General features: G+C 44.7%; 46 protein-coding genes and 2 tRNA genes (1 of these 48 only partly in view). 6 read left to right on the top strand and 42 right to left on the bottom strand.

Annotation, left to right across the window (positions count from 1 at the left end; genetic code table 11):
* Positions 1-373: 373 nt before the first annotated feature.
* The 12 genes from nadA to OPS25_RS04890 form a co-directional block, all read right to left on the bottom strand.
* On the bottom strand, positions 374-1,435 hold the full coding sequence (gene nadA / locus OPS25_RS04945) for a quinolinate synthase NadA (protein ID WP_265616533.1): 1,062 nt from the start codon (positions 1,433-1,435) through the stop codon (positions 374-376).
* Positions 1,436-2,019: 584 nt separating this feature from the next.
* Positions 2,020-2,095, bottom strand: a tRNA-Lys gene (locus tag OPS25_RS04940).
* A 28-nt stretch (positions 2,096-2,123) separates the two neighbouring features.
* Positions 2,124-2,199 (bottom strand) — tRNA-Lys (locus OPS25_RS04935).
* Between the two features lie 242 nt (positions 2,200-2,441).
* Positions 2,442-3,284, bottom strand: a complete 843-nt coding sequence (gene ybgF / locus OPS25_RS04930; RefSeq protein WP_265616532.1) for a tol-pal system protein YbgF — start codon at positions 3,282-3,284, stop codon at positions 2,442-2,444.
* A complete protein-coding gene (gene pal / locus OPS25_RS04925; protein ID WP_265616531.1) occupies positions 3,284-3,850 on the bottom strand; it encodes a peptidoglycan-associated lipoprotein Pal in 567 nt (188 codons plus the stop codon). The genes ybgF and pal overlap by 1 nt, the downstream gene beginning before the upstream one ends.
* A 41-nt stretch (positions 3,851-3,891) precedes the next feature.
* A complete protein-coding gene (gene tolB, locus OPS25_RS04920) occupies positions 3,892-5,247 on the bottom strand; it encodes a Tol-Pal system beta propeller repeat protein TolB (RefSeq protein WP_265616530.1) in 1,356 nt (451 codons plus the stop codon).
* A gap of 4 nt (positions 5,248-5,251) precedes the next feature.
* Complete coding sequence (tolA, locus tag OPS25_RS04915; protein WP_265616529.1) at positions 5,252-6,040, bottom strand: cell envelope integrity protein TolA; 789 nt, start codon at positions 6,038-6,040, stop codon at positions 5,252-5,254.
* Complete coding sequence (tolR, locus tag OPS25_RS04910) at positions 6,037-6,462, bottom strand: protein TolR (RefSeq protein WP_265616528.1); 426 nt, start codon at positions 6,460-6,462, stop codon at positions 6,037-6,039. Before tolR ends, tolA begins: the two co-directional genes overlap by 4 nt.
* A 23-nt stretch (positions 6,463-6,485) precedes the next feature.
* Positions 6,486-7,181, bottom strand: coding sequence for a protein TolQ (gene tolQ / locus OPS25_RS04905; protein ID WP_265616527.1), 696 nt, complete (start codon positions 7,179-7,181; stop codon positions 6,486-6,488).
* Complete coding sequence (gene ybgC, locus OPS25_RS04900; RefSeq protein WP_265616526.1) at positions 7,171-7,569, bottom strand: tol-pal system-associated acyl-CoA thioesterase; 399 nt, start codon at positions 7,567-7,569, stop codon at positions 7,171-7,173. Before ybgC ends, tolQ begins: the two co-directional genes overlap by 11 nt.
* A 403-nt stretch (positions 7,570-7,972) precedes the next feature.
* The gene (locus OPS25_RS04895; protein ID WP_265616525.1) at positions 7,973-8,899 is read right to left on the bottom strand and encodes an NAD-dependent epimerase/dehydratase family protein; all 927 of its coding nucleotides are present in this window, start codon (positions 8,897-8,899) and stop codon (positions 7,973-7,975) included.
* Positions 8,900-9,057: 158 nt separating this feature from the next.
* Positions 9,058-9,558, bottom strand: a complete 501-nt coding sequence (locus OPS25_RS04890) for a lactoylglutathione lyase family protein (RefSeq protein ID WP_265616524.1) — start codon at positions 9,556-9,558, stop codon at positions 9,058-9,060.
* Between the two features lie 93 nt (positions 9,559-9,651).
* On the opposite strand from OPS25_RS04890, the gene OPS25_RS04885 reads away from it, so the two are divergent.
* Positions 9,652-10,524, top strand: coding sequence for a LysR family transcriptional regulator (locus OPS25_RS04885; protein ID WP_265616523.1), 873 nt, complete (start codon positions 9,652-9,654; stop codon positions 10,522-10,524).
* Between the two features lie 283 nt (positions 10,525-10,807).
* On the opposite strand, the gene OPS25_RS04880 is transcribed toward OPS25_RS04885, so the two are convergent.
* Positions 10,808-11,431, bottom strand: coding sequence for a LysE family translocator (locus tag OPS25_RS04880; RefSeq protein ID WP_265616522.1), 624 nt, complete (start codon positions 11,429-11,431; stop codon positions 10,808-10,810).
* 190 nt (positions 11,432-11,621) lie between these two features.
* Here OPS25_RS04880 and glsB point away from each other — a divergent pair, with 190 nt between their 5' ends.
* The gene (gene glsB, locus OPS25_RS04875) at positions 11,622-12,530 is read left to right on the top strand and encodes a glutaminase B (protein ID WP_265616521.1); all 909 of its coding nucleotides are present in this window, start codon (positions 11,622-11,624) and stop codon (positions 12,528-12,530) included.
* A 620-nt stretch (positions 12,531-13,150) separates the two neighbouring features.
* Here glsB and ruvB read toward each other — a convergent pair.
* From ruvB to OPS25_RS04810, 13 genes are all read right to left on the bottom strand, one after another.
* Positions 13,151-14,155, bottom strand: a complete 1,005-nt coding sequence (gene ruvB, locus OPS25_RS04870) for a Holliday junction branch migration DNA helicase RuvB (protein WP_265616520.1) — start codon at positions 14,153-14,155, stop codon at positions 13,151-13,153.
* A 10-nt stretch (positions 14,156-14,165) separates the two neighbouring features.
* Positions 14,166-14,786 carry a Holliday junction branch migration protein RuvA gene (ruvA, locus tag OPS25_RS04865; protein ID WP_265616519.1) on the bottom strand — a complete coding sequence of 207 codons (621 nt, stop codon included), beginning with the start codon at positions 14,784-14,786 and terminating at the stop codon, positions 14,166-14,168.
* 16 nt (positions 14,787-14,802) lie between these two features.
* On the bottom strand, positions 14,803-15,321 hold the full coding sequence (gene ruvC / locus OPS25_RS04860; protein WP_265616518.1) for a crossover junction endodeoxyribonuclease RuvC: 519 nt from the start codon (positions 15,319-15,321) through the stop codon (positions 14,803-14,805).
* The gene (nudB, locus tag OPS25_RS04855; RefSeq protein WP_265616517.1) at positions 15,315-15,761 is read right to left on the bottom strand and encodes a dihydroneopterin triphosphate diphosphatase; all 447 of its coding nucleotides are present in this window, start codon (positions 15,759-15,761) and stop codon (positions 15,315-15,317) included. Before nudB ends, ruvC begins: the two co-directional genes overlap by 7 nt.
* Positions 15,761-17,524 carry an aspartate--tRNA ligase gene (gene aspS, locus OPS25_RS04850; RefSeq protein ID WP_265616516.1) on the bottom strand — a complete coding sequence of 588 codons (1,764 nt, stop codon included), beginning with the start codon at positions 17,522-17,524 and terminating at the stop codon, positions 15,761-15,763. Before aspS ends, nudB begins: the two co-directional genes overlap by 1 nt.
* Positions 17,525-17,741: 217 nt before the next feature.
* On the bottom strand, positions 17,742-19,082 hold the full coding sequence (locus OPS25_RS04845; RefSeq protein WP_265616515.1) for a sigma 54-interacting transcriptional regulator: 1,341 nt from the start codon (positions 19,080-19,082) through the stop codon (positions 17,742-17,744).
* Positions 19,079-19,678, bottom strand: a complete 600-nt coding sequence (locus OPS25_RS04840; protein ID WP_265616514.1) for a hypothetical protein — start codon at positions 19,676-19,678, stop codon at positions 19,079-19,081. Before OPS25_RS04840 ends, OPS25_RS04845 begins: the two co-directional genes overlap by 4 nt.
* Positions 19,678-21,075 carry a sensor histidine kinase gene (locus OPS25_RS04835; protein WP_265616513.1) on the bottom strand — a complete coding sequence of 466 codons (1,398 nt, stop codon included), beginning with the start codon at positions 21,073-21,075 and terminating at the stop codon, positions 19,678-19,680. The genes OPS25_RS04840 and OPS25_RS04835 overlap by 1 nt, the downstream gene beginning before the upstream one ends.
* 228 nt (positions 21,076-21,303) lie before the next feature.
* Entirely contained in the window at positions 21,304-21,567 is a 264-nt protein-coding gene (locus OPS25_RS04830) for an EF-hand domain-containing protein (RefSeq protein WP_265616512.1), read from the bottom strand.
* Between the two features lie 172 nt (positions 21,568-21,739).
* Positions 21,740-23,815: an EAL domain-containing protein gene (locus OPS25_RS04825; RefSeq protein ID WP_265616511.1), complete on the bottom strand. Its 2,076-nt coding sequence runs from the start codon at positions 23,813-23,815 to the stop codon at positions 21,740-21,742.
* A gap of 54 nt (positions 23,816-23,869) precedes the next feature.
* Positions 23,870-24,307 (bottom strand): tellurite resistance TerB family protein, encoded by a 438-nt coding sequence (locus OPS25_RS04820; RefSeq protein ID WP_265616510.1) that lies wholly within the window; start codon positions 24,305-24,307, stop codon positions 23,870-23,872.
* A 90-nt stretch (positions 24,308-24,397) separates the two neighbouring features.
* Positions 24,398-26,041, bottom strand: a complete 1,644-nt coding sequence (locus tag OPS25_RS04815; RefSeq protein WP_265616509.1) for a fused response regulator/phosphatase — start codon at positions 26,039-26,041, stop codon at positions 24,398-24,400.
* Between the two features lie 30 nt (positions 26,042-26,071).
* Positions 26,072-26,377, bottom strand: a complete 306-nt coding sequence (locus OPS25_RS04810) for an STAS domain-containing protein (RefSeq protein WP_265616508.1) — start codon at positions 26,375-26,377, stop codon at positions 26,072-26,074.
* A 97-nt stretch (positions 26,378-26,474) separates the two neighbouring features.
* On the opposite strand from OPS25_RS04810, the gene yciH reads away from it, so the two are divergent.
* The 3 genes from yciH to pheA all read left to right on the top strand — a co-directional run bounded on the left by yciH (position 26,475) and on the right by pheA (position 29,056).
* On the top strand, positions 26,475-26,798 hold the full coding sequence (yciH, locus tag OPS25_RS04805) for a stress response translation initiation inhibitor YciH (protein ID WP_265616507.1): 324 nt from the start codon (positions 26,475-26,477) through the stop codon (positions 26,796-26,798).
* Positions 26,799-26,873: 75 nt separating this feature from the next.
* A complete protein-coding gene (locus tag OPS25_RS04800; protein ID WP_265616506.1) occupies positions 26,874-27,674 on the top strand; it encodes a response regulator in 801 nt (266 codons plus the stop codon).
* A gap of 200 nt (positions 27,675-27,874) precedes the next feature.
* A complete protein-coding gene (gene pheA, locus OPS25_RS04795) occupies positions 27,875-29,056 on the top strand; it encodes a prephenate dehydratase (RefSeq protein ID WP_265616505.1) in 1,182 nt (393 codons plus the stop codon).
* Between the two features lie 14 nt (positions 29,057-29,070).
* On the opposite strand, the gene OPS25_RS04790 is transcribed toward pheA, so the two are convergent.
* From OPS25_RS04790 to rpsP, 12 genes are all read right to left on the bottom strand, one after another.
* On the bottom strand, positions 29,071-30,786 hold the full coding sequence (locus tag OPS25_RS04790; protein WP_265616504.1) for a tetratricopeptide repeat-containing diguanylate cyclase: 1,716 nt from the start codon (positions 30,784-30,786) through the stop codon (positions 29,071-29,073).
* Between the two features lie 29 nt (positions 30,787-30,815).
* Positions 30,816-31,013 (bottom strand): hypothetical protein, encoded by a 198-nt coding sequence (locus tag OPS25_RS04785; protein ID WP_265616503.1) that lies wholly within the window; start codon positions 31,011-31,013, stop codon positions 30,816-30,818.
* A 358-nt stretch (positions 31,014-31,371) separates the two neighbouring features.
* Positions 31,372-32,169, bottom strand: a complete 798-nt coding sequence (locus OPS25_RS04780; protein WP_265616502.1) for an SAM-dependent methyltransferase — start codon at positions 32,167-32,169, stop codon at positions 31,372-31,374.
* Between the two features lie 625 nt (positions 32,170-32,794).
* Positions 32,795-34,081 carry a pepsin-like aspartic protease gene (locus OPS25_RS04775; protein ID WP_265616501.1) on the bottom strand — a complete coding sequence of 429 codons (1,287 nt, stop codon included), beginning with the start codon at positions 34,079-34,081 and terminating at the stop codon, positions 32,795-32,797.
* A 15-nt stretch (positions 34,082-34,096) separates the two neighbouring features.
* Positions 34,097-34,582 (bottom strand): GNAT family N-acetyltransferase, encoded by a 486-nt coding sequence (locus tag OPS25_RS04770; RefSeq protein ID WP_265616666.1) that lies wholly within the window; start codon positions 34,580-34,582, stop codon positions 34,097-34,099.
* Between the two features lie 198 nt (positions 34,583-34,780).
* Positions 34,781-35,923 (bottom strand): bifunctional chorismate mutase/prephenate dehydrogenase, encoded by a 1,143-nt coding sequence (gene tyrA / locus OPS25_RS04765; protein WP_265616500.1) that lies wholly within the window; start codon positions 35,921-35,923, stop codon positions 34,781-34,783.
* 10 nt (positions 35,924-35,933) lie between these two features.
* Positions 35,934-37,025 (bottom strand): 3-deoxy-7-phosphoheptulonate synthase, encoded by a 1,092-nt coding sequence (locus OPS25_RS04760; protein WP_265616499.1) that lies wholly within the window; start codon positions 37,023-37,025, stop codon positions 35,934-35,936.
* Positions 37,026-37,194: 169 nt separating this feature from the next.
* On the bottom strand, positions 37,195-37,701 hold the full coding sequence (locus OPS25_RS04755; RefSeq protein ID WP_265616498.1) for a maltose acetyltransferase domain-containing protein: 507 nt from the start codon (positions 37,699-37,701) through the stop codon (positions 37,195-37,197).
* Between the two features lie 313 nt (positions 37,702-38,014).
* On the bottom strand, positions 38,015-38,374 hold the full coding sequence (gene rplS / locus OPS25_RS04750) for a 50S ribosomal protein L19 (RefSeq protein WP_265608733.1): 360 nt from the start codon (positions 38,372-38,374) through the stop codon (positions 38,015-38,017).
* An 18-nt stretch (positions 38,375-38,392) separates the two neighbouring features.
* Complete coding sequence (gene trmD, locus OPS25_RS04745; RefSeq protein ID WP_265616497.1) at positions 38,393-39,154, bottom strand: tRNA (guanosine(37)-N1)-methyltransferase TrmD; 762 nt, start codon at positions 39,152-39,154, stop codon at positions 38,393-38,395.
* Positions 39,155-39,676 carry a ribosome maturation factor RimM gene (gene rimM, locus OPS25_RS04740; RefSeq protein WP_265616496.1) on the bottom strand — a complete coding sequence of 174 codons (522 nt, stop codon included), beginning with the start codon at positions 39,674-39,676 and terminating at the stop codon, positions 39,155-39,157.
* A gap of 22 nt (positions 39,677-39,698) precedes the next feature.
* Complete coding sequence (rpsP, locus tag OPS25_RS04735) at positions 39,699-39,950, bottom strand: 30S ribosomal protein S16 (RefSeq protein ID WP_169210026.1); 252 nt, start codon at positions 39,948-39,950, stop codon at positions 39,699-39,701.
* Positions 39,951-40,196: 246 nt separating this feature from the next.
* On the opposite strand from rpsP, the gene OPS25_RS04730 reads away from it, so the two are divergent.
* On the top strand, positions 40,197-41,948 hold the full coding sequence (locus OPS25_RS04730) for an ABC transporter transmembrane domain-containing protein (protein ID WP_265616495.1): 1,752 nt from the start codon (positions 40,197-40,199) through the stop codon (positions 41,946-41,948).
* 521 nt (positions 41,949-42,469) lie between these two features.
* On the opposite strand, the gene OPS25_RS04725 is transcribed toward OPS25_RS04730, so the two are convergent.
* The 4 genes from OPS25_RS04725 to OPS25_RS04710 form a co-directional block, all read right to left on the bottom strand.
* Positions 42,470-42,889: a tellurite resistance TerB family protein gene (locus OPS25_RS04725; protein WP_265616494.1), complete on the bottom strand. Its 420-nt coding sequence runs from the start codon at positions 42,887-42,889 to the stop codon at positions 42,470-42,472.
* Between the two features lie 216 nt (positions 42,890-43,105).
* Complete coding sequence (locus OPS25_RS04720) at positions 43,106-43,960, bottom strand: DUF7281 domain-containing protein (protein ID WP_265616493.1); 855 nt, start codon at positions 43,958-43,960, stop codon at positions 43,106-43,108.
* Positions 43,961-45,181: a phosphoenolpyruvate carboxylase gene (locus OPS25_RS04715; protein WP_265616492.1), complete on the bottom strand. Its 1,221-nt coding sequence runs from the start codon at positions 45,179-45,181 to the stop codon at positions 43,961-43,963. It abuts the gene before it with no gap.
* Positions 45,181-45,275, bottom strand: partial view of a condensin complex protein MksE gene (locus OPS25_RS04710; protein ID WP_265616491.1) — the 3' portion only. Its footprint extends 541 nt past the window's final position; only the last 95 of its 636 coding nucleotides appear in the window; the start codon falls outside the window, past its right edge — the gene reads right to left on this strand; it ends in the stop codon at positions 45,181-45,183. The genes OPS25_RS04715 and OPS25_RS04710 overlap by 1 nt, the downstream gene beginning before the upstream one ends.

Below are 45,275 nucleotides of genomic sequence, written 5' to 3'. Positions count from 1 at the left end.
CCAAGCAAGACGTCCTGTCTTGCCGTTGCGCTTCTAAAACAGTGATGTTAAATCACTGTTTTTTGTCTTCGACAACCGAATGCTCACCCACTCAGCCATCTCTCCAAATTTTTCTTCGAAGCAGGTAGTCAGTAACACGTCCATGATGATCGTCACCCAGGCAAGACGTCCTGTCTTGCCGTTGCGCTTCTAAAACAGTGATGTTAAATCACTGTTTTTTGTCTTCGACAACCGAATGCTCACCCACTCAGCCATCTCTCCAAATTCTTTCTCCGAATGCTTTTGATAAGCATCTTGAAGCGGGCTGTATAGTAGGGAATGTCGCCCAGTGAATCAAGTCAAAGCTGCTAAAATTTGGTTATTTGAATGAATATTATGCGTTTACAGCTTTTTTCGCTTTCACTTGTGCAGAAAAATCCAGCATTCGATTTAATGGAATAAGTGCTTTTTGTCTTAGCTGCTCATCTACATGAATCTCATGTGCGGTTTGGTTTTCAGTAAGTGCATTTCGAATTGCTTCCAGTCCATTCATTGCCATCCACGGGCAGTGAGCGCAGCTTTTACACGTTGCACCATTACCCGCAGTAGGTGCTTCAATAAAAGTCTTATCAGGCGCTTGCTGCTGCATTTTATAAAAAATGCCTTTATCTGTAGCCACAATGAAGGTATCGTTTGGCATATTCTTAGCCGCTGCAATCAGTTGACTGGTTGAGCCTACTGCATCTGCCATTTCAACTACGCTTGCCGGAGACTCTGGGTGAACCAGAATTGCAGCGTCAGGGTAAACCGCTTTCATATCTTTAAGTTTTTGTGCAGAGAATTCATCGTGAACAATACACTCACCCTGCCACATCAACATCTCAGCGCCAGTTTTCTTGGCAATATAGGAACCTAAGTGTCTGTCTGGGCCCCAAATAATAGGTTTACCCTGCTCCTCAAGGTGCTCTACAATTTCAAGCGCGATGCTCGAGGTAACGACCCAGTCGGCGCGTGCTTTAACTGCTGCCGATGTATTCGCGTACACCACGACAGTATGATCCGGGTGAGCATCACAAAACTCACTAAACTTATCAATCGGACAACCCAAATCGAGCGAACACGTCGCTTCTAAAGTTGGCATGAGCACATTTTTTTCGGGGCTTAAAATTTTGGCAGTTTCACCCATAAATTTTACGCCTGCGACGATGAGGGTTTGTTGCTTGGCATCCCGACCAAATCGCGCCATTTCCAACGAATCAGCCACACAGCCGCCAGTTTCTTCAGCCAATGCCTGAATTTCGGGATCAGTATAATAGTGCGCTACCATTACCGCGTTTTGTTGCTTCAACAACGCTTTAATTTCTTCACGAAGCGCTTTCTTACGCGCCTCGGATAACTGTACTGGCTTGCTTGGAAATGGGTAGTCGATTTCATCGACTCTAAATACAACTGTCATAACGTTAATTCAGATAAAGGTCTGCAAAGAATATCGGCGAAAATTATACACGATTGTGGCTGAGATTTCATTTTCTTCCTGTCGTCTTTACGCGATATTCTGAAAACCTATTTAAATCTTATTGAGTGGCTACAGAAGGCCCTTGTTGAGCATGACCCGCAGCTCCAATTAAGAGCAATCCCCATGCAGTTTTAAATCATCGCCACGAGAATCCTTCGCCTAATACAGGTGGTGCATTAAAGCTAACATGCATATCAAATATGCCATTAAGTCGTGCAGGCAGATGTGACCACTATCTGCATTCGTTTATTTGGTTCAAATTAGGTGTGGTTAGCCGTATTTCTTCATCCTTGGATAGCTACTAGATGATTGCGCCAGCGTATTTGAGGTGTGACTAATTAGATTAGGCAAATATGGAGATGAATGGAGATCACATTACCGACCAAATCTGGACTGATTCTTGAGAGGTTTTTAAATTTGAAAAAGATATTGGTTGCCTTGTCAAATATCGTGGCTGGTTTGAATCCGAATCAACATATAAAAGTGCTGTTTGGTAGAGAAAGAAATGAATTTTGACTCGGTGATGGTGGGTCGTGCTGGATTCGAACCAGCGACCAATTGATTAAAAGTCAACTGCTCTACCAACTGAGCTAACGACCCATCAACGAGATGTAAAAAGCGAAGAAAGTGGTGGGTCGTGCTGGATTCGAACCAGCGACCAATTGATTAAAAGTCAACTGCTCTACCAACTGAGCTAACGACCCTTCGCTTTTCTGTTGTTGCCAGTGCTTGGCAACGGCGGCATATAATACTCATTTCAGCCGCAGGTGCAACCCAAAACTGCGATTTATTTTCACTTTTATTAAAAAGTCGATCCAAACGCCTAAAATAAAAACAAATCGCTTACAGAATGGGCAAAATTTACGCCAACAAAGAAGCATAAAAATGCACTAAATGAAAAACCTCTCAAGAGAGAGGCTTTTCAACATCTTCGCAGAGTGAAGAATTATAGACCACTAATTCTGGATTCAGCCAACTTTCTGGCTGAAGAATTAGGGTACATTTCTATCACCTGCTGATAAAACTGCTTAGCTCGCTGATTGTTATTCTGACGTTCAGCAATCACACCCAACTTCAACAATGCGTCCGCTCGTTTGCTTGAATTTGAAAAGCGGCTAGAGACAATTTCAAATTGCTCTTGCGCTTGTGCCCACTCTTGTTTGTTAAACAATAACTGACCTAACCAATAGTGTGCGTTTGGCGCGTACTGGCTATTTGGAAAGCGCTGAATGAATGCTTGAAACGCAGGGATCGCTTTATCATATTCTCTAGATTGTAAAATTAAATTTACTGCATTGTCATATGCTGTACTTTCATCTTCTTGACTGGCAGAGGGACGTGAAACGGGCTGTGTAACGCCATAATCAGTGCTATCGTCGGCTGAGACGGCTGTGTTACCTTGCTTGAGCGCTTCAACGCGCTTGTCGATTTCAAGATAGAGCTCGCGCTGACGTTCCAGTACTTTCTCCAGTTGATTAGTATGCACCTCAACAGCACCGCGCAGTTCGTCAATTTCACCCTGCATCGTATCTAACTGTTGTTGCAAGCGATGTTGCATCTGAGTGCGACTATCAACCATTCTTTCCAGTATCGCTACCCGTTGCTCAACTGTTCCTGTAGGCACACTTGGTCCCTGACTAGCATTTGCGCGTCGGCTGGTGTCATCGTTATTTACATCGTAAACAGGCGCTTGCGCATTCACCATTACAGAAACGAGCAAGGCGCTACACAAGGTAGCGCCCCGAGCAATAGAACCGGAAGAATATCGGTCTGTTATTGCTTTAGTCATTATTTATAAACTACCACTCCGCGACGGTTCTGAGCTTGAGCATATTCAGTTGAGCCCATTACCGCTGGTTTTTCTTCACCGTAAGATACAGTAGAGATTTGATTGCTGCTAACGCCAGCATTTAGCAAATATGTTTCAACCGCTTGCGCACGACGTTCGCCCAAGGCGATGTTGTACTCAGGTGTACCGCGTTGATCAGTGTGTCCTTCAATAACAACATTTTGATCAGCATTCTGAATCAAAAATTCTGCATGCTTATCTAATAAGCTTTGGAATTCTGACTTAATAGTAGAGCGGTCAAAATCAAAGTAAACCGTCTGCTCGCGCTTCAACTCGTCCATTTGCTGTTGAACCATTTCTTTTTGACGTTCCATACGCTGAGCCGCTTCAGCTTGTACGCGTTGTTCTTCTTCTGCACGCGCTCTTTGCTCTGCTTCAGCTTGTTCTTGCGCCATACGGTTTCTTTCTGCTGCGAGCTCCTCTTCGCTAGGACCTGAAGAACAGGCCATCATAGTCACCACAGGTAACGCGATAATGAAGCTTTTCATTATTTTGTTCATTTGCATCCTCTTATTCCTTACTTATATTCATCAATGATTTTAGCTTATTAAAACAAAAATGGTGACCAACTTGGTGATTTCACTTGCCCATTAGCTGCTGGTAACCTGGCCTTAAAACGCCCATCAAGGGAAACCAGGGATAAAACCTGTGTTCCTTCGTGAAGGGTGCTGTAAATAATCATGCTTCCATTCGGAGCAATACTAGGTGATTCGTCCAAATAGGTACGAGTCAACACCTGCAATGCGCCATTATTCATCCCCTGCTTGGCTATATGATAGTTACCGCGGGTGCGATTAACTAACACTAGCTGTTTTCCATCTGGTGTAATCGTACCACCTAAATTCTGTTCACCTTCAAAAGTCTGGCGTCTGATCTTGCCTGATGCTAAATTTACGCTATATATCTGAGGTTTACCACCCCGTTCCGAACTAAATATCAAGCTTTTTCCGTCAGGTGCCCATGAAGGTTCGGTATCAATTGCCCGATTTCGGGTTATTCTGCGCAATTCTTTACTGGCTAAATCCATTACATAAATTTCAGGATTGCCATCTTTAGACAACACCATAGCAAGTTGCTTGCCATCTGGCGAGAATACAGGACTTCCATTTATGCCGGGAAAATCGGTTACCGGCGTACGTTTCATGGTGTAAATATCTTGGATAAATATTTGCGGCCGTTTGTTCTCGAAACTTACGTAAGCGAGTTTTTCCCCGTCTGGCGACCAGGACGGTGACATTAAAGGCTCAGGAGAAGAAAGTAAACGGGTTTCATTCTCGCCGTCGTAATCAGCGATTACCAATTGATAGGGTAACTTATTGGTTTCACGATCACGCACAATCACATACGCGATTCGGGTGAGAAACGCACCGCGGGTGCCGGTAAGCTTTTCATATACTACATCACTGATACGATGCGCGTATTGACGAAAGTCTTTGCTGTTAATAATAGCTTGTCGGGAATCAATAATATGATCCTTGCTCGCGACCAATTCACCATTATTTAATACCCGTGATTTACCACCCGTGATTTGTCCTCGCAATACATCGATCAGCTCATAGGACACCTGATAGCGATCTACAGACTGTTCTTCAATGCTCCCAACTAAAACGGTATCGACACCCGCTGCCGCCCAGGCAGCATAGTCGATTTCGCCATCGGTAGTGGGTTTTTGAGGCATTTTGTCTGGGGAAATTGGGTTGAATTTACCACTGCGCATCAGGTCAGCCATGACCACGTCTGAGATAGCGCCTGATTGCTGCCCATTTCCTTTCCATTTAAATGGGACTACTCCGATAGGGCGAGCACTGTCTACGCCTTCGGTAATAACGATTTCAAGGGTTGCCTGAGCCAGCATGCTAACTGAACACAGGGCAACGGTGAGCCAAACTCGAAATTTACGCATCGTTCTATAGTTCCACTGTTAAATTAATATCTTTAAGTTTCTCATAAACATCAGGTGCATCTGACATCGGCATTTTATCAGGTCGTAAAACCGCACTTTGTGCAGCTCGACATAATGCAGGATCGCCTTTTAAGATGGTTACCTGCGTCACCAGACCGGTTGTAGCAAGTTTGATATTTAGCCGACAGGATTTTCCTTCAAAGCTCTCATCTTCAATTAAATAACGCTTTATCGTTTGCTGAATAAGCGCCTGGTAGCGCTCCGTTTCAGACAGCACCTGTTTCGCTCTGCGTTGACGTTGTGCTGCCTGTTCCGCTTTCAGCTGCTCTTGCATGATCCTTTCCATCTCAGCTTTTTCTTGTGCTTCCTTTCTTTTACGCTCTGCTTCTGCTTTTGCTTTTTTCTCCTGCTCTTCTCTTTCTTTGGCTTTTTGTGCAGCTACTTCCCGTAATTCCTGCTGACGTTTACGTTCAGCTTCCTGTTTACGTTTTTGCTCTGCTTCCTGTTTAATCTTAAGTTGCCGTTGCCGTTCTCTTTCCGCCGCCTGGCGTTTTTTCTCTTCCTCTGCGCGAGCTTGCGCCTGAGCCTGTTCCTTGGCGCGTTTTTGATCCGCAATGGCCTGTGCATCAATAAAAACGGCTTGAATTGCTGGCGCAGATTCCGCTGGCGCCATTAGCGGCTCGGGAGAAAATGTGATGCTGATTAGCAACAGTATGGCTATCCCAAGGTGCAGAGCCAGAGATTTTAGCAACGATTGTTGTTCAGGCGACAGCGACGACTGTTTTTTCTTCACTCAGGCTCCACCGGATCGGTCATGAGTCCAACAGAAGGGACACCCGCCCCTTGCAATAACACCATTAACTGAATGATTTCATTATAGGCAACCTGCCCATCTCCTTTCACCACTACTGGGGTTTTTGGATCTTTTTGGAGTTGAGCCTGAACCAGCGCAGCTAATTCATCTCCTTCCAGCACGCGCTCCTGATCTTCCCCCACGTTCAAGTAATAACGGCCTTTAACGTCTACAGATGCAATAAGAGGTGGATTGTCTTCTTGTTCTATCGGTTCCGCACTGGCTTTAGGCAAATCGACTTTTACGCCTTGGGTGACCAGTGGCGCGGTGACCATAAAGATAATCAATAGCACCAACATCACATCGATGTAAGGCACTACGTTGATTTCGGAAACAGGACGACGACGTTTACGTGTATACATTGTGAATTCTCCCAATCACCTGATTATTGCTGATTTGGTGACTGGACATGGGATGCAATCGCCTGACGATGTAATATTGCTGAAAATTCTTCCATAAAGTTACCGTAACTGTTCTCAAGTTTTTCTACCTGATTACTAAAACGGTTGTAAGCGATAACCGCTGGAATAGCAGCAAACAAACCAATTGCAGTGGCGATAAGCGCTTCGGCAATCCCCGGAGCAACCATCGCTAAGGTGGCCTGTTGCACTTCACCTAGCGCAATAAAGGCGTTCATGATGCCCCATACTGTACCGAACAAGCCGATATAAGGGCTGATTGAACCTGCTGTAGCAAGGAAGGGAAGATGGCTTTCAAGGCTTTCAACCTCACGGGACATACTTACCCGCATAGCTCGATCAGTACCATCAACGATGCCATTGATACTGGTATTACTTTTACGCAAGCGCATAAACTCTTTAAAACCGGCGCAAAACAAGCTGGCCATACCGGAGACATTGGACCGCGCCGACAATTCTTGATAAAGCTGATTCAAATCTGCACCGGACCAGAACTTGTCTTCAAATTGACGCATTTCTTTGCGCGCTTTGGTTAACGCCTTGCTTCTTTGGAATATAAAAGTCCATGATGCAATAGAGACACCAATAAGAAGTAGCATAACTAACTGTACAATGAAGCTTGCTTGAAGAAACAAGCCAATGAAGGTTAAATCAGATGACACGCGTTAAATCCCCTTTCAATGAGCGTGGCAGTCGTCTGGCCGTCATGTTGGCCAGATCCACACAGGCTATTAATATTTCCGCGGAGACTAAAAGATCATCCGTGGAATTTTTTATTTGTTGTTTGAATGTAACACTTGCGCCTTTTAATTCTACAACCTGTGTTTCAATACTCAATAGCTGATTGAATCTTGCAGGCGCATAGTTATGCATTTCAACCCGTTTGACGACAAACGCCACAGATTGTTCAATTAAAGTATCTTGCTCATAGCCCAGATCGCGTAATAATTCTGTTCTGGCGCGTTCCATGAACTTGAGATAATTGGCGTAATAAACGATGCCGCCCGCATCTGTGTCTTCGTAATAAACCCGTACGTTAAAATTATGCATAATTATGCTTTGCAGTACATTTGTTAATGTTACGATAATATTACGGCGGGTTGGAAACAAGCCCCTACAGAAAAAATATTTTCCAATAAACCCTTTATAATCCGTAGCATTAAACCAATTTATCACCTGTCATTAACAGCGCGTTAACGCATTAGATTTTTTAATTTGAAAAAATAATTTTCCTCAATTGTCCGTATTGAAAATTTCTCTATAATGCATCGCATCAGTCGCACAGCACATGACGTGTTACATGAAGTAACTAGTTATTGTGAAAGAGTTTTTCTCCTGTTAGACATGAGTTCCCTGGATTTATTTCCTTCAACACTTGTTGTTTTGCCCGCTCACTTTGAGCGGGCTTTTTTTATTCCCGATTTCACTATATTTTAAATTATTTAGGTCTGCGCTAAACCAATAATGTCTTTTCGAATCCATCTGAGTATGGGGTCACACAGAAATCAGGAAATCGCCGTTTAAATTTAGTTGAGTCGAACATATTGTCACAATTGTAGCGTGGCAATAATTCAGCGGTATCCCTTAGTTGCTGGTTGAACAGGCCTAAGAAAGTCAACTGCCATTTTTTTAGTATTCTATATTCACACTTTTTCCCTAGTATTTCTTCACACTTTGTGATGATTTGCCGATAAGTCATTCGATTATCATCGCAAGGCAAATGCCAGGTTTGATTATATGCGTCTGGTGTATTGCCCAGCAGCGCCATCGCTCTGCTGGCATCGGGGGTATAAATTAACGTCCGTACAGTATCGTCACGCAGAAATACTATCGCGGTTCTACTCTTCTTTAACTTTTCGAAAATAGTGAGATTCGTAATACTCTGGGTTTTGTCAGGGCCGTAAAATTCTGGCGCACGGCAAATCATCGCCTTAATTTCGCGGCGTGTTATCGCATCAATTAATTCACTGGCTATTGACGCTCTGACCGCCCCTTTTCTGCCGCTTGGCGTAAACTCAGAAGTTTCACGTTGTGTCGTATCTGTTTGGGCATACATGTAGGTATTGTCAAAAAACACTAATTTTGCACGATGTGCTTTACACGCTTCTATTACATTACGCATTATAACGGGCCACTGCTGTTCCCACAGTTTGGTATCCATGGGCAGGCCCGCAGTTAAATAAACGATGTGGGACCCTTTTACTGCTCGGAAGGTTTGCTGCAGATCTAATAAATCCGCCCTTAACAGCATATCACTACTATTGACGTTTTGTGGGTTTCGACTGACCAGGCGTATTTTATCAGTATGATAGCGTTTCAGTGCCAGAGCTAATTCAGTGCCTATTTGGCCACCAGCGCCTAAAATAGTTTGCAGACCCACAACACGCCTACCTGAATTTTTAAGGATAATTATGTTTAATGTCGTGGTTATCAATGGATTATTCAAGTGTGGATCCACACTGCAGTAAGATCGAGCCTCTGCAGAAGCAAGAGGCTCGATAAAACGGATTGGGCATTGCGAGAAAATTCAACGAGAAGCTAATACGCGCCATCGCTGTAGGTCAGTTCGTAACTATGGCTGTAAATTTCAACAATATTGCCAAATGGATCTTCCATATAGATCATGCGGTAGGGTTTTTCACCGGGATAGTAGTAACGAGGTTTTTCCATCCGTTTTTTGCCACCTGCTGCTACAATTTTATCAGCCAGTTCTTCCAGGTTTGGATCCTGCACACAGAAGTGAAATATGCCCGTCTTCCAATATTCAAAATTATTGTCTGGATTTTCCTGATTAGGAAACTGGAATATTTCCACACCTATTCGGTCCCCCGTAGATAAATGGGCAATTTTAAAGCTGCCCCACCCTTTACCAAATACATCGGTACACATCTGTCCGATGGCGCTGTCGCCCTCTTTTATTTCGGTGGGCTGCATGATTAGGTACCAGCCCATTACGTTAGTGTAAAAATCCACAGCCTTTTGGAGATCAGGCACGGATATACCTATATGAGAGAATGTTCTAGGGAATGTAGTGCTCATAAATTGTCCTCTTTTAGTTGACAGTGATGAGTGTAGACACCAAGATTCATTAAGTGAAATTATCAATAATTATATTTTCGAGTACATTTCGTAATGATCAATACGGTATGGTTAAAGACATTTTGCACCCTAGTTGAAACAAAACACTTCACGCTCACCGCAGATAAGCTGTTTATGACCCAATCTGGGGTTAGTCAACATATTAAAAAACTCGAAAAACAGATAGGTGCCCCATTAGTGGCGCGAGAGGATAAGCAGTTCAGCCTCACAGAGGCGGGTAAAAAGCTCTATTTGGAAGGAAAAGAAATTGTTGAATTATTATCGACGGTGCAGCAACGTGTTACCGCGGATCCAGCATTTGAAGGGACTGTAAGAATAATGTCACCCGGCAGCGTCGGATTAAAGCTTTACCCTCACCTGCTTGCGTTTCAGCGTCGGCATCCTAAGTTAAATATTGACTATCGATTCGCTCCCAATGAGGATACTGTCGAAGCCCTCACCGAAAGTAATGCGGATATTGGCCTTGTCACAACCGAGCCAGCTAACAACCTGCTGGTTTCTGAGGCTATTGGCGAGGAGGCCTTGGTGGTAATAACCCCTGAAAAAACAATGAATGTTGACTGGGAAATATTATCTCGCCTCGGTTTCATCAACCATCCTGACGGAGAGTATCACGCAAAGCTGCTACTTAGCGCCAATTTCCCCGAATATGCAGAAAACCCCCAATTAAGGCATGCGGGCTTTTGTAATCAGATAGCTTTGATCCCTGAGCCTGTCAGTTTAGGTTTAGGGTTTACCGTGTTACCCCAATATGCCGTGGAATCGTTTGCTAAACCGCAGCTTATCCGGGTACACCGTCTCCCTGTACCAGTCAGCGAAACGCTGTACCTATGTTCGCGACGGCAACGATTTGTTCCCCATCGCGTGAAAGTTATGATGGATGAAATAAAGCGTAAACTGGCATAATTAATTATTACTTATTACTTATTTCTTGTTATCCGCGGCGGTTAATGGGAGATAGAGGCGGATATCTATTCTGCGTTACAATGGCTCGAAAAGCTCTAGCATCCTTCACTTTGTCACCCATGCGCCTTGACTGGATACCCGCCTCTAGCTCTGTTGTTAAAGCGTCGGGGCATTGGGGCGTTGGGGCGTTGGGGCGTTGGGGCGTTGGGGCGTTGGGGCGTTGGGGCAACGATTGTATTCATCGGTGAATAAAAATTCTGCGTTTTCAGCACTAGCGAATGGGTCAATTTGAATGAAAGGCAACTTTTACTCCAAACGCGACCAACACTCCCCCTACTATTTTCTCAATGGTATTTTTACTACGTTTAAATGCCGACAGTAGCCGAGGTTGCGTTAGGAATATAGCTACGCCACTAAACCAGATTAAGTGCGCCAGCGAAATAATTGCACCGAAAAGCACTTGAATTAGAACTGGTGTTCCAGGCTCAACCACTTGAGTAAATATACTTAAAAAGAAGACCGTAGTTTTAGGATTTAGCGCGTTGGTGATGAACCCTATTCGCAACGCAGCCCAACCGCTCATACTGCCTTGCGAAGGTTCTATGTCTAAACTGGTGTTCGCTCTAAAGGTTTTGTATCCCATGTAAATCAGGTAAGCCGCGCCGCAATATTTGATAATGGAGAACAGTAAAACTGAGCTGGAAATAATAACAGCTAAGCCAGCAATCGAATATGCAACATGCAACCATATTGCAACACTCACACCTACAGCGGAGAACAACCCCGACTTTCTGTTATAAAAAATACTATTACGCGTGATCATCACAAAATCCGCCCCGGGGCTTATGGCCATAAATATGGCGATGACCCCTACGGTCATTAGTTGGGGGAAAAACTCTATTATCATGGACATCTTCCAGCAAATCGGCTTAGCACAATGAGAGAAAACACATCATAAAAGGTTAAAAGTACAAACTAAAGTAATCGATGAAAACTAACTAACGTATTGAAAGAAAACTGCTAAAGCCGCACACTAAAAAATTGTTCGATTACCGGACAATACATATAACAATTCACTTATTTTATTTGGAGTTTTAATGCAGGATTTGCTGAACGACATTCTCGAAGAGGTTAAGCCGCTTGTTGGGCAAGGGAATGTCGCTAGCTATATTCCCGAACTGGCTAAAGTAAACCCAAACCAATTTGGTATTGCGATTTGCGATACACAGGGTAATGTCACCAAGGCGGGTGATGCCACTACAGGCTTTTCCATCCAAAGTATTTCAAAAGTGTTTAACCTTGTATTGGCCTATATATACTACGGCAATTCACTTTGGGAACGTGTGGGGTGTGAACCTTCCGGGTTGCCCTTTAATTCACTGGTGCAATTGGAATATGAAAATGGCATCCCCCGAAACCCTTTTATTAATGCAGGAGCACTCGTTGTCAGTGACATGGTGCATTCACGTCTAATCTCCCCCCATGTGGCGTTACGGGATTTGATTAGAAAGCTTTCGGGCAATCCTTATGTTTTATCTGATGTAGATGTGGCCGAATCAGAGTTTGAATATCGTGCCCGGAATGCTGCCATGTCATACTTAATGAAAGCATTTGGTAATTTTCATAATGATGTCGAAGAAGTATTGCATACCTACTTTATGAATTGCGCCCTGAGAATGAGTTGTGTTGATTTGGCTCGGGCCACTCAATTTTTAGCGAATCGGGGGTTCTGTACTATTACTAAAAGCGACGTTTTGACCGGCGATCAGACTCGCCAAATGAACGCCTTATTAGCCACCAGCGGCTTATATGATGAAGCAGGCAGCTTTGCATTTAAAGTGGGACTGCCGGGTAAAAGTGGCGTTGGCGGTGGCATCATTGCGGTGGTACCAGGACGGTTTTCGATATGTGTGTGGTCACCAGCGTTAAATAAAATGGGTAATTCACTGGCGGGCGTAGCGGCCCTTGAATCACTAACCCGCCATATCAAATGGTCAGTCTATTAGTATGTTCGCCAATTATCCTTTCTGCACCAACATTACAATAAATATTAATACTATACTTGCCAGCAAGGTCGAAACGGGATACCACTCTACGTGAAGATCTTCTGGAATAGAGGCTAAGTAAAATACTAGGGTAAAAGGCATGCCTATCTTTAGATAACAAGCTAAATATTGTTTAAACCACCCCATTGGACAAGTTAGTTTCACGTTGGCTTCACTTTACATTTCTCGAGTAAATCATTCTTACGCTTTCCGCTATTAGACGAATGATTTCCGTAAGCCATAATTCCCCCTATGACGGCGCCCGATAACGCTGCCGCAGGTCCCCCTATGGCACATGCCATGGCAACTAGGCCTGCACCTCGAGCCACTGTTGGAATTAAGTCCTCATTCTTAGCCACCCACCGGAAACGAGCATAATTTCTGTATTGCTTAGTTTATCCATAAACTGTCCTTTTTAACATGTTCCTGCCTCATTGCAGTATCGCAATTATGGAATTAAAAGACGTTATAATGAACTGCACTATAGACGGGATTGTGACAACCCAGAATCGATTCAGGAATAGCTAGTTAGGATGCTGCTAGTATTGAAGAGATCATTCAGATGACTACTAATTAGTAACCTACTTCGCGGGCTGAAAACCAAAGTGTAAATAAGCGCGCTGCGACACGATACGTCCTCTGGGAGTTCGCTGCAAAAAACCCTGCTGGATCAAAAACGGCTCGATGACATCTTCAATGGTTTCTTTTTCTTCACCAATGGCTGCAGCCAGGTTATCCAGGCCAACTGGACCGCCATCGAATTTGTCGATGATTGCCGTAAGCAGCTTACGATCCATGTAGTCAAAGCCTTCTTTATCGACATCCAGCATGTCTAATGCGCTGGCAGCTACCTCTGCGGTCACCGCACCGTCCGCCTTGATCTCTGCATAATCACGAACTCTGCGCAGTAAGCGATTAGCTATGCGAGGAGTGCCCCGGGAGCGGCGTGCTATCTCACTGGCGCCTGAACTGTCCATCTGCATATTAAGATAACTCGCACTGCGTTCCACTATCGTGGTCAGATCCGTCACGTTATAGAATTCAAGACGCTGAACAATACCAAAACGGTCACGCAGCGGTGAGGTTAACGACCCCGCTCTGGTGGTCGCCCCGATTAAGGTAAAGGGAGGCAGATCCAACTTAATGGAACGGGCCGCAGGACCTTCTCCGATCATGATATCCAATTGATAATCTTCCATCGCTGGATACAGAATTTCTTCTACCACCGGACTCAATCGGTGTATCTCATCAATAAATAACACATCATTGCGTTCAAGGTTGGTCAGCAATGCCGCCAAATCCCCTGCTTTTTCTAATACAGGGCCGGAGGTGGTTTTAATATTTACCCCCATCTCATTGGCCACAATATTTGCCAATGTGGTCTTACCTAGACCCGGAGGGCCGAAAATAAGCAAATGATCGAGCGCGTCACTTCTGTTCCGTGCCGCTTCGATAAAAATCTCCATTTGCTCGCATACGTGCTGTTGTCCTGTATAATCAGCAAGCAGTTTCGGCCGAATGGCCCTGTCTATAATTTCTTCTTCAGTTGACGCCTGTGGTGCGATTAATCTATCTGCTTCAATCATTTCATTACGCCTACATCGCGGCTTTTAATGCTTCGCGAATCACTGCTTCGCTTGCCATGCCGTCGTTATACACCCCTGAAACCATTTTGCTTGCCTGAGCGGGCTTATAACCGAGCGCAATCAACGCGCTTTGCGCTTCTTCGCGGACATCGTTGAGGGATATGATGGCACCCTTATCGGCCATTCTGGCCTCTAAATCCGGCAGGGCTACATTCTGATTTTTACCAAAATCCGCTAAGCGATCTTTTAACTCTACCACCAGCCGTTCCGCTGTTTTCTTGCCTATACCCGGCAGGCGAGTCAGGCCAGACACATCGCCATGTTGCACGCACTGTAAGAATTGACTGGCAGACATGCCTGATAAAATGGCTAAGCCCAGTTTGGGCCCGACCCCATTCGCTTTTATTAATTCACGAAATAGTCCGCGCTCTACTTTATCAGCAAAACCAAATAATAACTGTGCGTCTTCACGCACTACAAAGTGGGTGAACACTGTTACGGGTTGGTCAACCTCTGGTAATTGATAAAAGCTGGTCATCGGCATTTGAATTTCGTAGCCGATCCCGCCTACATCTATTAATACGTTGGGGGGCTGCTTTTCAAGTAGCGTTCCGTGAATTCTTCCAATCATATTTACTGCTTCTTAGTTATCGTAATCGTCTGCGTACGGTTTTACTGGCTTGCCCTGCCAATTTAATCAGGCTTTGGGCTGTATGGGCGTGGCAAAGAGCCACGGCCAATGCGTCCGCTGCATCAGCCTGCGGGGTACCCGGCAGATTGAGTAAATGGCGAACCATGTGTTGAACCTGGTTTTTTTCAGCACTTCCTTTCCCCACTACGGCTTGCTTTATTTGGCGGGCAGAATATTCCGCTACGCTAAGTTCCCCCTGCGTGGCAGCGACTATAGCCGCTCCTCGCGCCTGACCCAATTTAAGGGCGGAGTCGGGGTTGTGTGCCATAAACACCTGTTCAATCGCAAATTCATCGGGCTGGTATTGACGAATAATTTCAACCACTCCGGCAAATATTTGCGCTAATCTTGGTGCAAGTTCATCACCTTTTACGCGAATACAGCCACTGGCAACATACTCAATTTTACCAGCCTGACGCTTTATTAATCCATAGCCTGTGACGCGTGAACCTGGATCTATACCCAGTATTACCATTTATTTTCCTCTGGCACAAACCTTTCTACCGCTTCCCGGTTAGATGGAGACCACAACGTTGCTATGGCTTCGGCTTTTGACACCCATTTATAGGCAAGATGCTCGCTTAAAACAATAGGCAACTGGCTGTTAATTCGTGCACTGAATACATGTTCTGTGTTCAACCGCGTTCCGGCGGGATAGCGGTAGCGCCATTGCGACCTGATTTCGTATTGGTTGGTTAGTTTGTGATCAACAATATGATTTGCGCTTTGCTGCAGGCGAATACCAGTTTCTTCCCATACCTCCCGATATGCGGTTTCAATGGGATCCTCGTTAAGTTCGAGGGTGCCCGTTACCGACTGCCAAAACGCTGGATCGTCTTCTCGCTGTAGAATTAAAACCCGGCAGTGCTGATCGTACAGCACTACCAAAGCAGATTCAGGGCGCTTAAATGGCATTACCCGTTTTCACGAGGAACGGTCTTAATAGCCAAATCTGCCAGTTGTTGCGGATTGGCGGGACTGGGTGCGTCGGTAAGTGGACAAGCTGCGGTGGTGGTTTTTGGAAACGCCATAACATCGCGAATCGAGGTGGCGCCGGTCATCAACATCACCAGACGATCCAGGCCAAACGCCAAGCCAGCATGTGGCGGTGCGCCATATTGTAGCGCTTCCAGTAAGAAACCAAATTTGCTTTGCGCTTCTTCCTGATTAATGCCCAAAATGGAAAACACGGCCGATTGCAATTCCTGGTCGTGGATACGAACTGAACCTCCACCTAATTCCACCCCGTTTAACACCATATCATAAGCATCTGACAAGGCATTAGCAGGATCTGCTTTTAGCTCTTCTGCACTAAGATTGCGGGGCGACGTGAATGGATGGTGCAACGCATGGAACTGACCGTCTATTTCTTCAAACATGGGGAAATCGACCACCCATAGTGGTTTCCAGTCCCCTTCGAGTAAATTAAAATCTTCACCGAGTTTCAGGCGAAGAGCGCCCATCGATTCGGTTACGACAGTATACGAATCTGCCCCGAACAATAGAATATCACCCGTTTGTGCGTGGGTACGTTGGATAATAGCAGTGGCGATTTCCGCATTTAAAAATTTGAGGATTGGCGATTGCAGCCCTTCGAGTCCTTGCTCGACATCGTTTACTTTGATCCAGGCCAAGCCCTTCGCGCCGTATATGCCGACAAACTTGGTATATTCATCAATTTGCTTACGCGATAAAGTGGCTCCTTGGGGCACCTTGATCGCTGCAACCCGCCCTTTAACATCGTTTGCCGGTCCACTGAACACTTTAAAGTCAACGTCTTTAAGCAAATCCGCCACGTCCACCAGTTCCAGTGGATTACGCAAATCAGGTTTATCACTGCCGTACCGTTTCATTGCATCCGCATATGTCATGCGCGGGAAGTCACCTAAATCCACACCCAACATTTTCTGAAATAGATCCCGGATCATGCTTTCGGTAATGTTCATCACACCTTCAGCATCGAGAAAGGTGGTTTCCAAATCGATTTGGGTAAACTCAGGTTGACGGTCAGCACGTAAATCTTCGTCACGGAAGCATTTAACGATTTGATAATAACGGTCCATGCCCGACATCATCAGTAACTGTTTGAACAATTGGGGAGACTGCGGCAATGCAAAGAACTCGCCCTTGTGCGTTCGACTTGGAACCAGATAATCCCGTGCGCCTTCAGGGGTGGCTTTAGTAAGAATTGGCGTTTCAATATCCAAAAAGCCATTCTCTTCGAGGAAACGGCGCACTGCACCGGTCACTTTTGCTCTAAACTGCAAGCGGTTGCTCATCACAGGGCGACGAAGGTCAAGATAACGATATTTCAGGCGTTGCTCTTCTGAGTTTTCCTGATTCCAATCCAAAGGAAGGGCGGCTGACTTGCTAAAGATCTCAAGACCGGTGCCCAAGATTTCGATTTCGCCGGTTGTCATTTGCGTATTAACCTGACTAGCAGGACGCGCGCGTACCTTACCCGTTAATCTTACGCAAAATTCACTTCTTAATTTATTTGCTTCAGCTAAAACTTCAGGTAGATCAGGATCAAACACGACCTGCACAATGCCTTCACGATCACGTAAATCAACAAAGATGACACCGCCTAAATCACGGCGTTTATTTACCCAACCACAAAGTGTCACTTCTTGTCCGACATAGGACGCATTAATTTTCCCACAGTAATCTGTGCGCATGGTCATTGACCCCTGATTTTCTCTGTTTTTCTGACTATTCACCGTTATAGCAGTGAATAAGGAATTCGTGTGTAATATGCCTGACACAATCAGGCATTTTTAAGGCCGCATAGTATAAACAAAAGGCTGGCTAAAGCCCAATGGGAATTATCATAAGCAGATAAAATGGAAGCAAAGAAGCAAAGCCTTCAAAAATGAAGGCGTTTGAGATAATGGTTTAGCGGAAATCTCCAGCATCCAGTTCATGTTTTTTCATTAACTTGTGCATGTCGGTGCGGTTCCTCCCGGCTAACTCTGCTGCACGCGTGACGTTACCATCCGTCATTTTAAGCAATTTATACAAATACTTTTGCTCAAAGGCATCGCGGGCTTCCGTTAAAGTGGGCCAGCTTTGCTTTGTTGCTGATAATGCCTGCTCGACTAAATGTAAAGGCACACCAGGTGTCTGCGTGAGTGCCACACACTGTTCTACCACATTAACCAATTGCCGCACGTTGCCCGGCCAGTCAGATTTCACCATCAACTGCATGGCATCATCAGAGAATTGATTCACATTCACGCCGTGACGCTGCGCACTTTGCTGCAATAAGGCACGAGCCAGCAGCGGAATATCTTCGCTGCGCTCTTTGAGTGAGGGTAATTTCAGGTTCACCACGTTTAAGCGGTAATATAAGTCTTCCCTGAAAGTGCCCTCTTCCATCTCTTTATGCAAATCTTTGTGGGTGGCAGAAATTACGCGCACATCAATATCTACATGTTTACTACTGCCAACAGGTCGTATCGAACGTTCTTGCAACGCACGCAACAGCTTAACCTGCAACGTCATTGGCATGTCACCTATTTCATCCAGAAAAAGTGTGCCGCCGTCGGCTTCGCGAAATAGCCCCGCATTGGCTTGCACTGCTCCAGTAAATGCTCCTTTCGCGTGACCGAATAATTCTGACTCAAGCAGATTTTCTGGTAATGCACCACAGTTGATAGCGACAAAGGGTTTGTCGCGACGGTTGCTGGCACGATGAATTGCATTCGCCAATAATTCTTTGCCCGTGCCGCTCGCACCGCTGATCAGTACACTTACTTCTCGTTGCGCGATACGATACGCTTGATCCAACACATTTAACATTTCAGGAGAGCGCGTGATAATGTCCTGACACCAGTCCTTCGGCTGTGCGGCCAACGACTGGCTCAATGCTTTTTGCAACAGTTTTCGTAATTCGTCGTGATCAACTGGCTTGGGTAGAAAACCGAATACGCCTCGTTGAGTCGCTGCCACGGCATCCGCGATAGTGCCGTGTGCGGTCATCAATATCACAGGAATGTCTTTGCGAATGCCCATGACTTCTTCAAACAGGCTTAAGCCATCCAGCCCTGGCATACGTAAATCACTTAACACTACGTCGAAATCATCGCTGCGCAGTTTTTTAAGCGCACTATGACCATCTTCCACGGCAGTTACGCTATACCCTTCCCCTTCAAGCCGGATGGTAAGCAAGCGCAAAAGACTTTTATCATCATCAACCAACAGTAATTGCGGGTTTGCTTTGGTGGTATCGCTCACTGCTGACTACTCCTGTTTTTATCCATTAATGAAGCTTCTATCTGTAACAGTTCTTCTACTTTTTTTCGCTGAGCTTCTAACTCTTTTTGCAGGTTTTCGATGCTCTGACTTTGTTGCGTGTTCACCCTGCTTAATAACGTAATAGCGGACTCATATTCTAATATCTGTTCGTTTGGCGTCTGCACTATCGACTTCACCAAACGGGCAAAGTCAGGAGACAACCTGGCTTGAATTTCTTTTAACCAGTGCGATGCTCGAAGCCTATCCTGATAGGGCGTGCTGATCGGTAAGGTAAATATTATCTTAGTCAGTTTGTCCTCGAAAGAATTGCCCAACGCATTGATGGCGTCCTTGCGCCGCGGCCAGGACATTTCATCGGCTTTGATCCATAGCGAAGTCCAGTAAGCTAAATCGCAGCGATGTTCGAATTCAGCCACCTCTTTTTCAACCAGGCACAATTCAGAGGTATCAATGGGTTCTGTCTGTTTAACTTCCACCACTTCTGGAGGAAGGGGTTGCTCTGTTTCCACAGGTGGCGGAGGAACTAATTTGCATCCTGCCAACAACACTACGCAAATACAGCCTATTATTCTCATTACACCATTTCCTTTTGCGGGATGGTCACCCTGAAGCAAACATCAGCATAATCAACATCTACAACTGCTACGTCACCGTGCATAAGGCGTGCGCAATCAGATACTATGGACAATCCCAGTCCAGTGCCAATCACATTATCGTTACGAGGATCTTCTCCTCTGGTGAAAGGCTCAAATAACTTTTCGACAGACTCCGCTGGAATACGTTTCCCCCTATTCGCCACGTCAAGAATGGCTTTATCGCGCTTCATATATATGCTCACGTTAATGGGACGGCCGACCGCGCCATGGGCTACCGCATTTGATATCAGATTATCCAATATTCGTCGATAAAGTTCTTCATCTATCAAGATAGTTTCGACTTGCAGGTCCACGGTAACTTCCCTGTCCTGCAGGGCCAGCGCATAATCCTCAAGACACTCCTTAAGTAAGCGACTGACATCAACCTGAGCAAACGTCGGCTGTGCCTGTTGTAATAACAAATTATAGTCGAGTAATTTTTCGACTAATTGATTTAATCGCTGAGTGCTGGAAGTAAGTAGACCAAGTACTTCTACCTGCTGCGGGTTAAGTCTTCCTACAACATTATCTGACAGTAAACTACACCCTTCTTTAATACTAGCCAGTGGCGTTTTTAATTCATGAGCAGCATGGCGCAGAAGCGCCGTTCGAATATGTTCTAACTGCTGTAAACGCTCTGCCAGCCAATGAAGATCGCGTTCAACGCCAATAAGTTCTCTGGGAGCATGGGTGGATAACGGCGGCAGTTCTCCTTCTTGCTGCGCCAAAATTCGGATAATTTGTTTAAGCTTTTTTACCGGGTTAACGATAAGCTGACTGCCAAGCAAGATAAGCAATAACGAAACACTTACCAGCATGGCGGTAGACCAGGCCTGTTTAGCTTGCATCGTATTCAGATCTTCTTTTTGAATCGCGAGGCGTTGTTGAATAGCCAAATCAACATCGCCTCGCATGCTGGCAACGCTACTATTCAGCGACGCCAGATAGGTGTTCATCAAGAATTGATCATCTATTCTTCGAAAGGCCTTCAGCTGAGAAATATGGTTATCCAGTCGAATACACGTTTGGCTGTCTTCCAGCGCTTTACACAGCGATTTTTTAGCATCAATGAACTGCAACAGCGCATTATCAGTAAGATCGGCTACTGCGTTACTTTCTAACACGACGAATTGTCTGATACTCCGCTCTAAATCTATTGCAGCGGCATCAAGTTGTTGCATTAACCCCACTACGGTCACAACGTAACGGGTTTCAATACTTGTCATCCGTCCCACTTTTGCCAAATCGTGTTGGCTTTGCCATAACAATGCAATTAGCGGGACTAACGCCAGTACAAAACTGCCTAATGTAAGTTGTCTTAAAGAACCTAGTCTCACTAAATTCTCACACTACTTTTTATTTTTTTATTTATTTGCACTGCTTCGCACTGCTCCATCAGAATTATGCCGCCATCAGGCGAAAAAAAGTAAGCCAGCACTCATACAATCGTGACACCCTTAACTGGGGTCGGTGTATACACTTATTACCGGATTACATAACGATAGAAAGCGTAAAACGGTTTTGTTTTCATACTAATAGTAACGATAAATTTTGTATTTGCTGCATTAATTTTTATCCGGAAGGGTTGAAAGTTTGCCGCTAGCCTTGAGTTCTTCGGGGCTTAGTTTTCCATCTTCATTCGTGTCGATCATCCCAAAGTGTCTTAGCAGGTCGGTATTACTTACCGCTTCTCTTAACGAAATAAACCCATCCTGATCCATGTCTAATTTTGTCAGTAAGTCAGCTTGAGCTTTCGCGTTCGCTATTAACGTGGTTTGCACAGCAACTACGGTAAATGTCAGAAGTAAAATTTTCTCTAAACGTTTCATATACCACTCCCTTATCTCACCCCCATGGGTGAACAACATTAAGACTGGAAATAAACAAGCTAGAATCGGGCCAGAACCGCATACCGTATTAAATCATACTGTTGAACGAAAGTGTTGCAAGGTTCATCCCTGTTATGTTTCTTTTTAGTAACACTTTATGCAGGTTCAACGCCTATACGGCTTTAGTGGACTGTCGATGAAAACGTGGCGGTAAGAAAGGTAAATTATCCAGGGGAACAGGCTCGCTGAATAAGAAACCCTGGACGTGGTCACAACCGTGTTCGATCAGATAGTCCCATTGATTATGATTTTCTATTCCTTCGGCACAAATCGTCAAGGACAGACGCTTAGCCAAATCAATAATTGTACCGGTCACTAATCGACTTCTTTCAGACGTTTCAAGTTCCCTGATAAATTGCCGGTCGATTTTAAGCGTATCAATACTAATTTGGGTGAGGTAACTCAGTGAAGAATAGCCAGTACCAAAATCATCCAATGAAATAGCGCATCCCATATTACCCACTCTACGGAAAAACTTATTCGATAACGCAAAATTTTCCAGATAAGCCGACTCTGTTACCTCAAATTCAATATATTCCGGATTCACCATGTGACGATTAAAGATATCGTGAATCATATCGAACAATCCGCTATGACGTAGATCGTGTCCTGATAAATTAACCGAGACTCGAAACCGCCGTTTCATGATTGCCCTTATCGTTGGCATTTCTTTTGCGACTTGCTCAATCATCCATTGGGTTATCGAAGTAATTTTTCCGCCTCTTTCAGCGATAGGGATAAATTCGCCAGGCATGATCATGCCAAATTCGGGGTGCTGCCAACGGATAAGAGCTTCAAACGCGATGATCAACCCGTGTTTGTCAACTTTGGGTTGGTAGTAAACAATAAACTCGTTCTCACTGATAGCCTGGTCGATACTGTTAGCGATAGACAGTTTCCGCTTATGTGAATCCACCATATCGATAGTGAAAATGGTATAGGTACCACGGCCCTTCGCTTTAGAGCGGTACATGGCCAGGTCAGCATTGCTCATTAATTGACTGAGTTCGTAATTCGCATCTTTCGCACGTGCTATTCCAATACTCACCCCTACGGTAAGCGATAAACCGCGTAGATGAAATGATTCAGAAAAAGCTGAAATAACTCGATTGGCCATGTTCGTCACACTTGCATCACTGGTGTCACGATCTGGGAGAATGATAAACTCGTCCCCCCCCAGACGTGCCACCAAATCACCTTCGCGTAACATCGTGGTTACCCTGTCGGCCACTTCAATGAGTATCAGGTCTCCAGTTTCGTGACCTAAGGAATCGTTGATCCCCTTGAATCCGTCTAAGTCAAAAAACATCAGAACCAGGTCGTCGTCCGCTCTTTTTGCTCTGGCTAGCTCCAGACGAAGATTGTCCATCACAAACTGGCGATTTGGCAGGCCTGTTAAACTGTCGAAATTTGCCAGTCGCGTCATGGTTTGTTGTTGTTCCATCAACGTCTGGTTTTGCTCGTGGTTTATGGTTAGTTCAACCTCGATGGTATCCATCAAACTATTGATGTTATTCCCGAGCTGACCAAATTCATTGTTATGCGTGTCTTCGTAACGCAGGGAATAGTTTTTACTTTCGCTGACTTCCTGAGTAAACCTTGATAACGCATAAAGCGGCTTGAGTAGTCGATTAACAAATAAAAAACTCACCAGCAGGATAATTAGCGACACAACTATAATTAGTGGGAGTGATTGCCATAATAAAGAACGCTTACTACGTTGGACTAACTGATTTACATCACTCACTAGTACCACATAGCCCTTGGGAAAATTCTGCGGGCCAATCCGTTCAAATGTCACCAGATGCCCATTATGTTGCGCGCTACCCAGCTCCCAAGGCTTTGCAACGTCTAACTTAGGGACGGCTTTTTGAGAGTCGTACCGTGCCCCTTGGAAAAAGACCAACTGATTATATTCTACATCATAAATTGACGCATACTCTAATGCATCGTATGCAATCAAACTGCTTAGTGTTGTTTCCATTTCTGCCACATTGACGGGGCGTGTTTCCATCAATTGCTGCATACTGGTGCTGACGTGTCTTGCCAAAGAAGAATAGTGTCCCTTCACCGATGATAAAAACAATTCTTCGTGCTCTTCTTGCGTCAATCCAAGTACAATCAATGCAGATAAGATTACCGCACCTATAATGATGCCGGTTAGAGATGTTTTAATTGGCTTGAACACTGTACTGCACCCGGTTGATTTCTCTCAGTGTAACGGCTTTCAGGGGGACGTATATTACTCTTCCGTGACGGCAAGTTTGGTTTTAATAAACTGGCTATGTGGAATATGCAAAAGATCGGCTATTCTGCGTATGGTATGTTCTTCAATAGGAGCGATATTACTGTCAGCGTAAGCAACTTGCCACAACCCTTTTAGAATGGCTTGCTTTTTATCGTTATCACACTGTTGATTAATGGCTTGTGTAAATTGCACAAGATCCACCGCATCTTCTGCGGTTTCTTGTCCTTCCTTCACCAAACTTTGCCGAGCTTCTTTAGAAAGAGAAAACTGTTTGTCTAAAATGGCTTTGTAAGCATTAAGTTCACGTTCGTCGGTCTCCCGATCAGCACGCATGATTTCGCTGAGAAGCGCGGCTGTAGCGAGCTCCACGGAGAGTGACTCTTCTTTTTTGTCATTTGACTGACTAAACAAATCCAGCACGGCTTTTAACATGGCTATTCTCTACGTAGTACAAATAAAGCCAACTCACTATATCAAAATAGCTCACGAACGCCACGCTAAATGTTAACCTTTTGTATAATTCTATATTTTCATGACTAAGGTGACTTTTGTCCCCCCTTCTGAGTATTCGACGCTCTCGCAAAGCTCCTTCACCAATTGCACCCCTCGGCCAGAGCTGCTCGTTAACTGAGGCATCTTTACATTCTCAATATCAAACCCTTTACCTGAGTCTTTTACAATAATGGTCAGGGTTTTCTTTTCGGGTGAATAGATTGTAACTATGTTAATAAACCCGCCCTCTAATTCAGCCAGCCTTTGCTCCCGTTGTTCATAATAGGTGATGAAACCCTCAGGCGATCGTTTAACCCTTGAATCTAAGTTCAATAAACCGTGTTCAAGTGAATTATTAAATATTTCTGTTAACACGGTAAATAAATCTGATCGGATCCAGTTTAGACCCGGCTGGCTATTGATCATATCCAATAAAGCTTCCAGCGCCTGGTCTTTCTTTAAGTCCTCACTGGTCAGTATCATCATAATTTCAAAGGGTGTGGTGCTGAGCTGGATGGTTTCTTTCAATTCATATAAGGGGGTTGCCCGGTAGATGGCTATGGTCATATCATCGTGGGGCTCCGCTTCGCCAAGATAAGCTCTTGCTTGCTGATAAAGGTGTTCCGCCGTGACATGGGGAGAGGCGAAATACCAACGCTCCAGCCCCTCTTCGTCCAGCATTTTTCCTTCTGCATTGGTAATTTCCATTAAACCATCGGTACACACAAATAATTGATCGCCCTGTTGCGCGTCAAATACATCACACTCTCGATCAAATTCTGACTGTTCCAGTATGCCCAACGCCATATGTTTGGAGGGAAATTTTCTAACCAACTCACCTGCTTCGCTTTTCAGCAACATTTGCGGCATGCCGCCGTTCCAAATAGATAGGCGCGTGCCCGACGCATCAACTTCAACCAATATCGCCGCGAAGAACATATCTGGAGGAAGCAATTGAAGTAGCATTTCATTTAGAACGTAAGCCATTTCACAAATAGATACGCCTTTCAACGCCAGGGCGTGAAAGGTACGTGTGACCGGCAGTGCGCCGATGGCTGACGCCAGGCCGTGCCCAGTAAAATCTCCTACCATAAAATACAAACCTCCCCCCGGGTTGGCTTCGCATAAAAACACGTCACCATTAAATGTTGCAGCGGGGGAAACCTTGTAATCAAAGAAGCGACTAACGGTTTGATTGTTAACTATGGCGTTGGAAAAAATATGCTCAACAATGGTGTGTTCTCGATCGACCTTTCGGCGAAAACCTAACAACTCTTGGTTTTGTTTGTCTACCCGTTTACTGAGCAAGCGTATACGGCTGTGGGCGCGGATTTTGGCTGCCAGGATAAGCCTGTCAAAGGGCTTTGATACAAAATCATCACCACCTACTTCCAAACACTTAATTAAACTTTCTCGATCGTCTAATGCCGTAATAAAGATAATCGGGAGGTAGCTGCCCTTATAGAGACTCTTAAGTTTAGGGGCCACTTCAAATCCGTTCATGCCGGGCATCATTACGTCAAGTAAAACCAGGTCGGGGCTGAATTGAGTGGCGAGTTTGAGGGCTTCATAACCATCCCTGGCTTCAATACAATCTTTGTACCCCTCTTCTTCGAGAATGTGGTGAAGTAAAGTGCGATTCAGCGACTCATCGTCAACAATCAATATGCGCATGGGAAGGCCTGGTTCCAGTACAAAGAACGTTTAACTTATATCGAACTTTTTATCGAAGCGGGATATTTTCAGAATACGTGCAACCTGTGGCCGACTGTTGACAATTTTATAGTTCACCCCTTTATCACTGAAATACTTTTGCATATTCAGCAGCATGCCCAGTGCAGAACTATCCATGTACTGTGTAGCGGTCAGATCAATTAAAATTTCTTCGGGTTGCGCTGGTGTTTCCACATAAGCTTGGCGAAACTCCTGAACCTTGCTGTAATCGAACTTATCATCCATTTGAATAGTGAGAGAGTTATTCTCGCTTTCCCAGGTGGTACTGATGGCCATTTATATCTCCAATGGGGCTAATTCCGTTAACTTATTAACATACAAGCGATGTTCTTTTACTATAGTAGTTCAGAATCATTTTAAAAAAAGTCATATCATGCAAAATTCCAAATTGGTCTATAGTACAGAGAGTGGTCGTGTTGCAGAAACGGAAGCAACTAATCTTCGTTCAACTTCCACTGATGGTATTGTGCGTATTCACCGAGAAACGAAGGGCCGCAAGGGTAAAGGGGTCTCGGTAATCCACGGCTTAGATAAAGATGCAAAAGAATTGAAAAGCTTATGCACAGAGCTTAAAAAAAAATGTGGTTGTGGCGGTGCGGTAAAAGATGGCACCATTGAAGTTCAAACTGATGACCGAGCCAAACTACAAACCCTTTTACAGGCTAAAGGATTTACCGTAAAACTCGCGGGCGGATAAATTAAACTGAATGTTGAATCTTCTGGCAGTTCCGCCAATGGTGCGAACGCTGCCTTTATAAATGAGTAAAAATAGATGGAAAAGTTGTCAATATCTGACTTACACATTGTGTTGGTGGAGCCTTCTGATACCCAACGCAAGATAATTACCACGCTGTTGCTAAAAGAGAAAGTGAAAGAAATTGATCCGGTCAGTACGCTGGCAGAAGCGCGCGCCGCAGTTAAATCGCACGGGGCTGATCTAATTGTTAGCGCCATGTACTTTGAAGATGGCACCGCGCTTGATTTACTGAAATTCATTAAAGAATCTGATGAATATAAAGCCATTCCTTTCATGCTGGTTTCCAGCGAAAATCGTTTGAGTAAACTGGAGGAATTCAAACAAGCGGGTGTCGCCGCAATTTTACCCAAACCGTTTGAGCCACTTCATCTTTCACGCGCACTCAACGCAAGCCTGGATTTAATCAATCATGATGAGCTGGAACTGGAATTATTCGACGTACAGGAAGTGCGTGTATTACTGGTTGATGACAGTAAACTGGCGCGAAACCACATTCGCCGGGTACTAGAAGGCATGGGCCTGAAAAAGATCCGCGAGGCTGAAAATGGTGCTATGGCACTGACTTACATTAAAGACGAAGAATTTGATTTAGTGGTAACAGACTATAATATGCCTGAAATGGACGGTCGCGAATTATCTGAATTCATTCGCTTTAACCCCGAAACCACCCATATTCCTATTATCATGGTGACTTCTGAGGCGGCTGATAGTGCGCATATGGCAAATATCCAGCAAACAGGGGTCAACGCATTATGTGACAAGCCTTTTGAACCCACGGAAGTCAGAGCAATGCTGGCCGCGTTACTAAGTGAATAAGTGTTTTGGCAACAGCTCATGTGCGATTTGTGATTGACAGCATTCCAGCTAAATCATACAGTGATTTAATGAAAGTGTATTATTCGCATGCTTCAACTTTTTTCTTTGGCTTTATCCCCATCATCTGAGGGAGGCTGAAGTGTGTACATAGACCTCCCACCGGGAGGTTTTTTTTTGGACCCCAATCTGGAATGTGAATTATGTCAGAGCCAGTTTTAGATGCACTACGAGAAAAAATCACCAGGGTTGATCAGCAGTTGATTCATCTGTTTGCGCAGCGCCGGAGCCTTACCAACGAAGTGGCGGAAACAAAGATCAAACATCACATTCCGGTGCGGGATGTGCGCCGCGAAGAGCAATTATTGGTTCGACTGATCAAAACCGGCCAGGAGGCGGGGCTGGATCCTCACTACGTTACCCAGCTATTTCACGTCATCATTGAAGATTCCGTGTTAAATCAACAAGCTATGCTGGCCCAGCGCGCTAATCCTGGCAGCGCCCTCCCCCTTAACAGAGTGGCTTTCCTAGGGGACAAAGGATCTTATAGTTACCTGGCGACGCAGAAATATTTTTCTCGTCGACCAGGCGAAGTATTGGAAATCGGTTGTCAGAGTTTTAGTGAAATTGTCAGTAAGGTTGAGCATGCTGAGGCTGATTTCGCGGTACTTCCTATTGAAAATACTACCTCGGGCAGTATTAATGAAGTGTATGACCAATTACAACATACGCAATTAAATATAATTGGCGAATTAACCCACCCTATCCGCCATGCGTTATTGGTGAGTGGCGATACGCAAATCAGTCAAATCAATACCTTGTATGCCCATCCGCAGGTTTTTACTCAGTGCAGTCACTTTCTCGCTGAACTTGGCAGTGTCGAAGTCAAAACAATGGATAGCACCTCTTCTGCCATGTTAGCGGTGAGTGAATTGAAGCGCGACGACGTGGCTGCAATAGGAAGTGAAGCAGGCGGGAAATTGTATGGTTTAACCGCGATTAAATCGAATCTTGCCAACCAGAAAGAAAACCACAGTCGATTTATTGTGGTCGCCCGCGACGCGGTTAACGTTCCCTTGCAAGTACCAGCCAAAACTACCTTTGTTATGTCTACTGTACAAAAACCCGGCGCACTTGTTGAAGCACTATTGGTGTTAAAAGAAAACGCCATCAATATGACGAAGTTAGAATCTCGCCCTATTCCGGGCAATCCCTGGGAAGAAATGTTTTACATTGATGTAGAAGGTAATTTGAGCGATGGACCTCTGCAACAGGCGATAGATGCGCTTCGTAAGATTACCCGCTACCTTAAGGTGTTAGGGTGTTATCCAAGTGAGGAAATAAGCCCTACCAAAGTGGCCGCAGCCCGTGCGTTAACGGAATAAAAAGGGTAAGTGTACTAACTAAATTTTTCGTCGAGGGTAAAGGATTCAGGTGGACAGCCATCATAAACATATACACGGTTTCTGCCTTCATCCTTACTGCGGTACATCGCTTTATCAGCGCACGCATATAAATGCTGAAATTTATAACCGCACAGCTTGGTATCGGCCACACCGAAGCTGGCCGTTATGTTAAACTGTTCACCGGTTTCAGAAGTATCGATAGCAGCAATAGCACTGCGACAACTTTCAGTAATTGACTGCGCCTTTCTTGCCCCACAACCGGGCAATAATATGGCGAACTCTTCTCCACCTAATCGTCCGAAAACGTCTTGGTTACGACAGACACGCTGCACTACGCTTACCACCGCCTTAAGCGCCCAGTCGCCTATCACATGGCCATGGGTGTCGTTGACGTTTTTAAAAAAATCTAAGTCGAATACTACTACGGTGAGATGTTGCCCCGTTTTCTTGTGGTAACTTAACGCTTTTTCGGCAACATTCGTAAAATAGTGTCGATTGGCAATACCGGTTAATTCATCAGTCTGTGCCTGCGTTTTAAGTTGTATGTTCATTCTATGATTGAATAACAACCACACTACGACAATCGACGCGAGTAAAACCAATGTGGCAATAACCAATCGGCTATTATCAATCTCCCGTTGGGCTAATTCAGCTTGCGTCTTGAGTAATGAATTTTCTTTGTTAAGCAGTGCAATTTGATTGGCTTTCTCTTGGGCATCAAATTTAGTTTGTTGAATCGCCAGCTGGGTCAGCTTTACTTCATCCAAAAACGCCTTTTGCGTCTTATAATATTCTTGAAAATAGTGGTAGGCCTTCGCCACATCATTTTCTACTTCGTAGTATTTATATAACACTTCGAATGCGTCTATCCTTGATCGAAACATTCCTGCGCCAATGGAAAGTTGAATAGATTCTTCGGCATTAACTTTTGCTTTCAAAAACTCTTTTTTGAGAAAGTAAAGTTGTGCTAATTCAGCTTTATAATCAGCTTTCGCCACGGGATAGAATGCTTTATTAAACACTTCCACATTATCTTCCATTACAGCGATAGCTTGATCCACTTCTCCCAGATTCTTATGCAACCGAGCTTTCACAACAATATTAAATAATGCAGCGGCAAATTCCTTAATTTGAAGGCAATAATTAATTGCGGAATCTGCTGAGGAGGGGCTAATTATAAGGTCAAGGTTTGATTGTGCTTCAATACGCGAGTGATCGGCAAAGCAGATTAACCTTTTGTCTTCAGCTTCCTCCAGCACTTTATTAGCAGCAAATAAACCAAGTTTGTACTCTCCCAACTGATTATAAAAAATAGAGAGTCCTGTATAAGCACTTTCCCTCACTTCTTTACTTGCCTTTGGAACAATAGTTATTAATTGCTGGGCATACTTATAACCATCAACATAGTTGCGGGTGATGCCGAACATATTGATGGCTGACGTCAACGCTCTAATCTTTAAATCAACATTTTTAGCAGAGTTATAAACCTCTTTAAAATGTTCAATTGCGTGGGCTGATTCGCCTGTATAGCTTAGTAAAAATGCTTGTAGATATTTATAATAGTTGGCTTCGTATAATGAGAATGAATAAGAGCGAGACTCTAGGGTGTGTAAAATCTCTTGAAATGTGTGGGGATCTCGACTTTTTAAACTATCGGCTTCTTTCAATAGCGAAACGTTGTCATCTGCAAAGATGGCAGATGACAACATAAGGCAAAAATAAAGAAGATATTTCACGGTTAGTTTAGAACAATTTTATTGTCCTCTTCTCCATCTTCATCGTCATCTTCTTTTTCAGGAACAACTAAGCACCATAATTTATTGTATTTTAACTGTTCTTCCGTCATTTCCGACATGGACCAAAATTGATCTCGAGCGGCTCCAGTATTTGCTGAAGCATCAGCACCCATTTTTTCTAATAATTCTATAACAGACATACAAGCTCCTTTTAGATTCATGCCGAGTTAACGACTCGCGAAGATTAGCATTATTAAATGTTTTTGTTAACTTTTAAAAATAAGCTAACCCAGTAGCAATCGTGTCTGCAGCCATAACAAAGTCCAATAAATAACTGAAAAAGCATTGAATTGGACAAGATATTGGAGAATTAATAGGTAGATTATGGCTCTCACTTTTTCCAACTCAAATGTAGAAAAGGTCAGGAGAATAAACTACTGAAACGAGCACCTGCTATGTTTCTTCGCTAAAGGTGGTATTCTCGACGAAACTAGTCCGGTTACGTTGCTTTACATAGATTGCATTACAATATGGCAATATGAATATGCTAGATAAGCGTTAGAGGGATAGTTCCTGGTCTATCTCCTTCATCAGCTGAGCAATTTTTTGGTCAGGGCTCTTCTTTTTTGCTGGTGGAACGACTAACGTTGAATGTTGATAAACGTTCGCTTCGAAAAGTTGATCTATTCTCATCCATTCAATTCTTACTCTCTCAACAGGTAGTACAGCTGCTTCATATAGCGCTACCTGATGATCCGCGGGGTAATAGTCCAGCAGGCAATCTTGCAGCACTTTACGGTAACGGCCATCCGCGATAAACTTTTTATGCTGACGATCGCCCACCATACCAATTTGCCATAGAACCAATAGAGCGGTGGTATCAAAACACTTCTCATTCATTAAGAATTGACTGGCTTCGTAATGTGCACATCCGTGGGAGCCAGGGTCTAGTCCCATATCTGCATACAAGCAATCTTCCGCTGAGACGCCTGGTTCCATGTGCCCCGCAAACCCTTCCTCACGAGCTTGTTTAATGACTTTATGGGGCACCAGTGCAAAGACTCCGGGATGGCCGTAAAATGCACCAACAACTTTTTTTCCCTGCCGCACTTCAGCCATCATGAGCTCTACCATTTCGCGGTAGGTCTGGCGGCGATCTTTGCCTTCCGAATAAAGGGGTTGTAAGCTACGAACATCACTGTTCATGGACATCACCCACTCTTCCACATACTGATCTGACATACTGCAGAACACGACATCGGCTTGTTCAATATGGCTTCTTGAAAGTGGGCAAATGTGTGAACCTAATGTCATGCCTACACCTACACACACCATACTTCCGGATTGATTATTCAAACTGGTGACCTCTTTATAATCTTCATTACTTTTAATTTCTTACTCGCCAGTACCGATTTGACGACTTGGCATGGACTTTCGTTTCGTATCCTCAATTTTTAGACGTATTGCTTTCCAGCATCCTAATCGCAATCGAATCTTCATAAAGGGCACGTGGAGGAAACATTGATATGTCGCCCAGTGATTAAATAATGAAACAAACTTCTCGGTACCTACCACGACTACACTCTATTTGGCATTTGTAGAACATAACAATTAATAAGTATGGTCTCAATTTCACGGTGGTGCAGGCTATGCATAGGATTTCTTGCTACCCGATCACTTACATCAATATGATGTATATCTTTCATCAAGCACCCAGACCATTTACCAGTTTCGCCTGCCAACATATGGTATTGGCGTCTTGTGAGTGTATGTCCTATTTTGCCGTACGGTACGGGTGCAACCACTGATAGCTTGCTTTTTGGCCTGTAACGAAGTTTGATAAAAACCCACACAAAATGTTAACCAACGCGTATAACCCCGACTAAATAAGAGCCAATTTTATTATTCGATTGGGTTAGTCCTCATTGGTGAAGTGCCATACATTGCTGTACCAAGGTAGACGTGCCGTGGTTGTATCTGTTTACTTGTGTATCGCCTGCGCAATCGCATTTGTAACTAAGTCAGGAATATTCGCTTTTTTCGCGAAACGAATCACGCCCTCGTCGCCCACCCGCCGGTCAAAAATAGTGTAGTAATTGTTTAACAAAGGCAAACCTAAAATCAATTGGTTTGGCCAGCCTGGTAACGTACACAGCTTGAATGTGGCTTGATGGGACTGAGGCGCGTTTACCTGCCAGTAAGTCTCAGGCGCGACCGTAAGTGCCACCGGCTCTGCATTATCACCTTCTAAATACAGGGTTATGTCTGGCCATTGGTTTAGATCTAGCAGCGTTAATGGCGTACCTATTTCTTTCCCCGTAAACGCATTGTAGGGTGCTAATATCTGGGCAAAGGCGCTGTTATACTTAATCAGTTCAGCTTTAACCTGTTGAAACAACTCTGCTGGCAGCACAATGGCTGTTGCACCACTATCTACAATACCATTGGAGCAATACGCTCTTACGTGTTTGGGGGCTAAAGCCGGAGCTTCTAATGTCTCACCGTCACCCACCTGTACCCCGAGGACGCTCACATTATAATATTTATCGTGCAACACTTTAACAGTATGCACTGGAGCCTGGTACAGATCGTCATGTTTTTGCGGCGCGCCCAAAACAAGTAAACCATGGTTCAACTGATTGGCGTTGGCTACTTCTGCCGATTCAGTTGTAGCGGTATGGTAAATACTTGAACGATGGGTAAGCAATGAAAACTGATCGGCCACTACGCCGGATTCTTCCAGTTGAGTAAAGTAAGGGGTGATGTCAATCTTGGGAAAGCGATGGAGAAAATGCGTGTATTGCGGCACGGTCTGTTCGCTATTTGTCATCAAATATGGATAACTGACACAGGGCTCTACATTATTCTCGGTAAGATACGCCGTAAGATCATAAGCATGGTTTAATCCCGAATAGGCCAACCCCATAATGCCATCAGCATTTAAAAAGCTTGCCGCTTCTTCTTTTGAAGTGATAGCGAGGGCGACGTCGGCCAAGTCAATATGCTCGTCTAATTCTCTTACCCCGACTTGGGCATGAACTACTGGCCCGTACCATCCGCCTTTGCCATACTGTATATCCTGTGCGTAGGTGGTACCCTGAAAGGTGGTTTCAGCAAGAGCGCAAACTTTTTCATGGCTTATAACAAACGTACTACTTCCTGTATCGAGTATCAGGTTTACGGGCGTTGCATCAGGGCCAATTAAAAACTGAGCACAGTAGCCGCCTTGAGCATATAAGTTCGTGATTGGAATACGGATAGACTTCATTCTGATACACCCGTTTTAGTAGAGGGTTACGCGTTTACGAAACGTCAAATTAGGATTTGTACCTTCAACTTCCTGGTACGCTGCGGGAGATACTTGCTTAAAATTACACTTGCTAAATACTCTAATCATCGCTTTGTTTTCAGGAATGCAACGCCCTATGATGTGGCAGCTTTGACCGTTTCGGTAGACTTCCTCTAACAACAAACGGGTAGCGGTGAGACCTATTCCCTTTTGCCGAAACTTTTCACCCAACATTATGCCGTACTCTACTACATCTTCACGCCGTTTAATTAACCCAATCAAGCCAAATACAGAAACGCTATTTGCTGCCGTAATTTTATAAAAACAGTAGTCATTTTTCTTATTCTGATAGACTTTTTCAAACCAGGCATCTACCTCTTCGACGGACATAGTTACAAATATCATTTTGATTATCGTCGGGTCTAAATATAATTTTCGAAAAAGATATTTGTCGGCCTGTTCAAGTGGCGAGAGGCTTATTTCGAGATGTGAAATGATAAGACCTACTACTTCATTACATGATCTGAGGTAAATATATATTGTACGTCAGCGGTATGAAAGGACATTTAGTGAATTAGGTTGGAAAACCCCATTTGCAGTGTTTATTTGTTGGAGGATCACCTTGATTAAACGATGGGGACGCACACACGTACATTAGCTTTTTGTTATCTGTACTCGCTACTTCCTCAGCATTTGGTCATCATCCGCTTTTAGCAATAATTGCTTGCTATCAACCAAGCATTTTTTGGCGTAATCGCCAAACCATTGGCCAATTGTCAAAAATTGTTTGATAAACGACGCTTTATCGCCTGTTTCAAGTTTATTTAATGCATCGCCGTAGCGTTTGTGAAAACGTTTTAACAGGGCAATGTTCTCGGGGTTAGCAAAAATAATGTCGGCATAAAGACTGGGAGCCTGCGCAAATAAACGTCCTACCATGGCCAGCTCCAGCCGATAGATAGGTGAGCTAAATACGGTGAGCACATTCAAATCCGGGTTCTCCTCTTGTAAATGGGCGCCGTAAACAAAGGTAGAAAAGTGACGCATGACCTGAATGTAGGCCATGGCTTGATCGTGTTGTTGGGCTGAGCTGTGATGTACAGCCGCGCCCCAGATGGTCATTTGCTCAATTAACCATTGGTATGCGGTGGGCATGCGGCCATCACACACTACCACTACCTGTTTAATCATGCCGGGTGCATCAGGTCCAAACATAGGGTGCAAACCCACCACCGGGCCTGGATGGACTTCTAACATGGTTTGCAAAGGCTTTACTTTCACACTGGTGATATCTGCCAGAATACAATCAGCTGGCAAGTTACCCAGTTTCCGAATGACGTGTTCAGTAACATTTATGGGTACAGCTACTATTACTAAGTTTGACTGATCTAATAAGGCTTGCGTGGCGGGATTATTCCAGTCATCTTTCTCTACAATCGCCACTGCATACCCACTCTTACTAAACAAAGAGCAGATTACTCTCCCTAAAGCGCCATTACCCCCTACCACGGTAACCTGCGTTATGTTGGCGTTGGCGCACCGATAGCGGTTATTCTGTGTGTGATAGGATTCCCGCATAATTCGACGTAATAAATCTTCTATCAGATCTGCCGAAACGCCAATCTCGTGTGCCTGTTGGCGGCGCTCTTGTATCAATGCCGCTTCCCGTTCGGGCACGAACACAGGCATCCCTGTGTGTGCTTTTATTTCACCGATTTTACCGGTTAACTGCGCGCGACGTTGCAGTAATTGAACCAGCTCAGCGTCTATAGCATCAATGCCTTCGCGCAGCTGAGCAAGTTGCTCATCGTATTTATTCATAGATGTCGATTTACGCTACTTCCTCACGCTTGTTTTGTCTTAATGGCAATACGGTAATGAGCTTGTCTCGGGTCTGCGTGATTAGATTTTCGGTGGTGCTCCAATCGATACAGCCATCGGTAATTGATACACCATACTCTAGTTCTTCTGGCCGTTTGCCGTCAGCATTCTGGCTGCCAGCATAAATATTACTTTCAAGCATAATGCCGATGATAGATTGGTTACCTTCAAGAATTTGGTTCACCACATTTTGTGCAACTAAAGCCTGTCGCTTATAATCTTTACTTGAATTAGCGTGACTGCAATCAACCACCAGCCCGGCGCTTAATGCCGCTTCCTGCAAAGCCAGTTCAAATTCAGAAATACATACGGAATCATAATTTGGTTGCTTACCACCGCGTAGAATAATATGCCCGTCTGGATTACCACTGGTAGCGATGACACTGACCTGGCCTTGCTGGTTAATCCCCATAAAACGATGCCCCGACGCAGCCGATTTTAAGGCGTTGATGGCGATGTCCAGACTTCCGTCTGTGCCATTTTTAAAGCCGACAGGCATCGACAAACCACTTGCCATCTCGCGATGCGTTTGCGACTCACTGGTGCGCGCGCCAATCGCACTCCAGCTAAATAGCTCGGCGAGATACTGTGGACTAATCGGATCCAGAGCTTCGGTGGCAACAGGAAGTTCCAGTTCTGCTAACCAGATTAGCAGTTCGCGCGCTTTTCTAAGTCCGGTTTCAATATCAAAACTTCCATCCATCTTAGGGTCGTTTATCAAACCTTTCCAGCCTGTGGTGGTGCGGGGTTTTTCAAAGTACACTCGCATAACAATAAATAGGGTATCTTTGCATGCTTCGTGCAGTTCTTTTAAACGCAACGCATATTCTTTTGCAGCGTCCACGTCGTGAATGGAACAAGGACCGCACACAACCAATAAGCGATGATCACGGCGGTGAATGATGTCCGCTATGGTAGCGCGGGCTTGGGAAATTACATTGAGCGCATGTGCCGACACAGGTAATTCTTCGCTTAACGCTTCAGGTGTTACCAGCACGTCTTCAGCGCTGATATGAATATTATTGACGGTGTCCTTAATCATTGTGCTCTCTAACCAATTGATGAATACAGGGGAATGAATGACTCTGCTAGTGCAATTTTAACTGTAAATAAATTTTTACATAAACAAGGAAGGCAACGTTTGCTGCAGACATTGACTTTTTATCAACAAATAATTAAGCGCGCAACCATTTCCTTCACTCTTTTCAAAATCATTTCTTAAACAGGTGACGTGAGACCACTACATTATCTGTTACTACAGTGTAATCAGGGATTGTCACACCGGGTAACACCGTAACCCGGTTCCCTAAGGTTACGTTTGTTCCAATAATAACTGGCTCAGCCCGTTGCAACCCTTGGCTGCGTTTGCGAAAATCTTTGGGATGGTGTAACCCACAGATTACCGCTTCATCGCCCACCGTAAGGTTCTCTCCTAACTCGACAAGACCAGCATCTAGGATGACCATTTTAGCGCCAATATTTACGTGACCCTTACTATGAATATTAAAGCCATAGTCGCAGTAAAACTGCTGACCAATTTCAAGCGATGCGACATTTGGGCACAGTTGTTTAAGTAAGGCTTCGCGCCCATTATCGGCAGAATCTGATTGATTAAGCTGCCAACAGAGATGTTTGGCGGCAAGGCGCGCCTGTCGTAAGGGCTTGGCATGAGTGGAATACCATTTCCCGGCGTAAATAGATTGCCAGATGGGATGCATATTTTTTACCTATTCTGGGTAACCGTTCAGAAGGAGCAAGACATCGAATCAAGCTATTGAGATAATCTAAGCAGAGACATCAATGCGTTATAAATCAATGTGCCAGACAGAAGCGGCAATTATCTGCGCTTATCTGGGTCACAGCTTTGCCAACAATAGAGGTTCACAACTTTCGTCTAATTGGTTACTCCCGGACTTCCTAAATACTGAAAATCGTGCGTGCAGCTTGAATGGTTATAATTTTATCAGATGCAAAAAACCCGCGTAAACGCGGGTTTTTTTTAAGTTAACAATAACGCAAGGATTAGTAATCTTAGTTAAGCTTCTCTTTGATACGTGCAGATTTACCTGAACGCTCACGAAGATAATAAAGCTTAGCACGGCGAACCGCACCACGACGTTTCACTTCAATTGAAGAAACAGCCGGGCTGTGGGTTTGGAATACACGCTCAACGCCTTCGCCGCTTGAAATTTTACGCACGGTAAAAGACGAGTGAAGACCACGGTTACGTTTAGCAATAACAACACCTTCATAAGCCTGAAGACGCTCTTTGTCACCTTCTGTAACGCGCACTTTAACCACAACTGTGTCACCTGGACCAAATGCAGGAACATCAGTTTTTAGCTGTGCTTGTTCAATTTTTTTGATGATATCTTGACTGATTTTGCTCATCATATCCTCTCGTCCTAGTTAACTGTCATCTTGCTGCAACTGTGCGGTAAACTCATTGAGTAACCGTTGTTGCTCCTCAGTCAGAGCTAGGTGATTTAATAATTCAGGGCGACGCTGCCAGGTTCTACCCAACGACTGCATCAACCGCCACTGCCTAATTTTTTCATGATCACCACTTAACAACACTGGTGGCACCGCTTTTCCGTCGAGTACTTCAGGCCGCGTATAATGCGGACAATCCAGTAGCCCTTCAGTGAAAGAATCTTCAATTGCCGATGCGTGATGCCCTAATACGCCGGGAACTAACCTGGCGACAGCATCCATCAACACTAGTGCAGGCAGTTCGCCTCCACTTAACACGTAATCACCAATTGACCATTCTTCGTCAACGTGGCTTTCAATTACCCGTTCGTCGATCCCTTCATAACGGCCGCAGACCAAAATCATACGGTCGTTTTGTGCCAGTGTTTTCACACCAGCTTGATCCAGCGGTCTCCCTTGTGGAGATAAGTAGATCACTTTACTTTTTTCTCCGCCAGCTTGTTTGGCTGCCGAAATTGCGTCTGTTAAAGGCTCGACCATCATCAGCATGCCGGGACCACCGCCATAAGGGCGATCATCCACAGTGCGATGGCGGTCGTGAGTAAAATCACGAGGGTTAAAATGGTCTATCGTAATTTTGCCTGACTTTACCGCCCGTCCCACAACGCCTTGCTGCGAGAACGGTGCGAACATGTCAGGAAATAAACTAACAATGCCGAACCATTTTTCCGTGGTCACTTAAAACCCCGGGTCCCAGTCTACCGTAATCACCTTGCCTGATTTATCTACCGACTGTACGACTTGATCGAATACAAACGGCAGTAACCTTTCTTTTTGACCAAATGCATCTTTACTGTTTGCTTTGACTTGTAAAACGTCATTCGCTCCCGTATTGAATACATCTTTGACTACACCCAAATCGTAACCTTGCGTTGTTACCACCTGCATGCCTGTCAGGTCGCGCCAGTAAAATTCGTCTTCACCCAACTCCGGGAGCTGGTCAGCTAAAATGTGAATGTCGAGATTTTTAATGCGTTCAGCATCATCCCGGCTTTCAACGTTTTCAATTTTAGCTACCAAAGACTTACCATGCGGACGCCACTGGTCAATTTGGTATTCTTTACCATCACCGAGAATCCACGGTGAATAGTTAAAAATACCTTCTGGTGTATCGGTATAGCTGTTGATCTTGACCCAACCTTTTACCCCATACGGAGCGCCAATTTTGCCAATTACAACTTTGTCAGACGCTTGACTCATCTATACCCACCACTTTTGCAGCTTATGCTGCTGATTTTTTAGCTTCTTTTACCAAGCTAGTTACGCGCTCTGACAAGCTCGCGCCAACGCCAACCCAGTAATCTACACGCTCTAGATCAACACGAAGACGCTCCGATTGACCTTGTGCAGTTGGGTTAAAGAAACCAACGTTTTCGATGAAACGTCCGTTTCTTGCGCGACGGCTGTCCGCCACCACTAGTTGATAAAATGGACGCTTTTTCGCGCCACCACGCTGTAAACGAATAGTAACCATAGTTGCCTCAAACTCGTTGTAGCGTTACCGTTAACTTACCTTCTTTGGCTGATGCAAAAAGCACCAGGCAATTTAGAAGGCCGCGGCATTATACGGATTTAGCGAACTTATTCAAGTTTTAATGATAAAAGATAAGGGGAAAAAGGGGGCGGAGTCATTTTACCAAACGTTGGGTAAAATGACTCCGCCCCCTTTTTCGAAATTAGATGTATATTTTTAATAGCTTTTCAACTAAAGGAATCCTTTGTGGCGATTGACACTCACGTAACCACCTCTGAAGTCTTGCACTGGGTAGGTACACATCTGGCGAAATATCGCTGGCAAGTTGCAGGGGCGATTATTGCTCTGTTTATTGCTGCCGGAGCATGGTTATTGCTGGGTCAGGGTATCAAGCTGGCAGTAGATGAAGGCTTTATTGAAAATAACCCGGCCATATTAAATAAAGCGGTGGCGGGTGTACTGGTCATTTGTTTCATCGCCAGTATAGCGACTTACTTTCGATTTTATTTAATGAGCTTTTTAGGGGAACGCATCAGTGCAGATATTCGTAATCAAGTGTTTTCCCATTTACTTACCCTCACCCCATCCTTTTTCGCCAAAACCCGAACAGGCGAGGTGATTTCTCGCTTTACCAGCGATACGACTGTTTTACAAACTGTTATTGGTAGCAGCGTGTCCATGGCGGTGCGGTCGGCCGTGACCTTTATCGGTGCGATTGTGCTGATGGCCATTACCAGCCCCATCCTCACATTATGTGTGTTACTTGCAGTACCTGCAGTGTTACTTCCCTTGCGACTGCTGGCGCCGCGCGTCAGAAAATACGCGAGGGAAAGCCAGGATAGAATTGCAGATCTAGGGGCGCACGTTGATCAGGCTCTGCATGAAATTACTACGGTGCAAGCGTTTAATGCACAGCTCGCGGAAATAATGTTGTTCAGCCAACGAGTTGGTCATTCACTACACGTGGCAAAAAAACGTATTCGTTATCGCTCTCAACTTATCGGTGCCATCATGTTAGTTAGTCTCGCAGCGATCACGCTAATAGCCTGGGTTGGTGCACGGCAAGTGTTTGCAGCGGAAATGAGCATGGGGGAGCTGTCTGCGTTCTTATTCTATGCGGTGTTAGCTGGCGGCAGCGTGGCCACTATCAGTGAAGTAATCGGAGACGTTCAACGCGGGGTGGGCGCAAGTGAGCGATTATTGCAGCTATTACACACTGCGCCTCTAATTCAATCGGGCAGTCAACCCTTGTTGATAGAAGCACATAAACCGCCCCCGATTCGCTTTGAGAAGATAAGGTTTGCCTACCCCGACAACCCTGTATTGTTTAATTCGCTCTCGTTAACTGTTCACTCAGGGGAAAAAGTGGCTCTAGTGGGGCCCAGCGGTGCCGGAAAAACCTCGTTATTTCAACTGCTACTCAGATTTTATGAACCTCAACACGGACAAATCAAGATTGGCTCGCAACCTATCAATCAAGTACGCCTGACGGATTTACGTAATACTATTGCCATAGTTACGCAAGACCCTGTGATATTTGCTGCCACGGTGTATGAAAACATTGCCTACGGAAATCCGGAGGCCGATATCGAAGATATTGTTAACGCCGCGAAGGCGGCCTTTGCGGATGAGTTCATTGAACAATTAGAATCGGGTTACCAAACTCAGCTGGGGGAACGGGGAGTTAGACTATCAGGCGGTCAGCGTCAGCGCATCGCGATAGCCAGAGCCATCTTAGCCAACCGCCCTATTCTGTTGCTCGATGAAGCCACCAGCGCGTTAGATGCGCGTAGTGAACAAATGGTCCAACACGCCCTAAGTCGTCTTATGCAAGGCCGTACTACCATTGTCATCGCTCACCGTCTCGCCACTGTTCAACACGCCGATCGAATTGTAGTGATGGAAAAAGGCAGTATAAAATCCAGCGGAACGCATCAAGAGCTGTTGGAAAGCGATGCGTTATACAGAGAGTACGCAGAATTGCAATTACTTAGCTGACTTAATGTAACGTGCTTGTTGGTCAACCTTGGCGTTTCCACCTAGACAACGCCCTTCTCGCCATGGGTTGCCCGCTACGTATAATTAAATGCTTCAATTCAGTGGTGACCATTTTCCCTCGTGGAGCCCACGCAACCCCTCTCGTTAGTAACAAGCGACCACTAAGTTTTTATTTTAAGTGTCTACCATTAAAAGGCGTTTTTACTTTTTTTCTATTTTTGGCGCCTGACCAAGGAGCTGAATAGTCGCGACGAGCGGATAAATTACATATGCGGCATATAATTAACATGAACGGATAAAATAGCTGGACCTGCTGAGCGAAGCTATATTTGTATCAAATGCAGAAGGATGTGGAAGACGTTAATCTCTGATATCAGGCGGGTGTAATAAGCAATTGGAATGTCTAAATCTCACCTTTCTTATTAAGCGTGGAGGCCAGCAACTAAAAAGGTGCTGGCAGCAAGAAATAATAAATCCAAACGGGTATTGGAGAAAGAATTTACACTTAACCTGCATAACCTCTAAGAAAAAGATTGCGTCGCCCCAGAAGGTTGAGAAAGGGCGTCTTTACACAATAACGCTTTTGCTAGCAGTTTATGAGATAACAATGACAGCACTTCCCTTTCTTTTTCGTTACGTTCTCCATCTACACCGGTGATTTGCATGGCCACTTCCATGGCTTTATCAGCATCAAATGACAAATGCTCTTTTAACGACTTGAGCAATTCAAGTCCATTACCTTCATCCAGTGCCTTGCGGGTTTGGTAGATCGCATCGGTTAAGAACGCATCGACACTTATCGGACTTTCCCACTGCATTTCGTCAATTACAGAATCAAGGTATTCCTGTTCGGTTATGGTGACTTTCCCGTCAATTTGATATAGCAGTACGGAAAGCTGGATGAGCGCTTGATTGAAAGACTGTTGACTAGATAACTGCATAGATATTTCTCCACCTTTGTGCATAAACTTTTGCACAACCACTTGCGGTGAACACTGAGACCACCGTTTATTGAAGACGGTTTCAAGTCTACCAAGTTGAGCATGACACGCCTATTACGCGAACATGACAAATTCGGTTCAGCTTGTTAACACAATGTAAATTATAGCGTCTATTGGGCATTTTAAAAGAGATGAATTTGTAACAAAATGAGCGGATTATAAATTGACCGTGTAAAGATGCAGAGAACTCGCCAGTATTACTTGTTGAAGAATCGCCAATGGCTGATGACCGTTGACAAGACGTTTAACTGCTTCGATATTGTTTGCTTCATCACGGGCACGTAAAAAATTTACCGCATTCTGCTGCTTTCGCCACAAATCAATTCGGTTAAATTTTAAAACGATATGCTCGTCTAACGTGGGTAACAATAGAGCAGATAAACGCGGTAATGTCAGCGCTATTTTCGCCCCTTCCGGATCATAGTCACAAAAAGCGATAACTTGAACGTGGTTGGGTAATCCGGTCAAGAGTGCTTTTACGCCTTTGCTGACAGATTTTTCGTGTCCTCTATAAACAGCGATAGTGTGCTCACATCGTTGTGACCAATTCGCGCTGTGCCACTGGTCAAAAATATCAAGGTTCTCAACTACGACCACCGTTTTGAGTTTTGAAATTTGAAGTGAGGAATAAGACGTTCTGATGGCGTTACCTGGTGGCAACCTTACCCCCTCCCCAATACACGCAAAATAACCCTGATGATGGGTGATTAAAATTGCTTCACTTTCCGGTGTGATTGGCGCCTTCTTTTCAAATTTCGACACCGTTGAAAAATCGATACGGCTTTGTCCCGCCAATGGAAGCATTAACAAATCAGGCTCATGCAACCGCACTATTTGTTTGAATTTTTCTTTGGTTTGGGGGGTGAAGCGTAATTTTTTACCTTTCCAGGTTAATAAATCCCCGTACGCGTCACGCAGATATGCCGATAGCTCCAAGGAGGGAGTAAACTCCAGCTTTGCACCGGTAAGAAACAGTACCAGTGACTTCTGCTGTTGTTTGGAGAGCACCATTTAACGCAGACCTAATTCCACATCTTCGATAATATAATTGCCCGAATAGACCGGATGACTTTCGCCTGTCGTTTCGATGGCAAAATAGGTCTGTTCTTCCAGCGTCAATCCCTGATAGCCTCCTATAACCTGATAAATCCAAGCCTCTGCGTCAAAATCGAGAGCATTTTCATTAAGGTATTCCAGAGCGGTTATACGTTTACCGGTAGCAATAACATCACAGAAATAACCTTCTACCGCTTGCTTCAGTTTATCTTCCTCAAACACAACTGCCGATTGTTTCTCTATAGTAATCTTTTGCGCCGCGCGTTCAGGTTGTTCTTGCTGACGGGAGCGGTTTAATGCTTTGATAGTACCCACCAGCTGCTGCAAATCGTTTTCATGTTCTACCCGTTTGACATCGACGGCCGCCGGAACAATCAAATTTGCCGCCTGGTTAAACAGCATGGGAACATGGGTAAGCTTGGTATAATTTCCAGGCGCAAAATCTGGCTTTTGCTCCATGTGCAGCATAAAGCCTTTTAATAAGCGGGTACGCCCCCTAAACTCTCGAAAACGGCCTAGTAAAGCCAACAGTCTGGCCTGCACAATTGACAGTTCCTGGGTAACCCGTGAAAAGCTGTGCTGTAAGGTTACAATGAGTAAATGACGCAACTCGCGATTGTTACCGGCTAACTCGCTTAGTTCTTCAAAACGAAACATTTCCAACTGTTTTAACAGCTCAGACACCTGAGATTGGGCCAGCTCATTTTCACGAATTTTTGCGTCTATCGAAGCCACATAGCCGAACTCGTTATTGATTCGACTGAACAAGGTTCGCACGCTGTTCGATAAGGATTCTGTCAGCCCGTAAACATGCTCGGTCAAATCCGAGAGATGTGCTTCACTTTCGGCGTAGCGGCTATGCGCCAAGGCCTCCTTATAATGATGAGCGAGCGTTTTAAGGCTTGCCAGCGCGGAACCAATATTGGCGTCTAACTGACGATTGCGCTCATCGTGCAAGCTAGACTCAAGTAAGCTTCTCACGGCATTTTTCAGCCGCAGTCCTACTTCTTCGTCGGGTCGCCATAACACGCCAAGTTGAATCAGATTGTCGATGACTTTGGGACTATGTTCGCGCTCATCCAGCGAGCCCGTCAGATAAACCTGCATGATTAAATCAGCGTGGCGGCTTAAGGCGTTTAAAAACTTGACCCCCGACTGCCGTAAGTTCTGATTCATTATAACAGGCTCCCTTGCTGCACAGCTTGATCTGCTTGCTCGGAAAGAGATAAGGCTTCGGTTTCATCGATAAACCGGATCACCTCGTACAGGT

Origin of the sequence: Alteromonas aquimaris, assembly GCF_026183695.1 — a bacterium.
Classification (GTDB): Bacteria; Pseudomonadota; Gammaproteobacteria; order Enterobacterales; family Alteromonadaceae; genus Alteromonas; species Alteromonas aquimaris.
This window is presented reverse-complemented; position numbering and strand designations above follow the sequence as displayed.

Coding starts and splice junctions, on each gene's coding strand:
- glsB (WP_265616521.1), top strand. CDS start 11,622: ATGCAGGATTTGCTGAACGACATTCTCGAAGAGGTTAAGCCGCTTGTT.
- OPS25_RS04755 (WP_265616498.1), bottom strand. CDS start 37,701: ATGCATCCCATCTGGCAATCTATTTACGCCGGGAAATGGTATTCCACT.
- ruvB (WP_265616520.1), bottom strand. CDS start 14,155: ATGATTGAAGCAGATAGATTAATCGCACCACAGGCGTCAACTGAAGAA.
- OPS25_RS04760 (WP_265616499.1), bottom strand. CDS start 37,025: ATGATTAAGGACACCGTCAATAATATTCATATCAGCGCTGAAGACGTG.
- OPS25_RS04815 (WP_265616509.1), bottom strand. CDS start 26,041: ATGCGCATATTGATTGTTGACGATGAGTCGCTGAATCGCACTTTACTT.
- pheA (WP_265616505.1), top strand. CDS start 27,875: ATGTCAGAGCCAGTTTTAGATGCACTACGAGAAAAAATCACCAGGGTT.
- OPS25_RS04725 (WP_265616494.1), bottom strand. CDS start 42,889: ATGCAGTTATCTAGTCAACAGTCTTTCAATCAAGCGCTCATCCAGCTT.
- ruvA (WP_265616519.1), bottom strand. CDS start 14,786: ATGATTGGAAGAATTCACGGAACGCTACTTGAAAAGCAGCCCCCCAAC.
- rpsP (WP_169210026.1), bottom strand. CDS start 39,950: ATGGTTACTATTCGTTTACAGCGTGGTGGCGCGAAAAAGCGTCCATTT.
- OPS25_RS04800 (WP_265616506.1), top strand. CDS start 26,874: ATGGAAAAGTTGTCAATATCTGACTTACACATTGTGTTGGTGGAGCCT.
- OPS25_RS04820 (WP_265616510.1), bottom strand. CDS start 24,307: ATGTTAAAAGCCGTGCTGGATTTGTTTAGTCAGTCAAATGACAAAAAA.
- yciH (WP_265616507.1), top strand. CDS start 26,475: ATGCAAAATTCCAAATTGGTCTATAGTACAGAGAGTGGTCGTGTTGCA.
- tolB (WP_265616530.1), bottom strand. CDS start 5,247: ATGCGTAAATTTCGAGTTTGGCTCACCGTTGCCCTGTGTTCAGTTAGC.
- OPS25_RS04715 (WP_265616492.1), bottom strand. CDS start 45,181: ATGAATCAGAACTTACGGCAGTCGGGGGTCAAGTTTTTAAACGCCTTA.
- rimM (WP_265616496.1), bottom strand. CDS start 39,676: ATGAGTCAAGCGTCTGACAAAGTTGTAATTGGCAAAATTGGCGCTCCG.
- rplS (WP_265608733.1), bottom strand. CDS start 38,374: ATGAGCAAAATCAGTCAAGATATCATCAAAAAAATTGAACAAGCACAG.
- aspS (WP_265616516.1), bottom strand. CDS start 17,524: ATGCGCACAGATTACTGTGGGAAAATTAATGCGTCCTATGTCGGACAA.
- ybgF (WP_265616532.1), bottom strand. CDS start 3,284: ATGACTAAAGCAATAACAGACCGATATTCTTCCGGTTCTATTGCTCGG.
- OPS25_RS04810 (WP_265616508.1), bottom strand. CDS start 26,377: ATGGCCATCAGTACCACCTGGGAAAGCGAGAATAACTCTCTCACTATT.
- OPS25_RS04720 (WP_265616493.1), bottom strand. CDS start 43,960: ATGGTGCTCTCCAAACAACAGCAGAAGTCACTGGTACTGTTTCTTACC.
- tolR (WP_265616528.1), bottom strand. CDS start 6,462: ATGTATACACGTAAACGTCGTCGTCCTGTTTCCGAAATCAACGTAGTG.
- OPS25_RS04790 (WP_265616504.1), bottom strand. CDS start 30,786: ATGTTGTCATCTGCCATCTTTGCAGATGACAACGTTTCGCTATTGAAA.
- tyrA (WP_265616500.1), bottom strand. CDS start 35,923: ATGAATAAATACGATGAGCAACTTGCTCAGCTGCGCGAAGGCATTGAT.
- OPS25_RS04830 (WP_265616512.1), bottom strand. CDS start 21,567: ATGAAACGTTTAGAGAAAATTTTACTTCTGACATTTACCGTAGTTGCT.
- OPS25_RS04785 (WP_265616503.1), bottom strand. CDS start 31,013: ATGTCTGTTATAGAATTATTAGAAAAAATGGGTGCTGATGCTTCAGCA.
- pal (WP_265616531.1), bottom strand. CDS start 3,850: ATGCAAATGAACAAAATAATGAAAAGCTTCATTATCGCGTTACCTGTG.
- OPS25_RS04885 (WP_265616523.1), top strand. CDS start 9,652: ATGATCAATACGGTATGGTTAAAGACATTTTGCACCCTAGTTGAAACA.
- OPS25_RS04840 (WP_265616514.1), bottom strand. CDS start 19,678: ATGAGAATAATAGGCTGTATTTGCGTAGTGTTGTTGGCAGGATGCAAA.
- ybgC (WP_265616526.1), bottom strand. CDS start 7,569: ATGCATAATTTTAACGTACGGGTTTATTACGAAGACACAGATGCGGGC.
- OPS25_RS04880 (WP_265616522.1), bottom strand. CDS start 11,431: ATGATAATAGAGTTTTTCCCCCAACTAATGACCGTAGGGGTCATCGCC.
- OPS25_RS04890 (WP_265616524.1), bottom strand. CDS start 9,558: ATGAGCACTACATTCCCTAGAACATTCTCTCATATAGGTATATCCGTG.
- OPS25_RS04775 (WP_265616501.1), bottom strand. CDS start 34,081: ATGAAGTCTATCCGTATTCCAATCACGAACTTATATGCTCAAGGCGGC.
- nudB (WP_265616517.1), bottom strand. CDS start 15,761: ATGCCATTTAAGCGCCCTGAATCTGCTTTGGTAGTGCTGTACGATCAG.
- nadA (WP_265616533.1), bottom strand. CDS start 1,435: ATGACAGTTGTATTTAGAGTCGATGAAATCGACTACCCATTTCCAAGC.
- ruvC (WP_265616518.1), bottom strand. CDS start 15,321: ATGGTAATACTGGGTATAGATCCAGGTTCACGCGTCACAGGCTATGGA.